This window comes from Aeromonas bestiarum, assembly GCF_000819745.1.
GTDB classification, from domain to species: domain Bacteria; phylum Pseudomonadota; class Gammaproteobacteria; order Enterobacterales; family Aeromonadaceae; genus Aeromonas; species Aeromonas bestiarum.
Window position 1 is genome coordinate 412,418 of the sequence record NZ_CDDA01000015.1, and the last position, 57,671, is coordinate 470,088.

The 57,671-nt window shown below is 61.5% G+C and carries 46 protein-coding genes and 1 other annotated feature (1 of these 47 cut by a window edge); of the genes, 23 read left to right on the plus strand and 23 right to left on the minus strand.

The annotated features are described in order from the left end of the window. The 11 genes from hisIE to hisG all read right to left on the minus strand — a co-directional run. Window positions 1-105: the beginning of a bifunctional phosphoribosyl-AMP cyclohydrolase/phosphoribosyl-ATP diphosphatase HisIE gene (gene hisIE, locus BN1118_RS09045; protein WP_043555635.1), read on the minus strand. The gene continues 531 nt to the left of window position 1, outside the view; the window shows 105 of its 636 coding nt (coding positions 1-105); its start codon is at window positions 103-105; its stop codon lies beyond the left edge, outside the window. Continuing rightward, a complete protein-coding gene (hisF, locus tag BN1118_RS09050; RefSeq protein ID WP_043555636.1) occupies window positions 98-871 on the minus strand; it encodes an imidazole glycerol phosphate synthase subunit HisF in 774 nt (257 codons plus the stop codon). The genes hisIE and hisF overlap by 8 nt, the downstream gene beginning before the upstream one ends. Before the next feature lie 180 nt (window positions 872-1,051). Continuing rightward, window positions 1,052-5,023, minus strand: coding sequence for a PAS domain S-box protein (locus BN1118_RS09055; RefSeq protein ID WP_043555638.1), 3,972 nt, complete (start codon window positions 5,021-5,023; stop codon window positions 1,052-1,054). Continuing rightward, window positions 5,020-7,179, minus strand: coding sequence for a PAS domain-containing protein (locus tag BN1118_RS09060; protein WP_043555640.1), 2,160 nt, complete (start codon window positions 7,177-7,179; stop codon window positions 5,020-5,022). The genes BN1118_RS09055 and BN1118_RS09060 overlap by 4 nt, the downstream gene beginning before the upstream one ends. After that, window positions 7,172-8,281 (minus strand): response regulator, encoded by a 1,110-nt coding sequence (locus BN1118_RS09065; RefSeq protein ID WP_043134879.1) that lies wholly within the window; start codon window positions 8,279-8,281, stop codon window positions 7,172-7,174. The genes BN1118_RS09060 and BN1118_RS09065 overlap by 8 nt, the downstream gene beginning before the upstream one ends. A 153-nt stretch (window positions 8,282-8,434) precedes the next feature. After that, the gene (gene hisA, locus BN1118_RS09070; protein WP_043555869.1) at window positions 8,435-9,181 is read right to left on the minus strand and encodes a 1-(5-phosphoribosyl)-5-[(5-phosphoribosylamino)methylideneamino]imidazole-4-carboxamide isomerase; all 747 of its coding nucleotides are present in this window, start codon (window positions 9,179-9,181) and stop codon (window positions 8,435-8,437) included. A 117-nt stretch (window positions 9,182-9,298) separates the two neighbouring features. After that, entirely contained in the window at window positions 9,299-9,922 is a 624-nt protein-coding gene (gene hisH, locus BN1118_RS09075; protein ID WP_043555641.1) for an imidazole glycerol phosphate synthase subunit HisH, read from the minus strand. Window positions 9,923-10,007: 85 nt separating this feature from the next. Next, window positions 10,008-11,117, minus strand: a complete 1,110-nt coding sequence (hisB, locus tag BN1118_RS09080; protein ID WP_043555642.1) for a bifunctional histidinol-phosphatase/imidazoleglycerol-phosphate dehydratase HisB — start codon at window positions 11,115-11,117, stop codon at window positions 10,008-10,010. 11 nt (window positions 11,118-11,128) lie between these two features. Further along, a complete protein-coding gene (hisC, locus tag BN1118_RS09085; protein ID WP_043555643.1) occupies window positions 11,129-12,229 on the minus strand; it encodes a histidinol-phosphate transaminase in 1,101 nt (366 codons plus the stop codon). Further along, window positions 12,226-13,536, minus strand: coding sequence for a histidinol dehydrogenase (hisD, locus tag BN1118_RS09090; RefSeq protein WP_043555644.1), 1,311 nt, complete (start codon window positions 13,534-13,536; stop codon window positions 12,226-12,228). The genes hisC and hisD overlap by 4 nt, the downstream gene beginning before the upstream one ends. A gap of 12 nt (window positions 13,537-13,548) precedes the next feature. Further along, window positions 13,549-14,445 carry an ATP phosphoribosyltransferase gene (hisG, locus tag BN1118_RS09095; protein WP_043134870.1) on the minus strand — a complete coding sequence of 299 codons (897 nt, stop codon included), beginning with the start codon at window positions 14,443-14,445 and terminating at the stop codon, window positions 13,549-13,551. A gap of 25 nt (window positions 14,446-14,470) precedes the next feature. Beyond that, window positions 14,471-14,599, minus strand: a sequence feature (His leader region). 186 nt (window positions 14,600-14,785) lie between these two features. Here hisG and BN1118_RS09100 point away from each other — a divergent pair. From BN1118_RS09100 to rnd, 7 genes are all read left to right on the plus strand, one after another. Continuing rightward, window positions 14,786-15,028, plus strand: a complete 243-nt coding sequence (locus BN1118_RS09100; protein WP_043134867.1) for a hypothetical protein — start codon at window positions 14,786-14,788, stop codon at window positions 15,026-15,028. Between the two features lie 67 nt (window positions 15,029-15,095). After that, window positions 15,096-17,006 carry a DNA repair helicase YoaA gene (gene yoaA / locus BN1118_RS09105; protein WP_043555646.1) on the plus strand — a complete coding sequence of 637 codons (1,911 nt, stop codon included), beginning with the start codon at window positions 15,096-15,098 and terminating at the stop codon, window positions 17,004-17,006. A 195-nt stretch (window positions 17,007-17,201) separates the two neighbouring features. After that, window positions 17,202-17,900 carry a tRNA (adenosine(37)-N6)-threonylcarbamoyltransferase complex dimerization subunit type 1 TsaB gene (gene tsaB, locus BN1118_RS09110; protein WP_043555648.1) on the plus strand — a complete coding sequence of 233 codons (699 nt, stop codon included), beginning with the start codon at window positions 17,202-17,204 and terminating at the stop codon, window positions 17,898-17,900. Between the two features lie 106 nt (window positions 17,901-18,006). Beyond that, on the plus strand, window positions 18,007-18,522 hold the full coding sequence (locus BN1118_RS09115; protein WP_043555651.1) for a Slp family lipoprotein: 516 nt from the start codon (window positions 18,007-18,009) through the stop codon (window positions 18,520-18,522). Between the two features lie 8 nt (window positions 18,523-18,530). Then, on the plus strand, window positions 18,531-19,382 hold the full coding sequence (locus tag BN1118_RS09120; RefSeq protein ID WP_043555652.1) for an alpha/beta fold hydrolase: 852 nt from the start codon (window positions 18,531-18,533) through the stop codon (window positions 19,380-19,382). Between the two features lie 198 nt (window positions 19,383-19,580). Continuing rightward, window positions 19,581-21,257 (plus strand): long-chain-fatty-acid--CoA ligase FadD, encoded by a 1,677-nt coding sequence (fadD, locus tag BN1118_RS09125; RefSeq protein WP_156994889.1) that lies wholly within the window; start codon window positions 19,581-19,583, stop codon window positions 21,255-21,257. An 81-nt stretch (window positions 21,258-21,338) separates the two neighbouring features. Further along, window positions 21,339-22,451, plus strand: a complete 1,113-nt coding sequence (gene rnd, locus BN1118_RS09130; protein ID WP_043555870.1) for a ribonuclease D — start codon at window positions 21,339-21,341, stop codon at window positions 22,449-22,451. A gap of 56 nt (window positions 22,452-22,507) precedes the next feature. Here the strand turns inward: rnd and BN1118_RS09135 are convergent, their stop codons facing one another. The 3 genes from BN1118_RS09135 to dusC all read right to left on the minus strand — a co-directional run bounded on the left by BN1118_RS09135 (window position 22,508) and on the right by dusC (window position 24,771). Then, the gene (locus tag BN1118_RS09135; protein WP_043134857.1) at window positions 22,508-23,266 is read right to left on the minus strand and encodes a substrate-binding periplasmic protein; all 759 of its coding nucleotides are present in this window, start codon (window positions 23,264-23,266) and stop codon (window positions 22,508-22,510) included. 94 nt (window positions 23,267-23,360) lie between these two features. After that, entirely contained in the window at window positions 23,361-23,729 is a 369-nt protein-coding gene (locus tag BN1118_RS09140) for a TraR/DksA family transcriptional regulator (protein ID WP_043134855.1), read from the minus strand. A 97-nt stretch (window positions 23,730-23,826) separates the two neighbouring features. Further along, window positions 23,827-24,771, minus strand: coding sequence for a tRNA dihydrouridine(16) synthase DusC (dusC, locus tag BN1118_RS09145; protein WP_043555658.1), 945 nt, complete (start codon window positions 24,769-24,771; stop codon window positions 23,827-23,829). Window positions 24,772-24,947: 176 nt separating this feature from the next. Between dusC and BN1118_RS09150 the strand changes: the two genes are divergently transcribed. The 4 genes from BN1118_RS09150 to BN1118_RS09165 all read left to right on the plus strand — a co-directional run bounded on the left by BN1118_RS09150 (window position 24,948) and on the right by BN1118_RS09165 (window position 29,214). Continuing rightward, entirely contained in the window at window positions 24,948-25,325 is a 378-nt protein-coding gene (locus tag BN1118_RS09150) for a YbaN family protein (protein ID WP_042871295.1), read from the plus strand. Between the two features lie 132 nt (window positions 25,326-25,457). Then, complete coding sequence (gene apt / locus BN1118_RS09155; RefSeq protein ID WP_043134853.1) at window positions 25,458-26,003, plus strand: adenine phosphoribosyltransferase; 546 nt, start codon at window positions 25,458-25,460, stop codon at window positions 26,001-26,003. Window positions 26,004-26,182: 179 nt separating this feature from the next. Further along, entirely contained in the window at window positions 26,183-28,759 is a 2,577-nt protein-coding gene (gene dnaX, locus BN1118_RS09160; RefSeq protein ID WP_043555660.1) for a DNA polymerase III subunit gamma/tau, read from the plus strand. A gap of 125 nt (window positions 28,760-28,884) precedes the next feature. Then, window positions 28,885-29,214, plus strand: a complete 330-nt coding sequence (locus BN1118_RS09165; RefSeq protein WP_042037688.1) for a YbaB/EbfC family nucleoid-associated protein — start codon at window positions 28,885-28,887, stop codon at window positions 29,212-29,214. Window positions 29,215-29,518: 304 nt separating this feature from the next. On the opposite strand, the gene BN1118_RS09170 is transcribed toward BN1118_RS09165, so the two are convergent. After that, the gene (locus BN1118_RS09170; RefSeq protein WP_043555663.1) at window positions 29,519-30,841 is read right to left on the minus strand and encodes a YjiH family protein; all 1,323 of its coding nucleotides are present in this window, start codon (window positions 30,839-30,841) and stop codon (window positions 29,519-29,521) included. Between the two features lie 622 nt (window positions 30,842-31,463). Here BN1118_RS09170 and BN1118_RS09175 point away from each other — a divergent pair. From BN1118_RS09175 to BN1118_RS09205, 7 genes are all read left to right on the plus strand, one after another. After that, a complete protein-coding gene (locus tag BN1118_RS09175) occupies window positions 31,464-32,534 on the plus strand; it encodes a helix-turn-helix transcriptional regulator (RefSeq protein ID WP_043555664.1) in 1,071 nt (356 codons plus the stop codon). Between the two features lie 85 nt (window positions 32,535-32,619). Continuing rightward, the gene (locus BN1118_RS09180) at window positions 32,620-33,042 is read left to right on the plus strand and encodes a CBS domain-containing protein (protein WP_043555667.1); all 423 of its coding nucleotides are present in this window, start codon (window positions 32,620-32,622) and stop codon (window positions 33,040-33,042) included. A gap of 215 nt (window positions 33,043-33,257) precedes the next feature. After that, on the plus strand, window positions 33,258-37,187 hold the full coding sequence (hrpA, locus tag BN1118_RS09185; RefSeq protein ID WP_043555670.1) for an ATP-dependent RNA helicase HrpA: 3,930 nt from the start codon (window positions 33,258-33,260) through the stop codon (window positions 37,185-37,187). A gap of 95 nt (window positions 37,188-37,282) precedes the next feature. Further along, window positions 37,283-38,140: a hypothetical protein gene (locus tag BN1118_RS09190; RefSeq protein WP_043555672.1), complete on the plus strand. Its 858-nt coding sequence runs from the start codon at window positions 37,283-37,285 to the stop codon at window positions 38,138-38,140. Between the two features lie 106 nt (window positions 38,141-38,246). Then, a complete protein-coding gene (gene rplY, locus BN1118_RS09195; RefSeq protein ID WP_042037696.1) occupies window positions 38,247-38,534 on the plus strand; it encodes a 50S ribosomal protein L25 in 288 nt (95 codons plus the stop codon). A 205-nt stretch (window positions 38,535-38,739) separates the two neighbouring features. Continuing rightward, a complete protein-coding gene (locus tag BN1118_RS09200) occupies window positions 38,740-41,910 on the plus strand; it encodes a hybrid sensor histidine kinase/response regulator (protein WP_043555872.1) in 3,171 nt (1,056 codons plus the stop codon). After that, window positions 41,907-42,908 carry a response regulator gene (locus BN1118_RS09205; protein WP_043555675.1) on the plus strand — a complete coding sequence of 334 codons (1,002 nt, stop codon included), beginning with the start codon at window positions 41,907-41,909 and terminating at the stop codon, window positions 42,906-42,908. The genes BN1118_RS09200 and BN1118_RS09205 overlap by 4 nt, the downstream gene beginning before the upstream one ends. On the opposite strand, the gene BN1118_RS09210 is transcribed toward BN1118_RS09205, so the two are convergent. From BN1118_RS09210 to BN1118_RS09225, 4 genes are all read right to left on the minus strand, one after another. Next, a complete protein-coding gene (locus BN1118_RS09210) occupies window positions 42,898-43,542 on the minus strand; it encodes an MBL fold metallo-hydrolase (protein WP_043555678.1) in 645 nt (214 codons plus the stop codon). The two genes, BN1118_RS09205 and BN1118_RS09210, sit on opposite strands and share 11 nt — an antisense overlap. Window positions 43,543-43,573: 31 nt before the next feature. Continuing rightward, on the minus strand, window positions 43,574-44,689 hold the full coding sequence (mnmH, locus tag BN1118_RS09215; protein WP_043555681.1) for a tRNA 2-selenouridine(34) synthase MnmH: 1,116 nt from the start codon (window positions 44,687-44,689) through the stop codon (window positions 43,574-43,576). 28 nt (window positions 44,690-44,717) lie between these two features. Next, a complete protein-coding gene (selD, locus tag BN1118_RS09220) occupies window positions 44,718-45,755 on the minus strand; it encodes a selenide, water dikinase SelD (protein WP_043555683.1) in 1,038 nt (345 codons plus the stop codon). 400 nt (window positions 45,756-46,155) lie between these two features. Then, entirely contained in the window at window positions 46,156-47,340 is a 1,185-nt protein-coding gene (locus tag BN1118_RS09225) for an acyltransferase family protein (RefSeq protein ID WP_043555685.1), read from the minus strand. Window positions 47,341-47,605: 265 nt separating this feature from the next. Here BN1118_RS09225 and BN1118_RS09230 point away from each other — a divergent pair, with 265 nt between their 5' ends. Then, a complete protein-coding gene (locus tag BN1118_RS09230) occupies window positions 47,606-48,250 on the plus strand; it encodes a glutathione S-transferase family protein (protein ID WP_043134835.1) in 645 nt (214 codons plus the stop codon). Window positions 48,251-48,711: 461 nt separating this feature from the next. On the opposite strand, the gene BN1118_RS09235 is transcribed toward BN1118_RS09230, so the two are convergent. Together BN1118_RS09235 and BN1118_RS09240 are read right to left on the minus strand one after the other, a co-directional pair. Further along, window positions 48,712-49,902, minus strand: coding sequence for a class I SAM-dependent methyltransferase (locus tag BN1118_RS09235; RefSeq protein ID WP_043555688.1), 1,191 nt, complete (start codon window positions 49,900-49,902; stop codon window positions 48,712-48,714). A gap of 114 nt (window positions 49,903-50,016) precedes the next feature. Continuing rightward, window positions 50,017-51,447, minus strand: a complete 1,431-nt coding sequence (locus tag BN1118_RS09240) for a methyl-accepting chemotaxis protein (RefSeq protein WP_043555689.1) — start codon at window positions 51,445-51,447, stop codon at window positions 50,017-50,019. Window positions 51,448-51,532: 85 nt separating this feature from the next. On the opposite strand from BN1118_RS09240, the gene BN1118_RS09245 reads away from it, so the two are divergent. After that, window positions 51,533-51,805: an acylphosphatase gene (locus tag BN1118_RS09245; protein WP_043134832.1), complete on the plus strand. Its 273-nt coding sequence runs from the start codon at window positions 51,533-51,535 to the stop codon at window positions 51,803-51,805. Window positions 51,806-51,874: 69 nt separating this feature from the next. Here BN1118_RS09245 and BN1118_RS09250 read toward each other — a convergent pair whose 3' ends face one another. After that, complete coding sequence (locus BN1118_RS09250) at window positions 51,875-52,510, minus strand: glutathione S-transferase family protein (RefSeq protein ID WP_043134831.1); 636 nt, start codon at window positions 52,508-52,510, stop codon at window positions 51,875-51,877. Window positions 52,511-52,706: 196 nt separating this feature from the next. Then, window positions 52,707-54,740, minus strand: a complete 2,034-nt coding sequence (gene metG, locus BN1118_RS09255) for a methionine--tRNA ligase (protein ID WP_043134830.1) — start codon at window positions 54,738-54,740, stop codon at window positions 52,707-52,709. 186 nt (window positions 54,741-54,926) lie between these two features. On the opposite strand from metG, the gene apbC reads away from it, so the two are divergent. The 3 genes from apbC to dcd all read left to right on the plus strand — a co-directional run bounded on the left by apbC (window position 54,927) and on the right by dcd (window position 57,408). After that, complete coding sequence (gene apbC / locus BN1118_RS09260; RefSeq protein ID WP_043134828.1) at window positions 54,927-56,009, plus strand: iron-sulfur cluster carrier protein ApbC; 1,083 nt, start codon at window positions 54,927-54,929, stop codon at window positions 56,007-56,009. Between the two features lie 109 nt (window positions 56,010-56,118). Beyond that, window positions 56,119-56,763 (plus strand): uridine kinase, encoded by a 645-nt coding sequence (udk, locus tag BN1118_RS09265; protein WP_042866357.1) that lies wholly within the window; start codon window positions 56,119-56,121, stop codon window positions 56,761-56,763. Window positions 56,764-56,826: 63 nt separating this feature from the next. Next, the gene (dcd, locus tag BN1118_RS09270) at window positions 56,827-57,408 is read left to right on the plus strand and encodes a dCTP deaminase (RefSeq protein ID WP_043134827.1); all 582 of its coding nucleotides are present in this window, start codon (window positions 56,827-56,829) and stop codon (window positions 57,406-57,408) included. The last annotated feature ends 263 nt before the right edge of the window (window positions 57,409-57,671 follow it).

Below are 57,671 nucleotides of genomic sequence, written 5' to 3' on the forward strand. Positions count from 1 at the left end.
GCCGCTGGCGGCATGCTGGACGATGGCGGGGATCATGCCGTCACATTTTGCCCAGTCCAGGCGCTCGGCGAGCGGTAGCTCGTTGTTTACTGCTTGATTATTCACGGATGGCGACTCCTTCATTTTTCAGCCAGCGTTTCAATTCGGGAATGGGGATAAGGCCCTTGTGGAACACGGAGGCGGCCAGGGCCCCGTCCACGTCGGCGATAGTAAAAGCATCGAGGAAGTGTGCCATGGCACCCGCGCCGCCGGAGGCGATCAGCGGCACCTTGCAGACGGCGCGCACCAGCTTGAGCTGCTCGAGATCATAGCCTTGGCGCATGCCATCCTGGTTCATCACGTTCAGCACGATTTCGCCGGCGCCGCGCTTTTGTGCCTCCTGCACCCAATCCAGGGTATGCCAGGCTGTGGTGCGGGTGCGGCTCTCGTCACCGGTGAACTGTTTGACCTGATAGTGACCGGTCTGCGCATCAAAATAGGAGTCGATCCCCACCACCACGCACTGCACGCCGAAGCGCTCCGCCAGTCGGGTGATGAGAGTTGGATCGGCCAGGGCCGGCGAGTTGATGGAGACCTTGTCGGCGCCGAATTCGAGGATCTGGCGGGCATCCTCCACGCTTTTGATGCCACCGGCGACGCAGAAGGGGATGTCGATGACCTCGGCCACCCGACTGACCCAGCTCTTGTCGACCACACGGGCATCGCTCGAGGCGGTGATGTCATAGAACACCAGCTCGTCGGCCCCTTCCTCTGCGTAGCGGCGGGCAAGCTCGACGATACCGCCCATCACTTCATGATTACGAAACTGCACTCCCTTGACCACAACGCCATCTTTGACGTCCAGACAGGGGATAATACGCTTTGACAACATGCTCGTTGCTCCATGTAACGCACGGTTAAAAACATCATTATTGCCGGATGACGCGGGCGTCAGACGGCCAATGAGTGAAGATCGTCGGCATGCTTCAACAGGTGGTGCCCAGCCGGGCGACAACGTGGCCGCAAGGGGACGTGTTCGACAGGGGAACCAACACTATATGCATGACTTTATTCAGTGATTCAACCCTTTATCTCTCTTTGTCGCCGCAGGATGCCGGGTCGGTGCATCCGGGCCCGCCGGTTCAAATCCTGTGGTATGTTCCTGCGTCGCCTGCAGGCTGCGCAGGGTGAGCAGGGCGCCGTCGAAATCGAACACTTTCAACTGGCGTGCCAGCGTATCCCCTTTGGGTCCGAGGCCTAGGAGCAGGGGACCGGCGTACTGCTCGAACAGCGGAATGACGGCAGTGTCGCTTTGCAGCAGCAGGCCTTCAATCTGGCGCAGCAACTGCTGCTGCCAGTGGCCGTTGAGGGGGGCCGACACGGCGGCGGGTTCAGGCTCTTCCTGACCCAGCTGCTCAAGCAGGGCGCCGAGTGCGTTCGTTATCTCCGTCATCTGATCGGTCAGCTCGCTGCCATCGCGGGACAGGTCGTGTTCCAGTCGCTGGCTCTGGTCGGCCAGGGATACCCAGCCCAGAGTCGCGGCGACGCCGCGCAAGGTGTGGGCGAGGCGTGTGGCGGCCGGCTGATCGCCCGCCTGCAGATGGCTGCTGAGCAGTTGCATGTCCTGGCTGTGTTCACTGGCGAAGTGGCGCAGCAAGGCGGCGTATTTCACCTGGTTGCCCTGCAGCGCCGCCAGCCCCTGTTGCAGATCCAGGCCGGGGAAGGATTGCAGCCGGGCGAGCGGGGCTATCAGGGTATCGCTGGCCCGGCGCTGGTATTGAGGCTGCACCGGCGTGCTGGCGGGCAACCATAGTTGCAGCGCCTCAAACAGCTTGGCGGGGGTCACGGGCTTGGCAATAAAATCGTTCATGCCCGCCGCCTCACAGGCTTTTCTGTCCTCTTCAAAGGCACTGGCGGTCAGCGCCAGAATGGGGATCTGCTCCCAGCCCGGCAAGACACGGATGGCGCGAGTGGCACTGTAGCCATCCATCAGGGGCATCTGTATGTCCATCAGGATCAGATCGAAGGCGTGCTGGCTGACGCGCTCCAGCGCCTCCTGGCCGTTGACGGCGGTCTCGATGACGAGGCCGCTGTTGTTGAGCAGCTCAAGCACCACCTCGCGGTTGATGGCGTTGTCCTCCACCAGCAGCACGCGGGCGTGGTTGGAGAAAAAGAGTGTCTGTTGCACCGTCTGCTCGAGTCGCGCGGCTTGCTGCGGCTCGCTCTGCCCCAGAGAGAGCAGGGCGGTAAACCAGAAACAGCTGCCCTTGCCCGGCACGCTGCTCAGACCGACCTCGCCCCCCATCAGGGTGGCGAGCCGACTGGTGATGGCCAGGCCAAGGCCGGTGCCGCCGTACTTGCGGGTGGTGGAGACGTCGGCCTGCTCGAATGCCTGGAACAGCTTCTCGCTCTGTTCCGGACTGATGCCGATGCCGGTGTCTTCCACCTCGAAGCGCAGCAGGTATCCCGTGGGCAGCGGACGTTCTATCCGTACCCGCAGGGTGACCGAGCCCTGTTCGGTGAACTTGATGGCATTGGCCGCGTAGTTGAGCAGCGCCTGGCGCAAGCGGGTGATGTCGCCATGGACCCAGGCGGGTGTATCCCCTATGTCGACTATGATGGTGAGTCCCTTGGCGCGGGCTTGCTCGCTCATCAGGGCGCTGACGTTGTCCAGCATGGCGGTGAGGGAGAAGTCACTCTGCTCCAGCACCATCTTGCCCGCATCGATTTTGGAGAGATCCAGAATGTCGTTGATGATGGTGAGCAGGTGCTGGGCGGCGTTGTCTATTTTCTCCAGCCGATCGTGCTGGGTGTGATCCGGGGTGTCGCGCTTGAGCAGATAGGTGAGCCCCAAAATGGCGTTCATGGGGGTGCGGATCTCGTGGCTCATGTTGGCCAGGAAGGCGCTCTTGGCACGGTTGGCGCTCTCCGCCCTTTGATGGGCCTGGGCCAGTTGCAGGGTGCGCTCGTTGACCATCTCTTCCAGGTGGTAGCGGTATTGATCCAGCTCTTCGCCGAGCTGTTTCTTCTCCGTGATGTCCGCCTGTACTGTCACATAGTGGGTGATGACGCCGTTCTCCTGCCGGATGGGGGAGACGGTGGCCAGCACCTGATAGTGGGAGCCATCCTTGCGGCGGTTGATGAACTCGCCATGCCAGCGCTGACCCTGATGGATGGCGTCCCACAGGGCAACATAGGTCGCCTTGGGGGTGAGACCTGAGCGCAGCAGGGAAGGGGTCTGGCCCAAGACCTCGCTCTGCTGGTATCCGCTGGCGGCCAGGAAGGCGACGTTGACGTATTCGATGCGCGCATGGGTATCCGTGATGAAGACGCCATCCGGGCTCTGCTCCAGGGCCAGCGACAGTTGTCGCAACTGTTGTTCGGCCTGCTTGCGCTCCGTGATATCCAGATTGATGCCGAGCAGACGCAGCGGGCGCTGTTGGGCATCCCGATAGACGCTGCCCTTGCTCACCAGCCAGCGAATGTCACCGCTGGGCAGCAGGATGCGAAACTCTATCTCGAGCGGTTTGCCTGCTCCTGGCAAGTCGGACAGCAGCTTGTCGATGCGGGCCTTGTCGTCCGGATGCACGCAACTCTGCCAGGTGCTGAAGGTGTTGAGCTGCTCCACACTGCGGCCATAGAGGCGGGCACATTCGGGGGAGAAGAACAGCTGGCCACTCGGGATGTCCCACTCCCAGATGCCGACGTGTGCCCCTTCCTGGGCCATCAGCAGGCGCTGTTCGCTATTGCGCAGGGCTGTGCTGGTGGTCTCTGCGCGGATGCGGGCGCTGATGGCATCGTCCATCAGATTCAGTGCCGCCAGGCGGGCACGGCGCTGGGTATCGAGTGCCACCTGCTGGTTTTGCAACAGCTGCTGCTCGGTCAGTTTGCGCTCCGTGATGTCCTGTACCGTGCCGTACAGCTCGACTATGGTGCCACTGCCATCGCGCAAGGCGGCGCCCCGGGCAATGATCCAGATGGGCTCCCCCTGTTCGTGGATCACCTCGGCATCGCACTCGTAGGGATAGCCGGTCTGCAGGCAATGTTCGACGGCCTGGGCGATGGCGCGCCACCCCTCCTGGGTGAAATATTTCCTCACCTCGGGATAGACGGCGGGGGGCAGAGACTGGTCGCGGCCATAGATACGGTAGATCTCGGGTGACCAGTAGTGGCTGTTGTCGGCAATGTGCCAGCGCCAGTTGCCTATCTTGGCCAGATGCTGGGATTCGCGCAGGATCACCTCGTTGCGGCGCAGGGCCTCTTCGGTCTCCTTGCGTTGCTGGTTGTCCTCGATGATCGAGATGAAGTAGTCGGGCTCCCCCTTGAGATCCCGGACCAGCGCCACAGTGAGGGTGATCCAGAGGATGTCACCCCCCTTGCGCAGGTAACGTTTTTCCAGGGTGTAGTGAGGCCGCTCGCCCGCCAGCATCTGGGTCACATAGGTCTGATCGATGAAGAGATCGTCCGGGTGGGTGATCTGCTGGAAAGTCATGCCCATCAGCTCATCGGCCTGGTAACCCACCATGTCGCACAGCCGCTGGTTGACCCGCAGCCATTTGCCGTCCGGGGCGACCAGGGCAATGCCCACCGCCGCCTGCTCGAAGGTGGCCTGAAAGCGGGTTTCGCTCTGCTGCAGACGGGACTGGATGTTCATCAGCTCCTGCCAGCGCTGGGTCTCCCTGGCGCGGGAGCTGTGCATGGCGGCGCTGAGCAGGCTGATGAGGACGCCGTTGGCGAGCAGTATTCCCCATTGCACCAGATCCTGGCCGGCGGCAATGGTCAGCGAATGGAGCGGGGGCAGCAGGAAGTAGGTGGTGACCAGGGCGCTCACCAGGGTGCTGAGCAGACCCGGCAGCAGGCCACCGAGCAGGGAGCAGAGGATGATGGGCAGCATGAAGAGCACCAGCAGCGGCCGTTCGCCAAAGGCGATGGGCAGCTGTATCCGGATCTGCAACATGAGAATGGGCAACAGAATGGCCAGCAGGCAGACCCCCCACCGTTGCCGGGGCTGGCGGGCATGCCACAGCTGGGACCAGCTCATCATAGGGACTCCTCCGGCGGCGTGGGGGCTTGAGGATAGGGTGGCTGCTGCCCGAGCTGAAGTGACAGTGCATTGATCTGGTGCTTGAGGGTGAGCATGGCCAGCTCCCTGTCCACCATCACCTTGTTGAAACGCTCCAGCTCGCTGTTTTGCTGGCGCAGTTCCGCGGCCTGGCGGGTCAGGGCCTGCTCGACCTGCTCCCGCTCGGTGACGTCCAGCAAGAGGCCGAGAACGGCGGGCTGGCCGCGATAGTCGACGCGCCGCCCATACAGCTCCACCTCTATGTTCTGATGGTCGTGGTGCAAGGCGGTGAACCGGGTGTGGATCTCGGTATCTTCCTGCTCGCAGCGCAGCAGTTGCTCCGCCACCCTGTCGCTGTCTTTCGGGCTGGCCAGTGCGTGCAGCGTACCGACTTTGAGCAGGGAGTTGGTCGAGCCGTAGCCGAACAGACGGGCGAAGCCCGGGTTGATGTAACAGAGCTGGCCCTGCTGGAGTATGTAGATGCCGGCCAGGGACTGTTCCACCAGGGCGCGAAACAGCCCTTCCCGTTCCTTGAGGCCCGCCTCGGCCCGTTTGAAATCCGTGATGTCGCGGGAGATGCCGAAGATGCCGATCACCTGGCCCTCGTTGTCTTGCAGCGGCCCCTTGGTGGCGAGGAACACCCGATCGCCGCTGGGCAGGGTGAGGTACTCCTCCTGTGTCTGTACCTTGTTGCGGGCTATGACCTGCTTGCCAAGATCCATCAACATTCGTGCCTGGTCGGGCGGGAAGATGGCCATGTCATCCTGGCCCAGCATCTCGGCGGCCGGCTTGCCGACGAACTGGCTGGCGGCGCGGTTGAACAAGATGTATTTACCTTCCATGTCCTTGGCGAAGATGGCGTCTTCCGAGCTGTCGGCAATGGCGGAGAGCAGTTGCAGCGCCTGCAGGCGTCCCGCCTGGGATTGACGGATCTGTTCGGCCATGAAGAGCTGGGTGTGCTGGCGCAGCAATATGATGCCGGCGTTGGCGATGAAGAGCACCAGCATGCCTATGAGCCCAATCCAGATGCTCTCCCTGAAAGCTGCGTGGTTGAGCTCCGCCTTGTCTATCTTGGCGATTAGATACCAGTCGGTGCCGATAACGGAGTGGATGGTGCCAAAGACCTCGACCCCCCGGTAATCCTGGCCAAAGAACGTCTGCCTGAGCCCCTCTTTGGCACCGCCGTTGAGAAACTGGGCTGCCAGCAGCGCCTTGTTGTCGATGGGGATCTGCAGGGTGAGGGCTGAGTGGGGGCGATAGCGCACGTCATTGAGAAACTGCACTTGATTGCCGTGTTTGCGAAACAGCAGGGCTTCCCCGCTGCTGGCCGGAATGGGCCACTGCTTGAGAATATGGTTGAGCCAGTCGCTGGAGCTGATCTGCAGCACGACAAGAGGGGCGCCGCTGCCAGGCATGGACAGCGGGGCTATGAAGTCGAGCCTGGGCTGGCCCTGCTCATCGAGATAGGGCCCCACCCGCATGACGTTGCCCGCTTCCACTTGAGCCAAGGCCTCGCGCAGTGGCGTGCCAAGACCGCTGGCACCGGGAGTCTGCCACAGGGCTGTGCCGGCCGGGCTGAATACGGTCGCCGCGCTGAATCCCCTGATGGAGATGAACTCGGCCAGCCGGGTCATCAGGGGGGTATGTCCATCTGCCGGATGTGCAACTTGTCCCTGGCGATAGAGATTGGCATAGAGCGGGCTTTCGATCAGCAGGCGGGCATCGCGCTCACGGGCATTGAGCCACTCAGTGATCTGTTTGCTCTTGAGATCTGCGATGGCCTCGATCCGGGCGACTTCCTTGTCCTGGGTGTGACCCAGGCTCTGGGCGATGGCCATGCCGGTGAGCCCCAGGATCAGGCCGTTGATCAGGATAAGGGGCAAGAGCTGACGGCGAGAGAATTGATGGGTGACCACTGGCATGTCGATGCGACGGCGCAGCATGGCATAGAGCATGAGCGCCGTGATGAGGATGAACAGCCAGCCCTTGATGGTGCTGGCCAGGGCGAACTGGGCCTGAGTGCTGAACAACCACTCTACCGCCTTGTCGGAGAGCAGGATCCACAGGCTGGCCACGGCGGCATAGGTCAGTACGACATTGAGGATGTGAGCTCGGGTGAGCGGGGGCTGGTCAGCCATGCTGTGCCTCATTGTCATCCTTGTAGCGCTCGGCGATGGCGACGAACTGTTCGAAATGGCTGTCAAATGCCGCCACCACGTCCGGATCAAAATGCTGGCCGCTGCCGGTGAGGATCAGGGTTCTCGCCTCGTCATAGGGCATGGCGGCCTTGTAGACCCGTACGCTGATGAGGGCGTCAAACACGTCGGCCAGCGCCATCAGCCGGGCCGAGAGGGGAATATCATCGCCGTGCAGGCCGTCAGGGTAGCCGCTGCCGTCCCACTTCTCGTGGTGCCAGTGGGCAATCTCTTTGGCCAGGGTAAGGAATGCCAAGGGTTGTTCTATGTCTTGTTCCGCTTGCTCGATGGCATCGCTGCCGAGCTTGGCATGGGTGCGCATGGTTGCCCACTCGTCCACCGTCAACTTGGCCGGCTTGAGCAGTATGTGATCGGGAATGCCCACCTTGCCGATGTCATGCAGGGGAGCCGAGCGGCTCAGCAGGTCTATGTAGCGGGGGGTCAGGGTCTCGGCAAAGCGGGGATGCGTGGCGAGGGCGCTGGCCAGTTGCCGCACGTAACCCTGAGTGCGCAAGATGTGGTTGCCGGTTTCGGGGTCGCGGATCTCCGCCAGGTGGGCAAGGGCTCGTATGGAGACCTGCTGGATCAGGTCGTTCTCCGTCATGCGGCGTGCCACCTCGGCCTCCAGCGCCGTGTTCTGGCTCTGCAAGCCGTCACGGGCCTGTTTGGCCTCCAGCTGGGTACGCACCCGGGCCTGAACGATGGCCGGTTTGATGGGCTTGGTGATGTAATCTGCCGCTCCGAGCGACAATCCGTACTCTTCACTCTGGGGATCGGCGAGGGCGGTGAGCAGTACCACGGGAATACGGCTGGTCTCGGGGGTGATGCGCAACTGTTTGAGCACCTCATAGCCATCCATGCCCGGCATCATCACATCCAGCAGGATGAGATCCGGCGCCGTCTTGCCAGTGGCGATCCGCAGGCACTTCTCTCCGCTCTGGGCGGCCAGCACCCGATAGGTGGGAGAGAGCAGATCGGTCAGCACCATCAGATTCTCGGGCGAGTCATCGACGATCAGTATGGTGGCGGCGTGAGATGTGAACATAAGTCCTCCGTGACGTTGTCTCAATGAGTTCGAGTATAGAGTCAATTGTTACCAAGTAATAAGGACTTACCCCGACTTATCTCTGGATGGAGAGATCCCTGCCCGACCCCCGTGGCCAGGCAGGCTCTCATGTCACGGCGGCCGATCAAGCCGTCAATCTGGCGTGCCGTTGGCCCAGCAGGTGATGGCGTCACCCACGGAGAATTTGCCCTCCAGCAGGGCGCGGCCAAGGATGATCCCCTTGACGCCGGAGCCCTTGAGCGCCTCGATATCCGCGATGCCGCCAATGCCGCCAGAGGCCTGAAAAGCCACGCTCGGGTAACGGGCGCAGAGATCCCGATAGAGCTCGACGTTGGTGCCAGCCAGGGTGCCATCGCGGCTGATGTCGGTGCAGAGCACATGCTTGAGACCGACCGGCAGGAAGCGCTCGATCAGCGCCTCTATGGTCACGCCGCTGTTCTCCTGCCAGCCTGCCACGGCGATATGGCGATTGCCCTGGGCGTCGATATTGACGTCCAGCGCCAGCACTATCTGCTCGGGGCCATATTTCTCCATCCAGCTCGCCACCAGATCCGGGGATTTGACGGCGGTGGAGCCGATCACCACCCGGCTGGCGCCGGCGGCCAGCAGATCCGCCACATCCTGCTCGGTGCGCACCCCGCCGCCCACCTGCACAGGCGCCTCGGTGGCCGACAGCAACTGGGTCAGCAGGGGGAGTTGGCGGGCTTGTGTCTCTTTGGCACCGTCCAGATCCACCAGGTGCAGTTGCACCGCCCCCTGGGAGACATATTCGTCAAAGCGGGCCTGCGGGCTGTCGCTGTAGGCGGTCTTCTGGTCGTAGTCACCCTGATAGAGGCGAACCACCTGACCCTTGATGAGATCGATTGCAGGAATAATCATCTTGTTCAAACTCCAACTCGTTGAATGGGTTATTGCCTGTATCTCGTCATCGCACTGATAGAGGCGAGCAAGCCTCATGACCATTGATAAGGTCAATTGCAGGAATGATCATCCTTGTCATAACTCCAGAAAGTTTTGCAGTAAACGGGCACCCGCTGCGCCTGAGCGCTCCGGGTGGAATTGGGCGCCGAAGAAGTTGTCACGGGCCACGATGGCGGTAAAGGGCGTGCCATAGTCACAGGTGGCGAGCGTCGCGTCTGTCACCTCCAGGGCGTAGGAGTGGACGAAGTAGAAGTAGCTGCCGCTTGGGATGCCCTTGAGCAGGGGATGGCGCTCGTCGTGCTCAATCTGGTTCCAGCCCATGTGGGGCAGGCGCAGCTGGCCCACCTCCATCAGCCGGATCTTGCCCGGCACTATGCCGAGGCAGTCGATCAGATCGCCGCTGCTGCCATCTGCACTCATGCTCTCTTCGGACGCCTCCGCCAGCATCTGCATGCCGAGGCAAAAGCCCAGCAGCGGCTGTTTGGCGGCGCGAATGAGGGGCACCAGATTGCGCTCGTTGAGGTTTTTCATGGCCGCCACGGCTGTGCCCACCCCGGGCAGGATCAGCTTGTCGGCACCCTCTATATCGGCCGCCTTGCTGGAAACCAGCGGCTGCACGCCGAGGCGCTCGAACGCCATTCTGACCGAGGCCAGATTGGCGCAGCCGGTGTCGATGATGACCAGTTTCTGAGTGCTCATCGTGTGCCCCTACCCATGTCGATTGGCGAGATCCGCACCATCAATGCGGTATCGATATTCACCAGCTTCTGAGAGTTCGTTGTCATCACAAGACTCCCTTGCTGGAGGGGAGCTCGCTCCCTTCCACCCGGATGGCCTGGCGCAGGGCGCGGCCAAAGCCTTTGAACAGCGCCTCCACCTGATGGTGGGTATTGCCGCTGCCGACCTTCATCTGCAATGTGATGGCCATGGCATCCGACAGGGAGCGGAAGAAGTGGGGCACCATCTCGGTGGCCATCTCGCCCACGCTGTCGCGGCCAAAGCCGCTCGGGCAGTCAAACACGAAGTAGGGGCGACCGCTCAAGTCCAGGGCGGTACTCACTTCCTGCTCGGTGAGCGGGCGCGCATCGATCACCGCCTGCACCTCGTCCATCGCCAGCACGAAGCCGAAACGGCCTATGCCGCGCTTGTTGCCGAGCGCCTGGCGCATGGCCTGACCCAGCGCCAGCCCCACATCCTCCACAGTGTGGTGATCGTCGATGTGCAGATCGCCGCTCACCTTCAGCCTGAGTCTGAAACCGGCGTGGGTCGCTATCTGATCCAGCATGTGATCGAAGAAGCCGATGCCGGTGGCGATCTGGTTGCCGCCGCTCTTGTCGAGATCCACCGCCACCTGAATGCGGGTCTCCTTGGTGTAGCGTTCCACTTCGGCCACGCGTCCCTTGGACAGCAGCTGATCACGGATGGCGAGCCAGTCGTGATCCTGCGGCTGATAGCGAATGCCACGGATGCCCATGTTGTCGGCGAGCTGCAGGTCGGTCTGTCTGTCACCAATCACGAAAGAGTTGGCGAAATCGATGCGACCGGAGGCCAGATATTCCTTCACCAGCCCGAGGTTCGGCTTGCGGCAGCTGCAGCCGTCGGTCGGGAAGTGCGGGCAGATCAGTACCTGTTCCCAGTGGATCCCTTGCGATTCAAACAGGTGCATCATCAGGTCGTGGGGCGGCTGGAAGTTTTCCAGCGGCAGGCTGGCCGTACCCAGCCCATCCTGGTTGGTCACCATCACCAGCACGTAACCGGCGGCCTGCAGCTCGCGCAGCACAGGGATCACCATGGGCTCGAAGCGCAGCTTGGCGAGGCTGTCCACCTGTTTGTCGGTCACCGGCTCTTCAATCAGGGTGCCGTCGCGGTCGATAAACAAAAACGGGGTCTTCATCAATGACATCCTTATACGCTGGCGGCAGACGGGTTGTTGAGTGGCATCTGGTTGGCCGAGACGTCGCGCAATACTGCGATCACGGCGTCCATTTCGCCCTGATAGCCGATGGTGATGCGAATGCTGTTGTCCAGGCCCGGCTTGGTGGAGAAATCCCGCAATATGATGCCGGCGGCCTTCATGGCGGCAAAGACGGTGGCGCCGTCAACGAAGCGCACCAGTATGAAGTTGCCCTTGTCCTCGAAGAGCTCCCGCACGCAGGCCAGGCTGGCCAGCTCGGCCTTGATGATCGCCTTCTGCTTGTTGAGCTCGGTGACCCGCTCCTGCATCAGCTCCAGTCCCATGGGGGAGAGCGCCTGCGCCGCTATCTGGGCGATGGGATCCGGGATGGGGTAGGGAGCTATCACCTTGGCCAGCATGGGGATCACCTCGGGGCTCGCCAGCGTAAAGCCGCAGCGGATCCCGGCCAGGGCAAAGGCCTTGGAGAGGGTGCGGGTCACTACCAGATTGGGGAAACGGGCCAGCAAGTCCACCACGGACGCCTCTGGACAGAACTCGATATAGGCCTCGTCGACCACGATAATGGCGCGCTTTCTGGCCTTCTCCAGCAGGGCGATGAGGCCGTCGCGACCCATCAGATCCCCGGTGGGGTTGTTGGGGGAGCAGAGGAACACCAGCTTGACGTCGGAGAGGCGGTCGGCGATGGCGGCCCAGTCCGGCTGACGGCTGGCAGTCAAAGGCTGTTCGACGATACCCACACCACAGGTCTCGGCACTGATGGCGTACATGCCGTAGGTGGGCGGGCAGATCAGGATCTGATCCTGCCCCGCCTCGCAGAAGGTGCGAACTAGCAGCTCTATGGCCTCGTCGGCGCCCCGGCTCACCAGCACCTGACTTGGGCTCACCCCCGCATAGGCGGCGTAGCCGTTGACCACCTCGGCCGGTTGGGGCTCGGGGTAGCGGTTGAGGCGATTTCCCTCGATGGTGAAGGGGTAGGCCTGCGGCGCCTCGTTGGCATTGAGCCAGATGTGGCCCTTGCCGCCGATGCGGCGAGCGGATTGGTAAGGGGTGAGGGCCCGCACCACGCGGCGAGCCAGATTGGCGATGCTCATGACAAATCCTTTTGCGGCTGGTTTGAAAGTGCGCTCAACCTGAGGGTGACGGCGTTTTTGTGGCCATCGAGCCCTTCTGCCTGGGCGATGCGCTGGACTATGGGGCCGAGCCCCTGGATGCCCTCGACGCTGAGCTCCTGCACAGTGTAGCGGCGCTGGTAATCGGCCAGCCCCAGGCTCGAGCAGGTGCGGGCGTAGCCGTAGGTGGGCAAGGTGTGGTTGGTGCCGCTGGCGTAATCGCCGACCGACTCCGGTGTCCATGCCCCAAGGAAGATGGAGCCGGCGTTCTCGAGCTTGCCGAGCAGTGCCCGCGGCGCCCGGGTCTGCACTATCAGGTGCTCCGGCGCATAGGCGTTGGAGATGGCGCAGGCCTCGTCCAGGCTGTCGCAGAGGATCACCAGGCTGGCACCCAGCGCCTTGGCAGCGATCTCGCGGCGGCTGAGCCGGGCCAGCTGGCCCTTGATCTCGCCGGCAATGGCATCGGCCAGCAGGGGTGAGGTGGTGACCAGCACCACCTGACTGTCGGGACCGTGCTCGGCCTGGGAAAGCAGATCTGCTGCCACGAAGGCGGGGTTGGCGCTCTCGTCGGCAATCACCAGCACCTCGGAGGGGCCGGCGGGCATGTCGATGGCGGCGCCGCGCCAGTCACGAGAGACCTGGCCCTTGGCCTCGGTCACGTAGGCGTTGCCCGGGCCGAAGATCTTGTCCACCTTGGGAATGCTCTCGCTGCCATAGGCCATGGCGGCGATGGCCTGGGCGCCGCCGATGGCGAATACCTTCTCGACGCCGCAGGCGCGGGCGGCAAACAGTATCTCGTCGCTGGCCGGCGACGGGGTGCAGAGCACCACCTCACGGCAACCAGCTAGGCGTGCCGGAATTGCCAGCATCATGACGGTGGAGGGGAGCGGTGCACTGCCCCCCGGCACATAGAGACCGACCCGGCTGATGGGCTGGGTGCGCAGCTCGCACACCACGCCGGGCTGGGTCTCGACCCGCACCACCGGCTGCACCTGGGCGGCGTGGAAGGTGCGAATATTGGCAATCGCGGCTTCGATGGCACTCTTGATGTCATCGTCCAGTCGGGCGCAGGCGGCCTCGATTTCGGCCTCGCTGACCCGCAGTTGTTCACGGGGCGCGCGTTCGAAACGCAGGCCGAGCTCGCGCAGGGCCTCGTCGCCACGGCTGCGCACGGCTGTGATGATCTCCTTGACCACGGCGCCTATGTCCACCTCGTCATTGAGGGCGGGCCGGGTCAGCACGTCGGTTTGCTGGGCGGGGGAGAGGGTCTTCCAGATCAGGGTCTGCATGGTGTCCCCTCCTTATTCCATCATTTTTTCGATGGGCAGCACCAGGATGGAGCTGGCACCGAGGGCCTTGAGCTGCTCCATGGTTTCCCAGAACAGGGTCTCGCTGGATACCACGTGCAGCGCCACCTGATTGGTGTCACCAGCCAGCTGCATTATGGTGGGGCGCTCGGCGCCGGGCAGCAGATCCGTGATGGCATCGAGTTTGTCTTTGGGGGCGTGCAGCATGATGTACTTGCTCTCGCGCGCCTGCTGCATCCCCTGGATGCGGGGCAGCAGCTTGTCGATCAGCTTCTGCTTGGCCTCATTCAAGGGGTTGGGGGCCTGCACCAGCACCGCCTTGGAGCGGTAGATCACCTCCACCTCTTTGAGGCCGTTGGCCTCCAGGGTCGCGCCTGTGGAGACCAGATCGCAGATGGCATCGGCCAGACCAGCGCGCGGCGCCACTTCCACCGAGCCGCCCAGCATGACGCTCTTGAAATTGAGCCCCTTCTCATCGAAGAAGCGCTTGAGCAGGCCCGGGTAGGAGGTGGCGATGCGCTTGCCCGCCAGGCTCTGCGGCCCCGTGTAGGCCACATCGTCCGGCACCGCCAGCGACAGGCGGCAGCCCCCGAAATCGAGCTGCTTGAGGGTTTTCACTTCCGCGGGCAGCCCCTGGGAAGCGCGAATGAGCTGCGCCTCTTCCAGCACGTTCTCACCTATGATGCCAAGGTCGACCACCCCTTCCATCACCAGACCGGGGATGTCGTCATCACGCACCCGCAGTATGTCGATGGGCATGTTTTCCACATGGGCGATAAGGCGCTGCTCGCGCAGGTTGATCTTGAGGCCGCAGCTCTTGAACAGGGCTTGGGAATCCTGGCTCAGACGACCGGACTTTTGCATGGCGATACGCAGGCGTTGTGTTTCCATTTGCTCGATTTCCTTCTAGTCAAAAACGAAAAAACCCTCGGAAGTATGTGCTTCCGAGGGTTTATGAATCTTGCGGTCCTTTTGGAAGTCACCAGTTAAGTGTCTTCCAGCAGTCAACCTCCTGAAAGACTAGTCGGGATGATGATGGTGGTGATGAGTCTTCAGCAGGGTGAACTTCATGTAACTAATCCTTTACAAATAAGATGTCGTAGTTGACGCCCGATTTAAACTACCTTCCTTGACGGAAAAAGCAACTCGAAAATGTGATTCCATCGATTAAAGTTGAGAAAACGGTTTCTTGGTCGATAACTAGACAAGATGCCCCAGAGGAGGCGAGATCATGCCCAGCCAGGACCTGTTGTTCCCCATTTTGCCGCGGGCGCCAGCGACCCCGAGTCCTGACGACATCAAGCGGGAAGTGACCCAGATCAGCCAGAAGCACCAGTTGCGCAAGACCAGCACCGACAACGGTGAGTCCCAGCAGCGCCAGCAGGCCTACCCCTCTGCCAAACGTGATCAGCCAAAGCCAGAAGAGGACGATCACAAGCCGGATCCCGAGCACCAGATCGATCTCTTCGTCTGAACGCATTATCAGTCCCGCTTTCACCGCATTTTTGGCATAATGCCCGCTTTTGCTGCGGGACGCCCTTTTGACCATCCAGACCCTGTTCAAGCCAGATGGCCCTCTGGCCAGCCACATCGACGGCTTCGTTGCCCGCGCCCCGCAACTGGCCATGGCCGAAGCCGTCTCAAGCGCCATCAAGAGTGGTGGCCGTCTGCTGGTGGAGGCGGGGACCGGTACCGGCAAGACCTATGCCTATCTGGTGCCGGCGCTGGAGTCCGGCAAGCGGGTGGTGATCAGCACAGGCTCCAAAAATCTGCAGGAGCAGCTCTTCTATCGCGATCTGCCTACCATCACGGGGGCGCTCTCCTACACCCCGCCGGTGGCCCTGCTCAAGGGGCGCAGCAACTACCTGTGCATAGAACGGATGAACCGCCTGCTCAGCGAATCCCATCTGCAAAAGCCGGAAATCCTCAACGATCTGGTCAAGGTCAAATCCTGGTCCACTGCCACCGACAACGGCGATGTGGGTGACATCCCGGGTCTGCAGGAGAACGCCGAGATCCTCGCCCACGTCACCAGCACCAACGACAACTGCCTCGGCCGCGATTGCCCCTATTACGACGACTGCCATCTGGTGGTGGCCCGCCGCCGCGCCATGGATGCCCAGGTGGTGGTGATCAATCATCACCTCTTCTTCGCCGATATGGCGGTGAAAGACACGGGATTTGGCGAGCTGGTGCCCGAAGCCCAGGTTTATGTGTTCGACGAGGCGCATCAGTTGGCGGAGATCGCCACCAACTACTTCGGCAAGTCGGTGGGCAGCCGCACCATCCAGGATCTGGCGCAGGATATCCAGCTTGCCTATCGCGCCGAGGCCCACGACATGGGGCAGCTTGGCAAGGCGGCGGACCGGCTCTCCATCGCCAGCCAGGATCTGCGCCTCGCCTTCGGGGTGGACGGCGGCCGTGGCAATACCCGCGACATGTTGCGCCAGCCGCTCTGGGCCCAGGCGCTGGCCCGCCTCAACGATGCCCTCGGGCTCTGTTACGAGGTGCTCAAACTCGCGCTGGGGCGTGGTGAGCAGCTGGATCACGCCTTCGAGCGGATCTGCGAGCTGCGCGCCCGCCTTGGGGAGGTGTTGACCATCAACCAGACCGGTTTCTCCTACTGGTATGACTGCTCGCGGCTGCACTTCTCCCTCAACATCACCCCGCTGTCGGTGGCCGAGCGCTTTGGCGCCGAGGTGCTGCGCCCCGAGGTGGCCTGGATCTTTACCTCCGCCACCCTGACGGTGGATATGCGTTTTGACCACTTCAAGGCCGAGCTGGGGCTGGCGGGCAGCGCCGAGCTCATCCTCGACAGCCCGTTTGATTACGCCGAACAGGCGCGGCTGTGCGTGCCCCGTTTTCTGCCCGAGCCCAACGCCTTCGGGCGGGGCGAGCAGTTGGCCCAGCTGATGATCCCCCTCATCAACAAGACGCCGGGGGGTTGCTTCTTCCTCTGCACCAGCCATCAGGTGATGCGCCAGGTGGCCGAGGTGCTGCGCCGCGAGATAGGCCGCACCGTGCTGCTGCAGGGGGAGGACAACAAGCAGCGGCTGCTCAAGGAGTTCGTGGAGAATGGCCGTGCCGTGCTGGTGGCTACCAGCAGCTTCTGGGAGGGGATAGACGTGCGGGGGGCCGCGTTGTCGTGTGTTATCATCGACAAGCTGCCGTTTGCCAGCCCCGACGACCCGCTGCTCAAGGCGCGAGTCGATGATTGCAAGCTCAAGGGGGGCGATCCCTTCGCCGAGCTGCAGCTGCCCAAGGCGGTGATCGCGCTCAAACAGGGGGTGGGGCGGCTCATTCGTGATCGCAGTGATCACGGTGTACTGGTCATCTGTGATCCACGCATGGTCAACAAACCCTACGGCGCCACCTTTATCAAGAGTCTGCCCGCCATTCCCCGTACCCGGGAGCTAGGGACGCTGGGGAGTTTCTTCGATCGCGGCGAATAGGTGCCCCGCTGATGGGCATCCAGTGGCCTGTTCATGGCAGTTAAGGCTATTTTCTCAAGAGATGCGGCGGCCACGCAGCCCGCTTCGAGGGTTTTTCATCGAGCCGCTTGCAGATAGATGACAGAATTGAACAACGGGCGAGCACAACTTGCTTGCCGGTTACGTAATTGACTGATTTTATAGAGATTGGAAAGCATGAACGAGTTGAAGATCCTGGCCGTTGATACCGCCACCGAAGCCTGCTCCGCCGCCCTGCTGGTGGGTGACAAGCTGTTCTCCCGCTGGGAAGAGGCGCCGCGGGATCACACCCGCAAAATCTTGCCCATGGTTCAGGCTGTGTTGGACGATGCCGGGATAGCCTTGAGCGAGCTCGATGCCATCGCGTTCGGGCGTGGCCCGGGTTCTTTCACCGGCGTGCGGATCGGGATCAGCGTGGCCCAGGGGCTGGCCTTCGGGGTTGGCGTGCCGCTCATCGGCATCTCCACTCTGGCCGCCATGGCGCAGGGGGCTTATCGGCTGGAAGGCGCCGAGCGGGTGTTGACCGCCATCGATGCGCGCATGGGGGAGGTCTACTTCGGTCAGTACGCGCTGAAGGATGGCCGCATGCAGCTGGTGGGTGAGGAGGTCGTGAGTGATCCGGCTGCGCTGTTGGCGTCTGGCCCGCTGGCGGGTCGCTGGGCCCGTGTCGGCACCGGCTTTGAGACCTATGGCGAGATCCTGGGTGGTCTGGCCGAGGAGGTTGTCATGAGCCAGGTACGCTTCCCGGCGGCCGTCGACATGCTGCCGCTGGCGCGTGCCGCCTTGCTGGCGGGGGAGGCTGTACCTGTGGAGCAGGCCACCCCGGTATACTTGCGAGACAAGGTAACCTGGAAAAAATTGCCGGGTCGCGAATAAGGGCAGGAAGCGGCGTGGCATGCCTGTCGCTCCTGCCGTAAACCAGGATCCCCATGCCGGACAGGGTCTGGTAACAGGTTCGGTATTCGGCAAACAGGAGAGTGACATGATGAAACGTGCGATTGTGATAGGGGTAGCTGGCTTGTTGCTCGGCGCATGCAGCTCCATGCCCAAGGAGCTGGCCTATGAGCCGGAAAGCCAGCTGGTGGCGTATCAGCCAGCCCTGGCTGGTCAGGAAGGCAAGCCGGCGCGTTGGAGCGGGGTCATCTCGGCGGTGCACAATTTGACGGAAAAGAGTGTCATCGAAATGGTTTATCTGCCGCTCAAATCCAACGGCGTGCCGGAGCAGACCGAGCAGAGCCCGGGTCGATTTTTCGCTGTCATGAAGGGCTTCGTCGATCCGACCCTGTACGCCAAGGGGCGCAGCCTGACGGTGCTCGGCACTATCGGCAAGCCGGTGGATGGCCAGATTGGCCAGCACAAGTATCGCTTCTCCGTGCTCAATGCCAGCTCCAGCAAGCTGTGGCCGCCGGTGAAGGAGGTGGAGATCCGCTACATGGATCCCTATTTTTACGACCCTTTCTATGATCCCTTCTGGCCGAGACGGCCGCTGCGTCGCTAAGGTTGCCCATGACAGTCATCATGCAGGAGAAAATGGTCGCCCTGACCGATGGTCGCCGGGTGGCCTTGCTTGACAACGAGCAGCAGGGCAAGCCGCTGCTGATCGCCTTGCACGGCTGGCTCGACAACGGCGCCAGCTTTCTGCCCCTTGCTCCCCATCTGCAGGATGTTCATCTGATCTGCGTCGATCTGCCGGGCCATGGCCACTCGGATCACAAAACCACCCCCTATGTCTTTGTCGATTGGCTGGACGATCTCTACCAGATCGTTCAGGCGGCAGGCTGGCCGCGTTTCAGTCTGCTCGGCCACTCCCTCGGGGCGCTGATCGCCTCTGCCTATGCCGGGGTGTTTCCCGAGCAGGTGGAGCGGCTCATCATGCTGGAGGGGTTGGGCCCCTTGAGCCAGCCCGATGAGGAGGTGCCGGCCCAGCTGCGGCGGGCGATGTTAAATCGCAGCCGCACCCGTGAGCGGGTCTCCAATGGTTTTGCCTCCATCGAGGAAGCGGCAATGGCCCGTTGCAAGGTGGCGGACATTGCCCCGAACGCGGCGCGGCTTATCTGTGAGCGACAACTGGTGGAGCGGGCAGGGCGCTGGCATTGGCGCAGCGACCCCAGATTGCGGGATCTGTCGCCACTGCGCATGAGCGAAGGCCAGGCCCAGGCGTTGATCCGGGCCATCCGCTGCCCTGTGCTGTTTATCCGGGGCGAGCAGGGCTTTGCCAGCCTGCTGGCGCAGTGGCAGTTGCGTCATGGCGCATTCGAGCGAATAGAAATGGTCGTTTTGGCGGGAAACCATCATTTTCATATGGAAAATTCGGTCGATACCGCCGTTTGTATCGAAAAATTTTGTCAAATTCGGTAGAATCACCGGCTTTCAATAATTCCAGGTTTGTCTTCCCCCTCACACTTTTCCGTTGTTAATTTGCTGTTAATTGATGTTGCCCTATGTAAATATGTGCGGCATTAGAGCATGAGCTTAAAACAACCGATTTAAATGGATGTGAACAGGGACGGAGGCAACACAGTGAGCGCACAGGTGCTAGTTATGCAGGAGAAGTTCGTGGAAAAAGTCTGGCTGAAGCGTTATCCGGAAGGGGTTCCCGCCGAGATCAACCCAGACCAATACAGCTCCCTGGTCGACATGTTTGAGGCATCGGTGACCGAGTTCGCCGATCAACCTGCCTTCGTCAACATGGGGCAGACCATCACCTACCGCCGACTGGAAGAGCAGTCCCGCGCCTTTGCCGCCTACCTGCAAAACGAGCTCAAGCTCAGCCAGGGTGATCGGGTGGCCGTGATGATGCCGAACCTGTTGCAATACCCCATCGCCGTGTTCGGCATACTGCGCGCCGGCATGATAGTGGTGAACGTCAACCCGCTATACACCCCGCGCGAGCTGGAGCATCAGCTCAAGGACTCGGGCGCCAAGGCCATCGTCATCGTCTCCAACTTTGCCCATACCCTGGAAAAAGTGGTTTACGACACCCCGATCAAGCATGTCATCCTGACCCGCATGGGCGACAACCTGGGGCTGGCCAAGGGCACGCTGGTCAACTTCGTGGTGAAATACGTCAAGAAGCTGGTGCCCAAATACAACCTGCCCCACGCAAGCACCATGCGTCAGGCCCTCTCCAAGGGGCGCTACCTGCAGTACATCAAGCCCGAGATCACCAATGACGATCTCGCCTTCCTGCAGTACACAGGCGGCACCACAGGCCTCTCCAAGGGAGCCATGCTGACCCATCGCAACATGATCGCCAACGTCGAGCAGTGCCTCGGCGTCTACGGTCCCATGCTGGAGCGGGGCAAGGAGTTCGTGGTCACGGCACTGCCGCTCTACCATGTCTTCGCCCTGACGGTGAACTGCCTGCTGTTCATGCGCATGGGGGGATACAACCTGCTCATCAGCAACCCGCGCGACATCCCGGGCTTCGTCAAAGAGATCAGAAAATACCCCTTCACCTGCATCACAGGGGTCAACACCCTGTTCAATGCCCTGGTCAACAACGGCGAATTCCAATCGATGGATTTCAGCAAGCTGAAGCTGACCATAGGGGGTGGCATGGCGGTGCAACGGGCGGTGGCCGAACAGTGGAAGGGGCTGACCGATACCCCGCTGCTGGAAGGTTATGGCCTGACCGAGTGTTCGCCGCTGGTGAGCGTCTGCCCCTACGATCTGCTCGACTACAACGGCTCCATCGGTCTGCCGGTTTGCTCCACCGACATCCGGCTGGTGGATGACGCCGGTCAGGTGATCACCGAGTTTGGCAAGCCCGGCGAGATGCAGGTGCGCGGCCCCCAGGTGATGGTGGGTTACTGGCAGCGTCCAGAGGCCACTGCCGAGGTGATGCAGGATGGTTGGCTCTGTACCGGCGACATCGCAGTGTGCGACGAGCAGGGCTTCTTCAAGATCGTCGATCGCAAGAAGGACATGATCCTGGTCTCGGGTTTCAACGTCTATCCGAACGAGATCGAGGATGTGGTGGCGCTTCACCCCAAGGTGCTGGAAGTGGCGGCGGTCGGTGTGCCGCACAAGGTTTCCGGCGAGCTGGTGAAGATCTTCGTGGTCAAGAAAGATGCAAAACTGCAGGAGGACGAGATTATTGCCCACTGCCGCACACATCTGACTGCCTATAAGGTGCCGAAACTGGTAGAATTTCGCGACGAACTTCCCAAGACCAATGTGGGCAAGATCCTGCGCCGCGTGCTGCGCGACGAGGAAATTGCCAAGCAATAGCGGGCGATGCGCCGCTGTCATGCAAAACCGTGGGTCATGCCACGGTTTTTTCTTTTGGCCCTGATCAACGCGCAGGCAAAGATGCACTATCAACTCATTTCACAGCAAGCCGAACTGGAACAGTATCTCGCTTCCCTGGCCGACGTTCCCCTGGCCATAGATACTGAATTCGTCCGCACCCGCACCTATTACCCCCAACTGGGCCTGTTCCAGATCTATGATGGCGAGCATCTGGCCCTGCTGGATCCTCTGGCCCTGGATCTCACCCCTCTCTGGCAACGGCTTGGCCGGGCAGGGCAGATCGCCATATTGCACGCCTCCGGCGAAGATCTGGAGCTGATCCAGCACGAGGCTGGCCATCTGCCCAATCAGATGCACGATACCCAGCTGGCGACTGCCTTTCTGGGGCACGGCGTCTCGGTGGGCTTCGGCGCCCTGGTCAAGGAGTTCCTCGGGGTGGAGTTGGAGAAGGATCAGGCCCGTACCGACTGGCTCGCTCGTCCGCTCACCGAGCGTCAGCTCGAATACGCGGCGGCCGATGTGTTCTACCTGATGCCGCTCTACGAGATGGTGATGGCCCGGCTGCAAGAGAGCGGCAAGTTTGCCTGGTTCGAGCAGGAGTGTCAGAACCACTCGGCCCGCAAAACCCAGGGCAGCGATCCCCGTCAGGCCTATCTCGAGATAATCAATGCCTGGCAACTGGGGCGCCGTGAACTGGCCATATTGCGCGAGCTGGCCGCCTGGCGTCAGCAAGAGGCGGTAAGGCGGGATCTGGCCCTCAACTTCGTGGTCAAGGAGCTGCACCTGTTCAAGGTGGCGGAGCGCAAACCCACGTCGCTGCGCGATCTCAACGAGCTGGGGCTGGCTCCCATCGAGATCAAGATCCACGGCAAGCGGATGCTGGACATAGTCGCGACGGCCCAGCAGAGCGACCCTGCGAGCTGGCCCGAGCCCATTCGCCGGCTGGTGGACTATCCCCAGTACAAGGCCGAGCTCAAGCGCATCAAGGGGATGGTGGAAGAGAAGGCCAAGGCCAGCAACATTCCGCCGGAACTGGTGGCGAGCAAGAAGATCATTCACCAGTACTTCACCTGGAGCTGGCGCATGAGCGATGAAGAGCGCGCTCGTGCCGACAAGCCCATGCTGCTGCAAGGGTGGCGTCATGAGCTGGTGGGTCACCTGCTGGCACAATAAGCTATACAGTCAACAATGGGCCCGATGGGCCCATTTTTTATCTGTTTCACTATGCCTCACTGCAGCGGGTAGCGGTAGCGTGCGAGGATCTGCCCATATTCCGGGCTCTGCAGCAGCGCCCGGATGGCCTCATCGAGCCGTTGCAACTGCTGGGGCGTGGTGGTGCGGCGGCTCAGCATCAAATGCACGGGTGTCTGCTGGATAGTGAGCAGTGTGGCCAGCTCATCGAGTGGCATGCCAACGAGGCTCAGCTCCTGCAGCCCCATGGGATCAATGACCACACCCTGGATGCGGCCTGCCAGCAGCAATTTCACCAGCTGGTCCAGCCGCAGCCTGACGAGCAGGCGATCTTTCAGCTGGGGAGATTGCATGAAGGCACGAAAATCCACGCCATAGTCAAAGTCGCGCAGCATGCCTATGGTGAATTCGGTGCGAGGCAGCAGATCGGAGAGCTGGGCTATCCCCTGCCAGCGTGACATGTCCTGGCGCCGGATGAGCAGCACAGTCTCTTCATTGCGATAGGGAATGGAAAAGCGGGCGAACTGTTCACGCTGGGCGGTTTGACTGGCGGACATGGCCAACTGTATGGAGCCGAACTCCAGCTCGCGCAGCACGCGGGCCCAGGGCATCTCGCTGTAACTGGCATCAAAACCGGCCCGGCTGAAGATGGCCTCTAGCAAGTCGATGTCCAGCCCCTGCAACTGCTGCTGTTCATCGCGAAAGCTGAACGGATGCCAGCTTGACCAGCCCACGACCAGTGACTCCTGTGCCCAGGCGGTGCAACACAGACACCATAACAACAAGACTCTGTACACGGATCTGTCCCTGTTCAGCGTGGTTGTTGTTGATTATTGGATAGAAACGGCAGGCTGACCAGCCCGGAAGCGAGGATGCACGAATGTGCATCCCTCAGAGTTCGTGGGCGTGGAATCCCTTGCGATAGCGGGCTTCGCAGCGCGGGCAGCGTTGCAGGGTCGGATCCTGTTCGAGCTGCTCTATGGCAAGCGGCTCTTCGCAATCGGAACAGAGGCCATAGAGACCCAGATCCATTTGGCAGAGGGCGGCATCAATCCGCTTGAGGCTGGCCACGCTCTGCTCCACCTTGGGCAAGTCGAGGCGACTGGTCAGATCCACCAGCTGATCCCGTTCGCAGTGATCCACTTTTTCCGCCCACTCGTCACGCCGACAGGCTTTGAGCTGACCGATCAACTCTTCTCTTACTTGCGCCCAGTCAGTCAGCAGGCGATCACGCCACACGGCCAACCGAGCTTGCGTCATTTCACACACACTAGCCCCCAACAGACGAATTACAAATCCAGGGCAGTATAGGGAGACGACAGGATTATCAAGATGATATGCGTCAAGTAAAGGACGGTTAGATCACAGTTTTCGAGGCTTGCAGCAAGGCCTCCCGGATGGGATCCGTCTCTTTGTGCAGCCGGATGTCGCGAAACAGCAGGTCGGCTTGCGGGTATTCCCGCTTGAGGTAGCTGAACCACTGCTTGATGCGGCTGGGGTAGTAGTCCGCCTTCTCGCTGGCCAGATCCTGCTCCGTGTAGTTCACCATCAGCTGCAGCACCTGGGCCCAGCTCATGTGGGCGCAGCCTGTCTTCATCACGTTGGCCAGGTTGGGCAGGGAGATGGCGCCGCGCCCGACCATGAGGGCATCACAGCCGGAGACGCGGGCACAGGTCAGCGCATCCTGATGATCCCAGATCTCGCCGTTGGCGGTGACCGGGATGGGCAGGGCGCGGCGGATGGCGTCCACATACTCCCAGTGGGCCGGGGCCTTGTAGCCTTCGCGCTTGGTGCGGGCATGCACCGCCAGCTCGTTGGCCCCCGCCTGATAGACGGCCTGGGCGTTCTCCAGGTAGAGATCCTTGTCATCGTATCCGAGGCGGATCTTGGCGCTCACCGGCAGGTGGGCGGGCACAGCCTCCCGTACCGCCTTGACGATGCGGTAGATGGTGTCGGGCTCTTTGAGCAAGACGGCGCCGCCCTTGCTCTTGTTCACCGTGGGGGCAGGGCAGCCGAAGTTGAGATCGACTCCGGGGGAGCCTAGTTCGATGGCGCGCAGTGCGTTCTCGGCCAGCCATTCGGGGTGTTGCCCCAGCAGTTGCACCCGTACCGGGGTGCCGGCGCGGGTCTTGCCGCCCTGCTTGAGTTCGGGCGCGATCCGATAAAACACCTTGGCAGGCAGCAGCTGATCGACCACGCGGATAAATTCGCTGACGCAGAGGTCGTAGTCGTTGACGGAGGTGAGTACCTCCCGCATCAGGTGATCCAGCACCCCCTGCATGGGGGCCAAAATAACGCGCATAGCTGCTTCCGAAGACAAGGGGAGAAAAAAGAGCGCAGATTGTAGTGGCAATGGCCGGTCTTGTCAGCCGTCAGCCCACTCGTTGAGCCTAATCAGCCGCCGCTCGCGGGGCTGGGCTGTCAGCTTTCGGGTCAACTCTGTTAGGCTAAGCAGAGCTGGATGGAAGAGGAGTGGCCATGAAACGTTGGTGTCTGATGGGATTGGGCTGGTTGGCATTCGTCACCGGCATCATAGGAATCGTGTTGCCGCTGTTGCCGACCACCCCCTTCATGTTGTTGGCGGCGGCGCTGTTTGCCCGCTCGTCCCCCCGTTTTCACCGCTGGCTGCTGGCTCACCCCTGGTTTGGCCCCCCCATCGCCGATTGGCAGCAGTATCGCGGCATTCGCCGCCACGCCCGGCGCCGGGCCATCATCTTCATCCTGCTCTCCTTCTCGGTGTCGCTGGCGGTGGTGCCCCTGCTGTGGGTCAGGCTGCTGCTCATTGCCATAATGGTGATCCTGCTCACCTGGTTAATGCGTCTGCCGGTACTGGAGCCAGTTGCAATGGCGAAGTGAAGTCCCTAAGCTATTGCGGCAATAATGCTATGGAGTCGGCCTGTCATTTTGCGTGACGGGCCTTTTTATTTCCCGCTGGCGGGAATCGAGAAATACGGCCACGCCTGGGCTCAAAAAATAAGCGGTCAAACAATGAATCCGGATACCCTGAAATTTATCGAAGCGAGCATCAAGACCATCCCCGACTATCCGAAGCCGGGCATTCTGTTTCGTGACATCACCAGCCTGATAGAGAACGCGGAGGCCTTCAAGGCCACCATCGATCTGCTGGCTGAGCATTATCGTGATCAAGGGATCACCAAGATCGTCGGCACCGAGGCCCGCGGCTTCATCTTTGGTGCGCCGGTCGCCTTCGCCATGGGCCTGGGGTTTGTGCCTGTGCGCAAGCCGGGCAAGTTGCCCCGCGACGTGATCGAGGAGTCTTATGCCCTCGAATACGGTACCGACACCCTGCAACTGCACACAGATGCCATAGTGCCGGGTGACAAGGTGCTGGTCGTCGATGATCTGCTGGCCACCGGCGGCACCGTCGATGCGACCGTCAAGCTCATCCGCCGTGCCGGTGGTGATGTGGCCGATGCGGCCTTCATCATCTCCCTGCCGTCTCTGGGCGGCGATGCCCGCCTGACGGCGGCCGGCATCAAGGTCGTCTCACTGGTCGAACTGGCCGGCGAGTAATCCCCCAGGATGCAACGCAGGCCTCGTCAGCCTGCTGCGTGTCCCGAAACCGGTGCCCATCCGGGCATCGGTTTGAAATTCAAGCGATCCCTCCCGACCTCGCCGATAGCCGATACAGCCCGCCTGGCATTTGTGTTAGCATTCTGCCTCAATGCCTTGTCATCCCTGCATCGAGACTTATGAGCTATCAGGTTCTGGCGCGTAAATGGCGCCCCCATACGTTTGAACAAGTGGTAGGCCAGCACCATGTGCTGACCGCCTTGACCAACGCCCTGGATCAGGGACGGCTGCATCACGCCTATCTGCTGAGCGGTACCCGTGGGGTTGGCAAGACCACCATAGCCCGCATTCTGGCCAAGAGTCTCAATTGCGAGCAGGGGATCAGCAGCCATCCGTGCGGTGTGTGCGACACCTGCCGCGAGATCGATCAGGGGAACTTTGTCGATCTGCTGGAGATCGATGCGGCGTCCCGCACCAAGGTGGAAGACACCCGCGAGCTGCTCGACAACGTGCAGTACCGGCCGGCCCGTGGCCGCTTCAAGGTCTACCTCATCGATGAGGTGCACATGTTGTCGCGCCACAGCTTCAACGCCCTGCTCAAAACCCTGGAAGAGCCGCCCCCCTATGTGAAGTTCCTGCTAGCCACCACGGATCCGCAGAAGCTGCCCATTACCATCCTTTCCCGCTGCCTGCAGTTCCATCTGAAGAGTCTGGATCAGACCCAGATCGCCAAGCAGCTGGAGTGGGTGCTGGATCAGGAGGGGCAACCGTTCGAGCCGCGCGCCTTGCAGGCCCTGGCCAAATCGGCCGACGGCAGCATGCGCGATGCTCTGAGCCTGACCGATCAGGCGCTGGCCCACGGCAATGGCAGCGTACGCCTCGAGAGCGTGCTGGCCATGCTGGGGACGCTGGATCATCGCCACCTTCACCAGTTGCTGGAGGCCATCCTGCGCCAGGATGCCCCGGCGACCATGGCCAAGATCACCGAGATTGCGACCCTGGGTCCCGATTTTGATCAGCTGCACGCCGAGCTGGAAGGGCTGCTCCATCGCATCGCCATGGCCCAGCTGCTGCCTGCCACCGTACAGGAGCAGGGGGCCGATGCCGATGCCCTGTTGCAGCTGGCCCAGGCCATGAGCCCGGAAGAGGTGCAGCTCTGCTACCAGATAGTGCTGGGAGGGCGCAAGGATCTGCCCTGGGCGCCCGATGGCCGCACTGCGCTCGAGATGACTTGCCTGCGCATGCTGGCCTTCTCCCCGCGCCGTGAGGCTGTGCACCCGGCCAACCTTGCCGCTTTGCCGCCCGGACTTGCCGTGGCAGGAAGGACCGCACCGGCCCCGCTGGGAAAGCCACAGGGGGTTGAGCCAGCCCCCGCTTCGGCCACAGCGACTGTGGCCCAACCGGCTGTATCTGGTGATGCTCCGCCCTCCACGCCGGGGGAGCACACCCTTGTGCAGGCCGAGCCTGTCATCCCCTCTGCTGCGGATGAGCAAGAGAGCGCCAGCGACGCGCTGAGTGCGCCGCTGTTTGCCGAGCAGGACGAGTTGCTGCGTGAGGCGCAGCAGATGGGTTATGAGGGATCCTCTGGCGCGAGTGAGCCAATGGCCTCCGTCAGCGAGAATGACCCTGCGATGCAGGATGCCTCATTGGCAGCACCGCCATCCTCCGAGCCTCATATGGAGGCGGCTCCCGTTGCCGAGCAGGAAGCTGCGCCCTCAGCCGCGTCCAGCATGCAGAGCCTGCTGGGCAAGCGCAATTTGCTGCGCAGCCGCCTGCGTGGTGAGCCAGGAGCCACTGCCGTTGCATCTGCACCTCCTCGCGTTGCGCCCACCCGGCCGGTGGCGGCCCCCGAGGCCAGCCCGATCGCGCAGCCGGTTGCGGCGCCCGCATCCCCCGCTTGGCAAGCCGCCGCCGTGGTGCCAGCCCAGAGTTCAGCGGTAGCGGGTTATGAGGATCTGCCGCCGCTCGATGCCTATGACGACAGTGGCAGCGACTATGAAGAGTATCTGAGCCAGGGCTTTAGCGATGCCGCTGCCAGTGCGCCCATGCCGAACCGGGTGCCGACGGCCAGCGCCGGGCCTGCCTATGGTCAGGCTGCCCCGGCTCAGGCTCCCGCCAGAGCGAGTCCCAACCCGGACGATCTACCGCCCTGGGATCTGGACGGTACGCCGGCCGCGAGGGCGCAGGTAGCGCCTGCCGTGCCCAGCCCCAGCGCCGCCCCTGCAGCGCCCCGGGTTGCTGCCGCCAGCGAACCACAGCCGGTGGTGACCTCCGTGATGGAGACCATCGACTGGGATGAGCTGGAGAGCGACAGCCAACCCGAGGAGGGGGAAGAGGTCGCCAGACTGATCCCGTCCTCCTTGCTGGTCAACTGCGGCGATCCCTGGGCCGAGTTGATTGCCCGCACCGGGGTCGGTGGCCGGCTGCGTCAGCTGGCGATCAACTCCGTCATGCGCCAGCAGGGAGACACTGTGCTGCTGACCCTCAAGCCCGAGCAGCGCCACCTCATCAGCGATCGGGCCCGCGCCGATCTGGCCGAGATCATAGGCCCCGAGCTGGGTCAGGCCGTGCAGGTGGAGGTGACCCTGGGCCTGGTGCCCGAGCAGGAGACGCCGCTGGAGATAGAGCATCGCCTCTATCTGGGCGTGCGCGAGCAGGTAAGCCGGGATCTGGAGCAGGATCCCAACGTGCAGTTTTTAGTTCAGCGATTCGGCGCCGTGCTCCACCACGAGAGCATAGAACCGCTCAGCAATTGAATTCGATGCTTAATACCCATGCCGGGCCTTGTGCCCGGTTGAAAAGCGGTTTGCTTGTCCCCATCTAGGACAGACAAGCCCACAGCCCGGCGCTGGATGCCGGATTTCAAGACGAGAGACGACATATGTTTGGTAAAGGTGGAATGGGGAACCTGATGAAGCAGGCCCAACAGATGCAAGAGCGCATGCAGAAGATGCAAGAGCAGCTTGCCCAGATGGAAGTGGTCGGCGAAGCCGGTGCTGGCATGGTCAAGGTCACCATGGCCGGCAGCCACAGCGTGCGTCGCATCGAGATCGACCCGAGCCTGATGGAAGATGACAAAGAGATGATCGAAGATCTGGTCGCTGCCGCCGTCAACGATGCCGTTCGTCGTGTGGAAGAGCAGAACAAGACCAAGATGGGCGAACTGACCGGTGGCATGCAACTGCCCCCGGGCATGAAGCTGCCCTTCTAAGGATGTCAATCCAATGCTTTGACAGGGGCGCGGGCTAAGGACCAGAACGGTCTGATGTTCCCGCGATGTGGCGCAGGGTGGGTGTTTCATACCTTCCCCATCTGGCATGGCAAGCCCCATCAAGCATGACCAGAACGCAGTTGATGCAGGCACTCTGTATCAGCTGCGTTTTTTTATGCGTGCGTGCCAATCCAGCCCCTGTTGCGGCGGGTGTCATGGCTGCTGCGCAAAAATGAAGGCGCACTCGGGCGCCTTCCTGGTTTGTGCACACGCTTGCGCTTTATCACCAGCGTTGCCACCTCGCTTAACTCAGCCAGCCTGCCGCCATGGCCAGCTTGCCGCAGAGTGCGGCCAGCACTATGCCGAGCAGGGTGCGCAGGAACCAGATCACCACCAGCTGGTCCACGCTCACCGGGATCCTGGTGGCCAGGATACAGGGAATGGAGGCGGAGAAGAAGAGGACAGAGCTGACCGACACCACAGCGGTGACATAGCGCACCAGCAGATCCGCATCCTTGAGCAGGATGGCGGGCAGGAACATCTCCGCCAAGCCGGCCGAGAGCGATCTGGCTGTCTCCAGTGGCTCGCCCAGATCAAGCAACCAGGTCAGGGGCCACAGCAGCCAGCCCAGCAGATCGAACAAGGGGGTGTGCTGTGCCAGCAGCAGGCCGAGCAGGCCGACCGACAGTATGGTGGGCACCACGGCGGCCGCCATGCTGAGGCCATCTTTGAGGTTGTCCTGCAACTGGCGCAACACAGGGTCCGCCTGACGGGATTGAGCCAGCCCGGATGCCAGTGCGGCTTGCCAGCGGCGCATGCCGGCTGGCAGTGGCTCATCGGTCTCCCCGTGATGGGCCATGTTGGAGATGGGGGGCACGCGCGCCAGAATGGCGGTGATGACAAAGGTGATCACCAGGGTGGACCAGAAATAGAAGTTCCAGTGTTCCATCAGGTTGAGGGTCTTGGCCACAATGATCATGAAGGCGGCCGACACGGTGGAAAACCCGGTGGCTATGATGACGGCTTCCCGCACAGTGTATTTGCCCGCGAGGAAGACCCGGTTGGTGATGAGCAGACCAACCGAATAGCTGCCGACGAACGAGGCCACCGCATCGATGGCGGAGTGTCCCGGTGTGCGCCATAGCGGGCGCATCACGGGCTGCATCAGTACCCCGATCAGTTCCAGCAGGCCGAAGCCGAGCAGGAAGGTGAGGGCCATGGCACCTATGGGTACTATGAGGCCGACCGACATGGCCAGCTTGTCGAACAGAAAGGGCAGGCGATCCGGCGTCATCAACCAGGCCGGTCCCAGCTCGGCGACATGCATCACTGCCAGCCCAAGACCGAGCAGCTTGAACAGGCTCAGGAGCCGGTCGAAGGGACGCGCGCGCCAGCGGCCATCCAGCAGCGGGGTCAAGGCCCCATAAGTAATCAGCAACAGGATCAATCCCACCGCCAATGGCCGCTGTGCCATCAGCAAGCCAGCCAGATGATCCACCAGTATGGTGCTGCGTCCCGCCAGCTCGAACGGGATGAAAAAGATGGCGATGCCAAGCAGGCTGGTCAGCAACAGCTTGATGCCGGCACCTGATTTTGTGGGGGCTATGAGTACATTGTCCTGTTCCATACTGTCATTTCTCCTTGGGGTGTGACACCTGCCCGACATCTGACCGAGCTAATTGTATATACAATATCGTTACCGGCTCATAAATTAAACACAAAATTAACCAATGTGAAACATTGGCACTTTGAGTCCGGCGTGAGAGGGCGAGCGGATGGCCACGTCGATGGCGAGCTGGGTGCAGGAGAGGCAAAGGGTGGCGAGTGGGATAACCAGCCTGGCTGGGTAGATGGGCAGCAAAGGGGAGGCTCGCGGTCAGACAAGATGTGGCGCTGTCGTGCGGGCATCGCCAGACCAAGAATAACTAGGCCAGGGGAGGCAGGGGGCGGGAGCTTTATTGGAACCGGGCCGGTCGTCGGGGCCAAAGGGGAAAAAATGCGAGGTTTGTCGTGGGATATGGATCTCGCCGTGACGGGAACCCTGATGATGACAAAAAGATCTATAGCGACAAAAATCATATAAAACATTAACTTGGATTTCAGATTTTCGCTTTCGCTCATCCTTATGTACTTTCATCATTACTATTTATGGATCAGTTATAAAACCTTTGTTCATTTGACTACTTTTCGGGTTTCTCATTGCAGAGTAAGATGCCACTTCAATAAAAATAAGAATTAGGAGTTCGGGTGTGAAGGCATTAGCAAAAGAAAGGGTATCGCCCTATATAAGCCAGTTATATGAGTGCGGTATTAATGACTCTGACATTAAGTTGGTGGTGGATCAGTTCCGCTCCGATGTGTCGGGGAGTTCCTCGCTGTTTCTGTTACGGGATGATGACAAGAGCGACGGGATAAAACTCTTCTCCAGTGGGCTGACGGAGGCCCAGCAGCAGTTCTATGTGCAGCACCATCGCCAGGATGTGTGGTTCAATCACTATCTGGACAAGGGCTGCCAGGGCATAGTCAATGCCACCACACTATCCAATTCGGCCGGGCTGCTGGCCAGTTTCGGCGCCCAGTTTGCAGCCGGGGGCGTCTGCCGGGTGAAGGGGCGGGGCCTTAGCAGCCTGTGCACCTATCGCGGTGCCAGCCAGGATGACTTCAGCGCTCAGGATATCTCCTCGCTGACGGAGGTTTATTCTGGTCTTGCGGCCTGGAGCCACCATTATTGGAACCTGCTGGCCCTGGAAACCCAGAACTATCAGCTGCAGCAACTGGTTAAAAACCATAATAAGCCCAGCGCCATCGTCGATGACAAAGGTCATATCCATTATTCCAATGTGGCCTTCAATCGTATCTCCGATGAGAATGTGGAACTGCGGGCCATCAATGGTATTTTCTCGCTGCAAAATAAGGATCAACAACGCCAGTTCAAGGAGATCCTGAATGGCTTTGCCTACTTGTTGCCGGGGGCGAGCGCTTATATGTCGATTCCCCGCCAGGCCAATTTAAGGCCGCTGCTGATCCAGTGCACCCTGATGAGCGGTCTCAGCCGGTTCGAGCGCTATGTGGAAGTGGTGCTGCGGGATCCCGAGCACTCCTTCAATCCCGACATAGAAGCGCTGGCCAGCCTCTATCCGCTCACCATAGGCGAGAAGGAGCTGCTGGTGCTGATGAGCAAGGGTTACAGCAGCAACGACATCGCCGAGTTGCGCGGTGTCAAGGTAGAAACCGTCCGCTCGACCCTCAAGGGGGTGTTCAAGAAGACCGACTGCCACAGCCAGAACGAGCTGCTGCTGTTGCTGCAGTCCATCTCCTGATCCGGTGCGAGCTATGCTTGGAGTGAGCCGGACATAGTGCCCGGCTTGCGCCTCCCGCCCGGGAGGCTGGTTGGGGGAACGCACAATGGAATCACTCAAGGCAAAGGATTACATGCAGACCCGGCCCATCACGTTCAGCGCTGACATGATGGTGCAGTCTGCGGTCGAAAAGTTTCTCAACAGCCACCAACTTGGTGGCCCCGTGGTGGATACGCAAGGCCATCTGATCGGCTGGGTTTCCGAACAGGACTGCATCGCCGTCATGCTCAAGGAGGCCTATCACTGCGAGCAGGTCGCCCAGGTCAAGGATGTGATGCGCAAGGAGGTGCTGGCGGTCGGACCCGACACCAGCATTCTGGAGCTGGCCGAGATGATGATGGGGCAAAAGCCCAAGATCTATCCTGTGGTGGAGGAGGGGCACCTGCTCGGGGTGATCAGCCGTCACGATGTGATGCTGGCGATCCACGCCCAGCTGGGTACCTGTTTCGTACACAAGGCCCGGGCCTGATCGGATTGGGCGCCATGCGTCATCGGGAGCAGGCCGGGTGCCTGCTCTTTTTATTCAGACGCGCCATTCAGATGCTTCTGCCCAGGCGCCCGTTATTCCGGTTTTCATCGCCACCCCAATCGCTTTAAGGCTTGCACCTCTCTTCCTCGCTCTTTAGGATCTCCCGACGCTTGTCGATATGGCCCCTCTGGGCACTCATTTAAGGAATTCGTACCTTGTCTCTCTCTATCGAGGCGCTGCGCCGCCGTCTTTCTGCCTGCATGAATCTCGATGCCCGTCGCCTTTCCAGCCGTCTGCACGGGGTCAAGAAACTGCCTGAGGGCAAGCAGGCTGCCGTGCTTGAGACCCTGGCCGCAGATCTGGATGTTGCACAGGCGCGCTACCAGTCCCGTCTGGCGGGCGTGCCCAAGGTGACCTATCCGGCCAACCTGCCGGTCAGCCAGAAGCAGGCGGAGATCGCCAAGGCGATCAGCGAACATCAGGTGGTGATCATCGCTGGCGAAACCGGCTCGGGCAAGACCACCCAGATCCCCAAGATTTGTCTCTCGCTCGGGCGCGGAGTGAAAGGCTTTATAGGCCACACCCAGCCACGGCGCCTCGCGGCCCGTACCGTGGCGGCCCGCATCGCCGAAGAGATGCAATCCGAACTGGGTCACTACGTGGGCTACAAGGTGCGCTTTACCGATCAGGTGAGCGAGCAGACCCACATCAAGCTGATGACAGACGGTATCCTGCTGGCAGAAATCCAGCACGACCGCATGCTCACCCAGTACGACACCATCATCATCGATGAGGCCCACGAGCGCAGCCTCAACATCGACTTCATCCTGGGCTACCTCAAGCAGCTGCTGCCAAGGCGCCCGGATCTCAAGGTGATCATCACCTCGGCCACCATAGATCCCCAGCGTTTCTCCCGCCATTTCAACAAGGCGCCGGTGATCGAGGTCTCCGGTCGCACCTATCCCGTCGATGTGCGCTATCGTCCCCTCGTCAGTGACAAGAGTGAAGGGCTGGAGGAGCGCGACGAGCTGCAGGGGATCTTCGATGCGGTGGAAGAACTGGCCCGCGAAGGGCTGGGGGATATCCTCATCTTCATGAACGGCGAGCGGGAAATTCGCGATACCACTGAGGCCCTGCGCAAGCTCAACCTGCGCGATACCGAGGTGCTGCCGCTCTATGCCCGTCTCTCCAACGCCGAGCAGAACAAGGTGTTCCAGCAACATGCCGGCCGGCGTATCGTGCTCGCCACCAACGTGGCGGAGACCTCGCTGACGGTGCCGGGCATTCGCTACGTCATCGATCCGGGTACCGCCCGCATCAGCCGTTACTCCTGGCGCACCAAGGTGCAGCGCCTGCCCATCGAGCCCGTCTCCCAGGCCAGTGCCAACCAGCGCAAGGGGCGTTGCGGCCGGGTGGCGGACGGTATCTGTATCCGTCTCTACTCGGAAGAGGATTTCAACGGCCGCCCCGCCTTTACCGATCCGGAGATCCTGCGCACCAACCTGGCCTCCGTCATCTTGCAGATGCTGGCACTCGGCCTTGGCAACATGGAGGCCTTCCCCTTCGTCGAGCCGCCGGAATCGCGCCACATCAAGGATGGCCTGAGCCTGCTCAAAGAGCTGGAGGCGGTGCGCGAACTGCCTGCCCGTCATGCCGCTGCCCAGCAAGCCGGCCAGGAACAGGATCTCGAACCCAAGTTGCAGCTGACCGACACAGGTCGCCAGCTGTCGCGCATCCCCCTTGATCCACGTCTGGCGAAGATGGTGATCACGGCGGCGCAAACCGGCTGCCTGAGCGAAGTCATGGTGATCACTGCCGGTCTCAGCATCCAGGATCCCCGCGAGCGACCCATGGAGAAGAAGCAGGCCGCCGACGAGCAGCACAGACGCTTCGAGGACAAGGACTCTGACTTCCTCGCCTTCGTCAATCTGTGGAACTACCTGAAAGAGCAGCAGGATGCGCTCGGCAGCAACCCGTTCCGCCGCATGTGCCAGAAGGAGTTTCTCTCCTACCTGCGGGTGCGCGAGTGGCAGGATATCCACTTCCAGCTGCGCCAGACGGTGAAGGAACTTGGTTTTAAAGCCAACCATGAACCGGCGGATTTCAAGACGGTGCACTGCGCCCTGCTGACCGGCCTCCTGAGCCATATCGGCAACAAGGATCTGGAGAAACCCGAGTTTCTCGGCGCCCGCAACGGCCGCTTCCACCTGTTCCCGGCCTCGGGCCTGTTCAAGAAGCCGCCCAAGTGGGTGATGGCCGCCGAACTGGTGGAGACCTCGCGCCTCTACGCCCGGGTCAACGCCAAGATTGAGCCGGAATGGGTGGAGCCGCTGGCGGCGCACCTCATCAAGTTGCACCACAGCGACCCGCACTGGTCGAAGAAAAGTGGCGCCGTCATGGCCAAGGAGAAGGTGACCCTCTATGGCCTGACCCTGGTCAACGAGCGCACCATCAACTTCAGCCGCCTCGATCCGGCCCTGTGCCGCGAGCTGTTTATTCGCCGCGCCCTGGTGGAGGGGGATTTCGAGACCCGTCACCGCTTCTTTGGCGAGAACCGCAAGCTGCTCGCCGAGGTGGAGGCGCTGGAGCACAAGTCGCGGCGCCGCGACATCCTGGTGGATGACGAGGACCTGTTCCGCTTCTACGATGCCCGTTTGCCACAGGAGGTGATATCAAGCCGTCACTTCGACAAGTGGTGGAAGGAGGCGCAAAAGCAGGATCCCGAGCAGCTCAACTTCGAGAAAGAAATGCTGATGAAGGGGGATGCGGCCCACATCAGCGATCTCGACTACCCCAACTTCTGGCAGCAGGGGCGACTCAAGCTCAAGTTGAGCTATCAGTTCGAACCGGGGGAGGCGGCGGACGGCGTCACCCTGCACATTCCGTTGCCGCTGCTCAATCAGGTGGAGGTCAAAGGGTTCGAGTGGCTGATCCCCGGGCTGCGCCATGAGCTGCTGGTGGCCCTCATCAAGTCGATGCCAAAGCCGATGCGCAAGAATTTCGTGCCGGCTCCCAACTATGCCGATGCGTTGCTCGCCAGCCTCAACCCCGAGCAGGGGCCGCTGCTGGACGAGATGGAGCGCCAGCTGCGCCGCATGACAGGCGTCTCCGTGCCCCGCGAATCCTGGGATTGGGCATCTGTGCCCGATCACCTGAAACTCACCTTCCGGGTGGTGGACGACAAGCAGAAGAAAGTGGCGGAAGGGAAAGACCTGGAAGCGCTGAAGGAATCCCTGCGCGGCAAGGTGCAGGAGACGCTGTCCCAGGTGGCGGACGATGACATAGAGCAGTCCGGCCTCACCCTGTGGAGTTTCGGCGAGCTGCCCCAGGAGTACAGCCAGAAGCGCGGCGGCTTCGAGGTGAAGGCCTATCCGGCGCTGGTGGATGAGAAGGACTCTGTCTCCATCCAGCTGGTGGAGAGCCCTGTGGCCCAGCAGCAGCTGATGTGGGCGGGCCAGCGCCGGCTGGTGCTGCTCAACGTGCCATCCCCCATCAAGTACCTGCAGGAGAAGCTGCCCAACAAGGCCAAGCTGGGTCTTTACTTCAACCCCTTTGGCAAGGTGGCTGAGCTGATCGATGACTGCATCGCCTGCGGCTGCGACAAGCTCATCGAGCGCCACGGCGGCCTAGCCTGGGATGAGGCGGGGTTCGAGGCGCTCAAGGAGTTCGTGCGCGCCGAGCTCAACGATGCGGTGGTGGAGGTGGCCAGCCAGGTGGAAGCCGTGCTGACCCTGTCTCACGAGATCAAGAAGCGACTCAAGGGCAAGATGCAGCTCGATACCGCCTTTGCCATGTCCGATATTCAGTTGCAGCTGGGCAACCTCATTCACAAGGGCTTCGTCACCGAGACCGGCTGGCAGCGGCTGCCGGACTTGCTGCGCTACCTGCGCGCCATCGAGCGCAGGATGGAGAAGCTGGCCATCGATCCCAACCGGGATCGGGTCTACATGCTCAAGGTGCAGAGCGTGGAGGCCGATTACAAGGCACTGCTGGCCAAGATCCCCAAATCCCAGCTGATCCCGGCCGAGGTGGCCAATATCCGCTGGATGATAGAGGAGCTGCGGGTCTCCTTCTTCGCCCAGAATCTGGGGACCCCCTATCCGGTGTCAGATAAACGGGTGCTTAACGCCATCGCCCAGTGCTAAGCTGCTATCTGTCTGTTTTAACTGCATGATATAGCTTTATGAGGAGGCGCTGCCAGTCAGGCGCCCCCTTCAAACCACAAGTCAGGGAGGCAAGGATGCTGGGGATCTGGTTGAGTGTGGCGCAGGTGGTGATCAGCGGTTACCAGCCTATTGCAGAGCAAACCTGGGTGCAGCTGAACCCGGAATATTACCCGCTGCACCGCTCACCGCCGGCCATGTTCGTGGCCTGGCGGGGCAATCAGTTTCCCCCTCTCGAGCTCAAGCAGAAGAAGGGGCGCTGGCAGGTGCTGTTTCCGGCCCGGCTGGTGCCGCCCTTCGATCTGTTCGAAGGGGAGGCGCAGCTCTCCAAGGCGTATCTGGCCAGGCTCAGGCGCATCGATGAGGCTGCCTATGGCCTAGCACCCGTCGCGCCCGTCACGTCGCCGTATTACAGCGAGCAGGAGGTGGCCGGTCTGGGAGTACCCTTCATGGCCGAATTCACGCCGCCAGTGATGCCGGGTCAGCCGCACACCGCCAGCCTGGGCACAGAACGGCTGGCGGTGAGCCTGGCTCTGAACACGGCCCGGCGAGCGCCGGATACCCTGCTGGTCCGTGTTGCTAATGGTGAGACACCACCGGCGGTGAACGCATCCCCCGGCGGTGAGACGCTCACGCTCTCGGCGCCGGCGGCCGGCAATGGCAAGCGGGTCTGTCATCAGGTGGCATCCGGGGAGACACTGTGGCGCATCGCCGCCACCCTGGCCCAGAATGGCACCGTCACAGGGGCGGCGGGAGACACTTACAGCTATCTGCTGGCCATAGTCGATGACAATCGTCCGCTGATGGGCAACAGCATCAGGGTCAAGGCGGGGGATACCCTCTACTGTCCGGCGCCCCAGACCCTGGCCCGCTTCGATGCCCTGAGTGCGGCAGAGCGGCAGCAGCGGTTTGCCCGGCTGGAGCAGGGGCGTTAAGGTTTCTTGTCACTGTACTGGGCCCGTGCTAGTATGCGCCCTCGTTTTGCGAGGTGCTGACCGGTCGCAGTCAGCACCATAAATTCATCTATATGAGATAACCACTATGTCTTTCGTATTCCAAGCTGAAGTCCGTTCTGACCTGGGGAAAGGTGCGAGCCGCCGCCTGCGTCACGCTGACCAAGTTCCTGCCATCATCTATGGTGCAGGCAAAGAAGCCCAGTCCATCACTGTTGACCACAAAAAATTCATCATTGCCCAAGAGAAGCCGGAATTCTACGAATCCGTGCTGACCCTGGTCATCAACGGTGAAGAAGTCAGCGTTAAAGTGAAGGCTATCCAGCGTCACCCGGTTAAGCCGAAGCTGGTTCACCTGGACTTCGTTCGCGTTTAATCGGCAACGAAGGTTCCTGTAAAGAGGCCACCCAATCGGGTGGCCTCTTTGTTTTTACGGCGTTTTTTCCCGATAAAAATAAAATACTCAAATAGTACGGTTAGTCTTTACTTGTAGGCATGATTGACAGCAGGACACCCGTTGTGGTGCTCTGGCATATATAAAGTATTCGAACAAGTCTACATACGGGGTGATGTTGACCGTGATGAAGGGAATCATACGGGGATATTTCCTGCTGTTCTCACCCATTCTTGTGCTGGTTTTGGTGGGTGGGTATCTGCTGGGTGACGCACTGATCGAGCGCGAGCTCTACCGTGTACGTAGCGATGAGAGCACCTTCCTGACGCTCGCCAGCGGTCGTCTCGACGACGAGCTGGCGGTGCCGCTGCGCCATGTGCGTAGCATGTCTGAAGAGCCCATCCTGCTCGAGGCGGCGGGTCGCGACGAGCGTGACAACATTGCCGCCCAGTTCACCGTTCTGATGAACCGCAATCCCGACTATGCCCAGGTGCGTTGGCTGGCGCCGGATGGCATGGAGCTGGTGCGCTTCAATCGTCAAGGCCAGCATCTGCAGCGTGTGGCTGACGACCAGCTGCAAAACAAAAAGGATCGTTACTATTTCCGCGATGCCATGGCGCTGCCCTGGGAGCGGATCTACGTCTCGCCGCTCGATCTCAACGTCGAGCAGGGGGTGATCGATCGCCCCTTCAATCCCATGATCCGTATCGCCAAGCGCCTGCGCCTGGGGGATCGCGATCTGGGCTTGCTGCTTATCAACGTACAGGCCGGCCGTATGCTCAAGGTATTCGCCAACAGCAGTGGCAAGGCCGCCGATCACACCATGCTGCTCAATCAGGATGGCTATTGGCTGCGCAGCCCGGATCCGGCACAAGAGTGGGGCTTCATGCTCGAGCGTCCGGACCTCACCTTGAAGCTGTTTTCTCCCCAGGCCTGGCAGGCATTCTTGGGTGCTTCGAGCGGCCAGGTTGAGCTAGCCGACGGCCTGTGGAGCTGGACCACGCTGTACCCGGCACTGAATCACGATCAGCTGGTCTGGAAGGCTGCCTCCATGGTGCCACGCAGCGAGCTGCTGGCCATTCGCACTCACATCTGGGGGATCATCTCGGTCACCTGCGCCATCTTGCTGTTGCTGTTCGGTGCCGGAGTGGCCTCGCTGGTGCTCAGCCGGCATCGGGAGCAGCTGGCGCAGCAGGAGGCGGCCAGGCTGGCGCGGGTCAAAGGGGATTTCATCGCCAACATGAGCCACGAGATCCGTACTCCCATGAACGCCATCATGGGGTTGGCCTACCTGCTCGAACAAGGGGGGCTCGACGATGGCCAGCGCGCCCTGGTGCGCAAGATCCATCAGGCCGGGCAGGCTCTGCTCGGGATCATCAACGACATCCTCGATTTCTCCAAGATTGAATCGGGCCGGCTCGAGCTTGAGCAGGTGCCATTCAGCCTGGAAGAGGTGCTCGATCATGTGGCGGCCATCATGTCCACCTGCGTTGGCAACAAGCACCTCGAGCTGGTAGTGAGCAGTGCCCCCGAGCAGGCCGCCCATCTGGTTGGAGACGCCCTGCGCCTCGAGCAGGTATTGCTCAACTTGACCGGCAACGCCATCAAGTTCACCGAGCGCGGGGAGGTGGAGGTCAAGGTCGAGCTGGAAGCCGAACAAGACGGCATGGCCACCTTGCTGTTTCGGGTGCGCGATACCGGGATCGGCATTCCGCCCGAGCAGCAGGCAAACATATTCAATGCCTTCTCCCAGGCCGACTCCTCCACCAGCCGCCGTTTTGGGGGAACCGGGCTTGGCCTGACCATCAGTCGCCGCCTGGTGAGCCTGATGGGGGGCGACATCGGCGTCACCAGCGAACTGGGCAAGGGGAGCGAGTTCTGGTTCCGCGTCCGGCTGGAGCAGGTAGAGCAGCCTGAGGCCTTCCACGAGCGGCTGCAGCACGTCTCGCTGCTGATCGCCGACGACAACCAGGTGACCCGCGATACCCTGTCGATGACGGTGGGCTCCCTCGGCTGGCAGTCACGGGTGGTGGAGTCAGGCGAGCAGGCCTTGCACCATCTGCTGCGTCAGGGGGAGCGTTTCGACGTGATCCTGCTCGACTGGATCATGCCGGGCATGGACGGGCTCGAGACCTGCGTGGCCATTCGCCGTGCCTTCGAGCTGCAGGAGCGCTCGCCCATCATCATCATGGCGACTGCCTATTCCCAGGAAGAGTTGATGCGCAGCCCCGGCTCGGAGCAGGTCGATCTGGTGCTGCACAAGCCGGTCACAGGTTCCAGCCTCTACAACGCGGTGGCGCGCCTCATCCACGAGAAGCGCGAGCATGTGGATCTGCTGAAGAGCGGTCAGCGCCGTCTGCGCCTGCCTGGCGTTCATATACTGCTGGTCGATGACAGCGACATCAACCTGGAGGTGGCAACCCGCTTGCTGCAGCGGGAGGGGGCCGAGGTGATCACCGCCATCGACGGGGAGCGGGCCCTGGCCTGTCTTGCCGACCCGGCGCAGCGTATCGATCTGGTACTCATGGACGTACAGATGCCGGTGATGGATGGTTACGAGGCGACCCGTCGCCTGCGCCAGCTGCAGGGACGCAAGGAAACGCCCGTGCTGGCACTCACCGCCGGGGTGTTCAAGGATCAACGCGAGGCGGCGCTGGCCTGCGGCATGAACGATTTCATCGCCAAGCCGCTCGACGTGGAACAGCTCATCGCGACCCTGCTGCGTTACCTGCCCGACAGTGTGGTGCCGCTCACGATCAGCGACGCGCCGGCGGCCCTGGAGCCGGTGGCCGGCATTGATATCGATACCGGACTTCGCAACTGGGGTGAGGCCTCTGTCTATCTCAAATACCTGCGCCGATTCCGCGATGACTACATGACGGTCGGTACCGTGCTGCCGGACTACATAGCCCAGCACGAGACTGATGCCGCCGCGAGCCTGACGCACAAGCTCAAGGGGGTGGCGGGCAGCCTGTCGCTCACCGATGTGGCGCGCATCAGTGCAGAACTGAATGAGGCCATCGAGCAGGGAGGGGACACCAGCCAGCTCATGGCCCCCTTCCTTGAGGCGCTGGAACGGGCGCAACAGGCCATCGACATCTATGCCGGGCGCGAGCCGGGGGCTGTCAACTCCCCGCTGGCTCAGGGTGAGGCGCAGGAGGTGTGTCTGCACGCTCTGCGTGAGGCCCTGATGAGCGAGGATCTGGAACTGATTGAACCTGCGCTGGGCCAGGCCAAGAGTTACTTGCCTTCTGAGCTGGTGAGCGAGATCAGTGCGGCCCTGGAGCTGTTCGACATCCAGCTCGCGACCTGCAAGCTGGAGGGGTATCTGGAAAATCGGGAGGCACCTGGATCATGAATCGACCGCGAGTGTTGATCATCGACGACGAGCCGAGCAACCTCGGGCTGCTGCGGCAAATCCTCAAGGAGGAGTACAGCCTCTTTTTCGCCAAGGGAGGCGAGGAGGGGCTGGCCGCCGTGGAGCGCCACGAGCCCGCCCTGATCCTGCTTGATGTGCGCATGCCTGACATGGATGGCTACGAGGTGTGTCGCCGGCTCAAGGCCGATCCGGCCCACGCCGGGATCCCGGTGCTGTTTATCACGGCGAGCGACAACGCAGACAGCGAGAGCCAGGGGTTCGAGGCGGGCGGGGTGGATTACATTTACAAGCCGGTCTGCCCAAGCACGGTGCGCGCCCGGGTGCGCAACCACCTCTCTCTGGTACGCCTCGATCAGCTCGAGCGCAGCTACCGCACCGCCATCGTGATGTTGAGCGAGGCGGGTCACTACAACGACACCGATACCGGGGTACATATCTGGCGCATGGCCGCCTATGCCCGAGCCCTGGCCGATGCGGCGGGCTGGAGTTCGGAGCAGTCGGAGCTGCTGGAGCTAGCGGCCCCCATGCACGACATGGGCAAGATCGGGATCCCCGACTACATCCTCAAGAAGCCCGGCCCCCTCACCGAAGAGGAGTGGGCCATCATGCGCACCCATCCGCGCATCGGTTACGAAATCTTGAAACGCTCCGACGGGCTCATCTTCCGCATGGCGGCGGAGATTGCCCTGCATCACCACGAGAAGTGGGACGGCTCGGGTTACCCCGCAGGAGAAACCGGCGAAGGGATCCCCGAGGCGTCGCGGATCGTGGCCATCGCCGATGTGTTTGACGCCCTGAGCGTGCGTCGCCCTTACAAGGATCCCTGGCCTCTGGAGCAGGTGCTGGCCACTATGCGTGACGGTGCTGGCCAGCACTTTGATCCCCGGCTGTTCGCATGTTTTCTCGAGATCATGCCGGAGATCTTGCGCCTCAAGGCCCAGTGGGACACCCGTGAGGAGCGGGGGATCACCAGATAGGTTGCGTCAGGTAGGGATTGCTTGCCTTCTCGCGGCCGAAGGTGGAACTGGGGCCGTGGCCCGGGATGAAGACGATCTCGTCCCCCAGCGGCAGCAGGGTCTCGGTGATCGACCTAATCAAGGTGGCGTGATCGCCGCGCGGAAAGTCGGTGCGGCCAATGCTGCCTGCAAAGAGTACATCGCCGACCCAGGCGAGCCGCTCGCTCTGGCTGAGCAGGATGACATGGCCCGGAGTGTGGCCCGGGCAGAAATGGACCTCCAGCTCGCAGTTGCCCACTTTCACCTTGTCACCCTGGGCTAGCCACTGGTCGGGGGCGAAGGCGGGGGTATGGGTAAAGCCGAACATCTGGCTCTGCTGGGGCAGCATGTCGAGCCAGAAGGCATCCTCCTTGTGGGGCCCCGTGATGGTCACGCCGGTCTTTTCACGCAGCTCGGCGGCCGCGCCCACGTGATCCAGATGACCGTGGGTCAGCAGGATATGGGTCAGGGTCAGTCCGCGCTTGGCGATGGCGGCCAGCAGCTTGTCCGCTTCGCCACCTGGGTCGATCAGCGCCGCCTGATGGGTTTCGCCACACCAGATGAGAGAGCAGTTCTGGGCGAACTGGGTGACCGGGATCACCTCGAATTTCAACATATGGGGTCCTCTTGTTGGAAAGGCGACGGGCTCAGCCCTGTTGCGCTCTGGCGTGCTGCTCGGTGAAGTAGTCGAGACAGGCCTGTTTGTCACCCCGGAACACGATGCGCTCACGCTTGTTGCCAAGCTGATAGAGATACATGGGGTCGTAGTAGCGGGTCAGCAGCAGGGTGATCCAGGCCAGATGCAGCTCGGTCGCGCCACTGCTGGCCTGCTCGGTGAGGGCCGTCTGCATCAGCGCATCCAGCTCGCGGTGAGCCTGATCGCCGAGGCGGCGCTTGAGGCGAGCCAGCGCATCGGTCAGGTAGGCGGCAAACAGCGGCCAGCCCGCTTCAGCGCCGAACATGGCCTGATAACGCAGCCAGAGATCGTGCACATAGTCCTGGCGGATCTGTTCGGCCCGCTCGCTCTGCGGCACATCCACTACCACCAGCGGGGCCTCGCACATGGCATCGAACAGGGTGTTCGGCAGGCAGCAGCGACCGATGAGCCGGCTCTCGTCCTCTACCACGAAGGCCTGTTCGCCCTTGTGGCGGCGCTTGAGCAGCTCGATGGCCATGTTGTTTTCAAAGTTGATGTTGCCGGGCTGGCCGCCGGGCAACTGGCCAAAGGAGGAGCCCCTGTGGCGGGCATGGCCTTCCAGATCGAGCGCCTGGGTCACATGGCCCAGCATATGGGTCTTGCCGGAGCCTGTCATGCCGGTCAGCACGGTCCAGTGGCACTCGGCAGAGGCCTTGTCCTGGGTGTCGATGAGGAAGCGACGGAGCTCCTTGTAGCCACCGGCGACGCGGGGACGAGTGACCCCGGCCTCATGCAGCCACAGTTGTACGGTTTGCGAGCGCAGGCCGCCGCGAAAGCAGTAGAGCAGGGCGTCGGGCTGCTGGCGCAACTGCGCCAGCCAGCCTTCGAGGCGTTCGGCCCGCACGGCGCCCCCCACCAGCTTGTGACCCAGTTCGATGGCGGCCGCCTGACCCTGCTTCTTGAAGCAGGTCCCGACCTGGGCCCGCTCATCGTCTGTCATCAAGGGCAGATTGGTCGAGCAGGGGAAGGCCCCCTCCTTGAACTCGATGGGCGCACGCAAGTCGATGAGCGGGACATCGTCCAGAAAAATCCGGGCCAGATCCGTGGCCAGTGGCAGTTGGCTCATAGCATGGCCTCCGCAAGCAGCCGCTGACTCATTGGACAACCTCGATAAACTGATCACCGGTACGCGCCTTCAGCTGGCCGACGGGGGAGAGGGTCAGCCCCGCTTGCGTCGCGATGGCAAGGAGCTCGGCTTCGCTTTCTTTACCGACGGCTACCAGCAGGCCGCCGCTGGTCTGCGGGTCGCACATGATGTTGCGGGTACGATCGTCCATGGCATCGAGCTTGTGGCCATAGGAGTCAAAATTGCGCAGGGTACCGCCCGGTACGCAGCCCTCGCTCAGGTAGTAATCCACCTCGTCGAGCAGCGGCAGCGCCTTGAAATCGAGGGTGGCGCACACCCCTGATCCTTCGCACATCTCCAGCAGGTGGCCCGCCAGACCAAATCCGGTCACATCCGTCATGGCGTGCACGCCCGGCAGTTCGGCAAAGCGCTGGCCAATCTTGTTGAGGGCGCACATGGCGTTGGGGGCCAGCTGCTCGTGCTCTGGCTTGAGCTTGCCCTTCTTCTGGGCCGTGGTGAGTATGCCGATGCCAAGGGGCTTGGTCAGATAGAGGATGTCGCCCACCTGGGCGGTGTCGTTCTGCTTGATGGCATCGAGCGGCACTATGCCGGTCACCGCGAGGCCGAAGATGGGCTCGGGGGCGTCTATGCTGTGGCCGCCGGCGAGCGAGATGCCCGCTTCATGGCATACCTGACGGCCGCCGTCGATCACCTGCTGCGCAATCTCGGGAGCGAGCGTGTTGATGGGCCAGCCGAGGATGGCGATGGCGACGATGGGCTTGCCGCCCATTGCGTAGATGTCGCTGATGGCGTTGGTGGCGGCGATGCGACCGAAGGTGAAGGGGTCATCGACGATGGGCATGAAGAAGTCGGTGGTGGAGACGATACCCTGACCGTTGCCGATATCGACCACGGCCGCGTCATCCTTGCTGCTGTTGCCGACCACCAGGGTCGGGTCGTCAAAGCCCGGGATCTGGCTCTTGAGAATGGTGTCGAGCACCTTGGGAGAAATTTTGCAGCCGCAGCCAGCGCCGTGGCTGTATTGGGTCAGACGAATGGAAGACATACTTACCCCTTATGCAGAGGCTCTGTGGAGCCGTCTTGGTCAATGGGCGGTCATCCGTCGCCTTGTAGACAGGCAGACAAGATACCGCAAAAAATGGGTGGCCTCGGTGCCAACAGGGGCAACGATTTCAGGCAGCCATGGGAAGGCCGCCAAGCCGGACGGGGGAGGAGGGGCGACATGGTGCGCCAGAGCAGCCCCGCCAAGGGCCACAGGACGGGCCATTATGCCACAAATGCCCTCTCTGGTTCGAACTGGAATTCACACAAAGCGCAGGGGATTGGCGGGAAAAATGAGAGAGGGGATAGCCTTCGCCATACGCTGGCGGTGAGGCATATCCCCCTGTGTTGTCCCGATGAGGCCGAGCCTGTCTCACTTCGGGGCCATGTTTGGGTGGAGAACCTTACCCGGCTTGCTCCATCACCGGCTGGCGAGCCTTGCCCCAGCGACGCAGGCGCCGTTGCAGCGGTCGCTCCAGCAGGTTGTAGCTAAGGGCCGAGAGGCCGATCAGCACCGCCAGCATCAACAGGGTCGCTACTACCCCCAGCAGCGGGTGGGTCTGGGCATACCACCAGTCGGTGAGCCCCGGCGCCAGATAGTGAATCATTTCGCACCCGGTGAGCAGCACCAGCGCGTGCAGCAGGTAGATGGAGTAGGAGAGATCCCCCAGCCAGTTGGTGACGCGGTTGTCCAGCAGGCGCAGCAGCGGGCTCTGGCGATCGCTCTGGCAGGCGGCAATCCAGATCAGCAGCACGTAGGAACTGATGAGCAGCAGGGTCAGCTGCGGCGTCATGGTGAACTGCATCAGCGCGAAGGGCAGCACAAAGGCGATCAAGATCGGCAGATCCCGTTGCATCATGGGCAAGTGTCGCGCGGCCTTGACCCTGGGCAGCAGCCAGAGGCCGAGCACGAATTCACTCACCCCGCGTCCCACCGCCAGCGCGCCGCTGGTGACATCCAGCGTGCCGCGACTGTGCACGATAAAGGCCAGCGCCGTCAGCGCCAACAGGGGCGCGAGATGGCTCCAGCGACTGCGGGTCACGGCGAGCGGGATAAGCAGCGGGAACAGCAGGTAGCTTATCCACTCCACGCTCAGGGACCAGGCGGCGAAGTTCCAGGTCAATCCGTGATCGGTCACTACCTGCAGCAGCAGGAAGGCGCTTGGCAGCGCCTCGGCCGGGGTGAAGGGGGAGCCGAAGGGAGGCATTCCCTCCCACTCCCACATCTTGAACAGGGGGCCGGCATAGAAGCCCACCCCATGGCGGGCCTTGTAAAGTTCCCAGCCCACCAGCAGCACCAGGGTCACAAAGTAGAGGGGGTAGACGCGGGTCAGCCGCAGCCAGAGAAAGCGGCCATAGCCCAGGGTGCGGGGCGTGTGGCTGAAGGCCTCACCGTAGACGTGGGCCAGCACCAGGCCGCTCAAAATAAAGAAGAGATCGACCCAGAGGTAGCCGTTCTCGATGAGTTGGGTGTGACCGGCGATCGACTCCATCCACTGGGGAAAGAGCAGCAAGCGGGCATGGAACAACACCACCATCAGGGCAGCGATGCCCCGCAGCGGCGTCAACAGCGGCAATGATTGATTCATATCGGGATCCCTTGCGATGTTCAGCTTGGCCTGACATCGATTTTGTTGTTGTGCTGGGGCATCGAGCCTGATGCCCCAGCAGCCTGGACTCATGCTGGCCACAGGCGGGATCACCCTATCTAAAAGAGAGTCATACGGGTGTGACTTTTGTCATGAATATGCGTTTTTTACGCAAAAACAGCCAGCTGTATGGGGGCAAGATCAGGGGCAGGCGTGGGGATCTAGACTAGGGGTGTCGTCCATCTGATCGCAAGGAGCACGCCTGATGAAACTCTATGCCCATCCCTTCTCATCCTACAGCCAGAAGGTGCTGATCGCCCTCTACGAGAATGCCACTCCGTTTGACTATCAGAGTCTTGAAAACCCGGCGGCCAACGCCGAGCTTGCCGTGCTCTGGCCGCTCAAGCGCTTCCCCGTGCTGCTGGATGACGGGCGCTGCATCCTCGAGAGCAGCACCATAGTCGCGCATCTGCAGGCGCACCATCCGGGCCCCATTAGCCTGATCCCGACTGGCGATGCGGGTCTGGAGGTTCACATGCTGGATCGCGTCTTCGACAACTATGTGATGACGCCCATGCAGAAAGTGGTGCTGGATGCGCTGCGCCCGCAGGCCGAGCGCGACGGCTATGGCGTGATGGAGGCCCGCGAGCTGCTCGACCAGATATACCCCTGGCTCGATCAGTGGCTCGAAGGGCGTCACTGGATCGCCGGCGATGGCTTCAGCCTGGCCGATTGCGCCGCCGCCCCCTCGCTCTTCTATGCCGACTGGGCCCATGAGATACCGCACTCCCACACCAGACTGCGGGCCTACCGTACTCGCCTGCTGAGCCGGCCCTCTGTGGTGCGCGTGGTGGATGAGGCGCGGCCATTTCGGCATTATTTCCCGCTGGGGGCGCCGGCCCGTGACTGAGCCGGGTGCTTGGGCCCGACGACAGGCCTGCTGCCGACTCAGAGATGATGTGCAGCCGAAATGGGGGAATGGCCGGGATCAGGAGAGGGGGAAAACTGATTTATGCAGCAGAGTGATTTTTGATGCAATTTATGCCGATATTTCCCCGAAGATTTTCCAATCTTGGTGATTTTATTTTCATATTTTTGCATACATAAAAGATCGGTCAGGTTCCCGTAGGTGGGCTGAGTGCCATTCCCTGGGTGGATGCCGTGAGCACAGTGCTTGGTTAAAGGGCTGGAAACGCACGCTAGAGGGATGGCAGCGGCAAGCCGAGGAGAGGGAGTGAGCGGCGTTATCTCTTTGGAGTGCAGCGCAAAAAAGGCCCGCTAGCGATAGCGGGCCTTTTGATGGCTGGCTTGCCGCACCAAGCCCGGGTCTGGAACCGGGGTCAAGGGGCGGCCAACTCTGGTCGGCGGCTCTTAGCGGGCGCGCACCACCAGACCCTTGAGGTAGAAACCTTCCGGATAGGCGGTGCCGATGGGGTGATCAGAAGCCTGGGACAGGAGCTCCAGGATCTGGGCATCGCGACCGGCGTCGAGCGCCGCATCGGCCACTATCTTCTGGAACAGGCTCTGCTCCATCAGGCCGGAGCAGGAGTAGGTCAAGAGCACGCCGCCCGGCGCCAGCAGCTGGAACGCCAGCATGTTGATGTCCTTGTAGCCACGGCAGGCACCCAGCAGCTGGGCCTTGCTCTCGGCAAACTTGGGCGGATCCAGCACTATGACGTCGAATTTCTCGCCCTTCTCGCGGTATTCGCGCAGCAGCTTGAACACGTCGTGACGGATGAACTGGGTGTTGGAGATATCCAGCCCGTTCAGCTCGGCGTTCTGGCGGGCGATGTCCAGCGCAGTCTGGGAGAGATCCACGTTGACCACTTCCTTGGCGCCACCCTTGAGGGCATAGATGCCAAAGCCACCTGTGTAGCTGAAGCAGTTGAGCACCCGCTTAGCCGAGGTGTACTTGGAGACAGCCTGACGGTTGTCGCGCTGATCCAGATAGAAGCCGGTCTTGTGACCGTTGCGGATGTCCACCAGGATCTTGACGCCGTTCTCTTCGATCACCACAGGCTCGGTCGGGGTCTCGCCATGGATGACGCCGGTACGCTCTTTCAGCCCTTCCTTCTTGCGCACTGCCACGTCGGAGCGCTCATAGATGCTGCACTCTGGGTAGAGGGTACGCAGCGCTTGCGTTATCAGATCGCGCTGGAACTCGGCACCGGCGGAGAGGATCTGGCACACCAGGAAATCGGCATAACGGTCTATGGTCAGACCCGGCAGGCCGTCGGATTCGGCGGCGCACAGGCGATAGCCGGTGAGGCCCTGACGCTTGATCAGCGGATCCCGGGACTCCTGGGCATATTTGAGGCGACGGAGGAAGAAGTCGAGATCGATTGTCTCCTCTTTATCGAAGGTCCAGACCCGGGCACGGATCTGGGAGCTGCCTGACCAGGCACCACGGGCGAGCCATTTGCCATCGTTGGCGTAGATCTCGACGGTATCGCCGTCAACGGGGTTGCCTTCAACCCGCTCAATCCCCTTGGAGAAGATCCAGGGATGACGGCGCAGCAGGGATTTTTCGCGGCCTTTGACGAGATAGATGAAAACGCTCATGGGTGTTTGCCGATGGTAAAAAGAAAAGGGGCCACATTCTATGTGGCCCGCTGGTAAAACTCAAACAACCTTGGCAAGAGAGCCCGGCTTGTCTGATCCTGCATCAGCTTCAGATCAGATCTTGAGCCCCTTCAATGCCTGGGCCAGTTCGGTGGCGGTGGCCTTGAGGCCGGCGGTGCCGGCCACAGAGGCGCTGGCGGATTCCTCTACCTGGCCCGCTTCGTGGCGCACCTGATCCAGGTTCCGGGTGATCTCCTCGGCGACCGAGCTCTGCTCCTCGCTGGAGGTGGCTATCTGGGTGCTCATCTCCAGCACGGCATCGCTGTGGTTGCTGAGCTTGTCGATGTCGAGCCCCACTTCGCTGATCAGCACCTGGCTGCTGGCGGCGCGGCCAACTGTCTTCTCCATGATGTCGTTGAGGGCACCTGTGCCGGCCTGCAGCTCTTCGATCATCTGCTGGATCTCCACCGTGGCTTGCTGGGTGCGGCTGGCGAGGGTGCGCACCTCATCGGCCACCACCGCAAAGCCGCGACCCTGCTCGCCGGCGCGGGCCGCCTCGATGGCGGCATTGAGTGCCAGCAGGTTGGTCTGCTGGGAGATGGCGTTGATGACGTTGACCACCTCGTTGATGCGATTGGCGTTGTGGGTCAGCCGCTCGACGGCGCCTGAGGCGTTGCCTATCTCGTCGGCCAGGGTGCGGATGGCGGCTATGGTGCGCGATACCCGGGCGGCGCCATTGGCCGCCTCTTCGCTCGACTGGCGAGTCTGCTGCAGGGTGTCGTTGGCGTTGCGGGCCACTTCGCGAATAGCGGCGGACATCTGCTCCATGGCGGCGGCCAGGGAGTCCATATGCTGGCGCTGGGAGCGGGCCATGGTCTCCCCTTCGCTGGCGTGATCGCGAAATTCGTCGGCGGCCATGGTGAGCGCCTCGGCGGATTCTTCCACTAGCTGTACTATCTTGTGCTGGCGGTCGGTGAATCTGTCTATGCTGCCCGCCAGGATGGAGAACTCGTCCCGCACCGGGAAGAAATTGAGGCGGAAGGTGAGATCTCCGTCGGCCACCGTCTGCAGTGCCTTGTTGGTGGAGTAGAGGGCGCCGGAGACAAAGGTCATCAGGTAGTGGGTGATGAGGGCCAGCAAGGCCGCCAGCACGGCGATGATGGTGAGGGTGGTACCCTGGCCATCCCATATGGAGTAACGACCCGCATCCAGGCTGCCGGTCACGAAACCGGCTTGACCTGCGCTGGCGCTGAAACGGTAGTGGTCGCCCTGCTGGCTCAGGCCGGCACTGCCGGTCGGGCTCAGGATGAGATCGGCGGGCAGGGTGAGGCTGGCGTGCTGGCTCATCAGCTGGGCGCTGGTCTCGACCCTTTGCTTGAGTTGATCCAGCCGAACCTGCATCTGCTGATCATGGCCGTCGGCCAGCAGGTACCCGGTGAGCAAGGCGATGAACAACAGAGGGCACCAGAAGGTGATGAGAAATTTTTCGCTGATCGTGAGGTGAATGAGATAACGGTCAACCCACCGAAACTTTACTTCTTTCATAATGGTATTGCGTCCTGCAAGGGGAAGAGAGTGTCGCGCTCATTATCGCCTTGGGGGGAAATTTCTTAAGGGGAAGGTGTGAGAAATGGGAGAGCAATCGTTTGTCGTGCGCGTCTGGGGTCAGGTGCAAGGGGTGGGATTTCGCTACTTCACCCGGGAGCGGGCGCTGCAACTGGGACTGCGTGGCCACGCCTACAACCTGGAGGACGGGTCGGTGGAGATCCTGATCTGCGGGCCCGAGCACGGGGTGCAGATGATGCTGGGCTGGTTGGAACACGGGCCGCGCACCGCCGAGGTGACCCGGATGGAGTATGAAGAGGCGCTGCCGCCCAAAGGGAGTGGCTTTCATACCAATTGAGCGGAGTGAAACCGCCATACCACGCATAAAAACGGGAGCCATCGGGGCTCCCGTTTGCATATGTTGGCGTCAGCCGGCCTGGGCGGCGTCGGCGATGGCCTGGGTTTTGGCCAGCACGGCCTGCAGGGCGGGGCGTTTGGCCAGACGATCCCGATAGGCGGCCAGCTTGGGTGGAATGGTCTGCTCGAAGCGGGTGGCCCACATCAGGGTATGGGCCAGCAGCAGGTCTGCTATGGTGATCTGCTCCCCCAGCAGGTAGCCCTGCTCGGGCACCCAGGACTCGGCGATGGCCGCCGCCTTGTCGAACTCCCACTTGGCGGTGGGGAAGATGGCTGGCAGGCGCTGGGGCTCCGGCAGGGCAAACTTGTGCTTGCCTATGGTCCACAGCGGTTGCTCCAGCTCGCAGGTGATGAAGCTGACCCACCTGGCGTGCAGCGCCGAGGCTTGCGTCCCTCTGGCTGGCAGCCAATCCGGGCCATAGACTTCGGCCAGGTACTGCATGATGGCGGCGGATTCGGTCAGCACGAAATCCCCGTCTTTGAGCACCGGCATCTTGCCGCTCGGGTTCAGGGCCAGAAACCAGTCGCTGCGATTCTCGCCCTTGGCGAAGTCGAGAAACTGAAACTGCCACGCCACGCCCAACTCTTCCAGTAACCAGGATATGCGCAGGGCTCGACTGACTGGGGTTCCGTATAAGGTGATCATGCTTGCTCCTTGCCTGATGGAGGGTGGGCCCATGTGCGACCCGAGGTGAACAGGCAGTCTAGGCAAATTGCGCGGTGGCAACAAGCCCATATGGGAGTGCTGACGATGGGGGGCAGCTGCCATGCCGTGGGAAAAGGGGGATAAAAAAAGAGAGGCCCGATGGCCTCTCTTTTCATGGGGGTTGCAGCCAGCGCGCTTACTTGACGCGCATGCCTGGCTGGGCGCCTTCCTGCGGCTCCATGATCCAGAGATCCTTGCCGCCCGGGCCTGCGGCCAGCACCATGCCTTCGGACATGCCAAAGCGCATCTTGCGCGGCGCCAGGTTGGCCACCATCACGGTCAGCTTGCCTTCCAGATCTTCGGGGTTGTAGGCGGACTTGATGCCGGCGAATACCTGACGGGTTTCACCGCCCAGATCCAGTTGCAGCTTGAGCAGCTTGTCCGCTTCCGGCACGGCTTCGGCCTTCTTGATCAGCGCCACACGAAGATCCAACTTGGCGAAATCTTCATAGGAGATGGTTTCACTGATGGGGTCGTCTGCCAGCGGGCCTGTCACTTTCGGTGCCTGCTCCTTGGCCAGATCTTCCTTGGAGGCCTCTATCATGGCTTCAATCTTGGCGGGCTCGATGCGGGCGAACAGCGCCTTGAACGGGGCCAGCTGGTGGTTGCACAGCGGCAGGGCCACGCCATCCCAGGTGAGGGTCTCGCCCAGGAAGGCCTCGGCGCGCTCGGCCAGCAGCGGCATGACCGGCTTGAGGTAGGCCATCAGTACCCGGAACAGGTTGATGCCGACAGAGCAGACTGCCTGCAGCTCGGCGTCTGCGCCTTCCTGCTTGGCCAACACCCAGGGGGCCTTCTCGTCCACGTAGCGGTTGGCCTTGTCGGCCAGCGCCATGATCTCGCGGATGGCACGGCTGAACTCGCGCGCTTCATAGGCATCGCTGATGGAGGCGCTGGCATTGGCGAACTCGGCATAGAGCTCGGGCTCGGCGCAGGTGGCGGCCAGCTTGCCGTCGAACCGCTTGGCGATAAAGCCGGCGTTGCGGGAGGCCAGGTTGACCAGCTTGTTGACCACGTCGGCGTTGACCCGTGCCACGAAGTCATCCAGGTTCAGGTCCAGATCGTCGATGCGACTGTTGAGCTTGGCGGCGTAGTAGTAGCGCAGGCACTCAGGATCCAGGTGATTCAGGTAAGTGGAGGCCTTGATGAAGGTGCCCTTGGACTTGGACATCTTGGCGCCGTTGACGGTCACATAGCCGTGCACGTTGACCTTGGTCGGCTTGCGGAAACCCGCCCCTTCCAGCATGGATGGCCAGAACAGGCAGTGGAAGTAGGCGATGTCCTTGCCGATGAAGTGATAGAGCTCGGCGGTGGAGTCTTTCTTCCAGTAGCTGTCGAAATCGATGTCGCCGCGCTTGTTGCACAGGTTCTTGAACGACGCCATGTAGCCGATGGGGGCATCCAGCCAGACGTAGAAGTACTTGCCCGGTGCGCCCGGGATCTCGAAACCAAAATAGGGGGCGTCGCGGGTGATGTCCCACTGCTGCAGGCCGCTCTCGAACCACTCCTGCATCTTGTTGGCCATCTCTTCCTGAATGGCGCCGGAGCCGCGCACCCAGCCGGCCAGCCAGGTTTCAAACTGCGGCAGGTCGAAGAAGAAGTGCTCTGAATCCTTCATCACAGGCGTGGCGCCCGAGACGGCGGATTTCGGATCGATAAGCTCGGTCGGGCTGTAGGTGGCGCCGCAGCTGTCGCAGTTATCGCCGTACTGCTCCGGAGACTTGCACTTGGGGCAGGTGCCCTTGACGAAGCGGTCCGGCAGGAACATGGATTTTTCCGGATCGAACAGCTGAGTGATGGTGCGACCCTTGATGAAGTCACCGGCTTTCAGACGACCGTAGATCAACTCCGCCAGCTCGCGGTTCTCGTCGCTGTGGGTGGAGTGATAGTTGTCAAAGCTGATGTTGAAGCCAGCGAAGTCGGTCTGGTGCTCTTTGGAGACGGCCGCGATCATCGCTTCCGGGGTGATCCCCAGCTGTTGTGCCTTGAGCATGATGGGGGTGCCGTGGGCATCATCGGCACAGATGAAGTGCACCTGATGGCCACGCATTCGCTGATAACGAACCCAGATATCGGCCTGGATGTGTTCCAGCATGTGGCCAAGATGGATGGAGCCATTGGCATAGGGGAGGGCGCAGGTTACCAGCATTGTACGAGGATCAGTTGCCATATAGTCGTTCTTGATGTGCTTGTTGGGATGATACAGTGCCGTGCATGTTACCCGAATTGGGGGTAGCCTGCCTAGGGTTGTGGCGCTGTCCGCCCTGGTGCTCGCGCTGGTTGGCAAGCAGGCAAGCCACTGATTTGTGTGCGGTAACCGTTCACCTCAAGATAATGACAAGATAATGAGGAGTTAATGGTGATTGATTCAGTAAAACAGATCCTGGCCGAATTTAAGCCGACAGGGTGGGGCAAGGATCTGGTTGCGGCCGGGTTTGTGCGCAGTGCAGTGCTGCAGGGGCAAAGCCTGACCATCAGGCTGGTGTTGCCCTTTGCCGGGCGTTCCCTGTTTGAGCAGATCAAGCAGGACTTCGATGCCCGGTTGCGCAGTGCCACCGGCGCTACCCGCATCGACTGGGTATGTGACATAGAGGTGGCCAGCCTGCCGCGGGCGCAAGGGCTGGCGGCGGTGCAGGGCATTCGCAACATCCTGGTGGTTGCCTCCGGCAAGGGCGGGGTGGGCAAGTCCACCACGGCTGTCAACCTGGCGCTGGCGCTGCAAAAGGAGGGGGCGCGAGTCGCCATTCTGGATGCGGACATCTATGGCCCCTCCATTCCAACCATGATGGGCACGGTCAAGGAGCGCCCCGTCAGCCATGACGGCAAGCTGATGGAGCCTGTGATGGCCTGCGGCCTCAAGAGCAACAGCATCGGTTATCTGGTGGACGAGCAGGATGCCACCATCTGGCGCGGCCCCATGGCGAGCAAGGCGCTGGCCCAGATCCTGCACGAGACCCGCTGGGGCGAAGTGGATTATCTGGTGGTGGACATGCCGCCAGGCACGGGTGACATCCAGCTCACCCTGGCCCAGCAGGTGCCGACCTCGGCGGCGGTGATCGTGACCACGCCCCAGGACGTGGCGCTGACGGATGCCCGCAAGGGGGTCGCCATGTTCAACAAGGTCAATGTGCCCGTGCTCGGCATCATAGAAAACATGAGTTATCACGTCTGCAGCGCCTGCGGTCATCACGAGCCCCTGTTCGGTACCGGCGGCGGCCAGAAGATGGCGGAGCAGTATAATGTGGCACTGCTTGGTCAGCTGCCGCTGCACATCGATATCCGCCAGCACATGGATGATGGCTGCCCGACCGTGTTCGGCGCACCGGAAGGAAGCCTGGCTCAGGCCTATATGAAACTGGCTCGTCGAGTGGGTGCCGAGCTCTATTTCAGCGGTAAACCGATTGCGACCCCCCTTTATACGATGGCGGTGGATGAATAATCGGCTGTCGTGTGGTTGAGGTGGATTTGAGGGTGGGCATGGCTCACCCTTTTTTATATAATGGATCGGTTTAAACAATCCCCACTGCTCTTCTCTTTAGGTATTTTCAATGTCTGATACTCAACATTCGTGTGTGATCATCGGTATTGCTGGCGCATCCGCGTCCGGCAAGAGCCTCATAGCCCAAACCATTTATGAAGAGCTGGTGGCCGAACTGGGCGCGGGTCAGATTGGTGTGATCACCGAAGATTGCTACTACCGTGATCAGACCCACCTGACCATGGAAGAGCGGGTCAAGACCAACTATGACCACCCCAATGCCCTGGATCACGATCTGCTGGTACAGCACCTGAGCCAGCTGGTGAAAGGCGATGCGGTCAACATTCCCCAGTACTCCTACACAGAGCACACCCGCATGAGCGAGGTGACCCCCTTCGCCCCGCGCCGGGTGATCATTCTGGAAGGGATCCTGCTGTTGACCGACAGCCGCTTGCGGGATCTGATGGATGCCTCCATCTTCATGGATACCCCGCTGGATATCTGTCTGCTGCGCCGTCTGGTGCGTGACGTGCAAGAGCGCGGTCGTACCATGGATTCCGTGCTCAAGCAGTATCAGAAGACGGTACGTCCCATGTTCCTGCAGTTTATCGAGCCTTCCAAGCAGTACGCGGACGTAATAGTGCCCCGCGGTGGCAAGAACCGCATCGCCATCGACATGCTCAAGGCGCGTATCCGCCACATGTTGATTGGTTAAGATGAAACAAGCCGGGTGATGCCCGGCTTTTTTAAATGAACATTTTGTCAGGAGAGTCGCCCAATGCGCCTTTGTGATACCGATATTGAACGTCATCTGGATGAAGGCAAGATAGTGATTGAGCCAAGACCCGGTGTTGAGCGGATCAGCGGCGTCAGCGTCGATGTGCTGCTGGGCAACGAGTTTAGAGTGTTTCGCGATCACACGGCCCCCTATATCGACTTGAGCGGCCCGAGCAGCGAGATGGCAGACGCCATCGATCGGGTGATGAGCGACGAGATCCACATCGCAGATGGGGAAGCCTTCTATCTGCACCCGGGCCAACTGGCACTGGCGGTGACTTATGAATCCGTTACTCTGCCGGCCGACATCGTTGGCTGGCTGGATGGCCGCTCCTCCCTGGCCCGTCTCGGCTTGATGGTGCACGTCACCGCACACCGCATCGATCCGGGCTGGTCCGGTCGCATCGTGCTGGAGTTCTACAACGGCGGCAAGTTGCCGCTGGCGCTGCGTCCCAAGATGAAGATAGGCGCACTGAACTTCGAGATGCTCTCCGGGGCAGCGGCACGTCCCTACAACAAGCGGGAAAATGCCAAGTACAAGAGCCAGCAGGGCGCCGTTGCCAGCCGTATGAATCAGGATTGAGATCGGCGGTGCGTGATCCGGTCGACAGCGGATCCGGTTGCAATCTGTTAAACAAGAGGGCGCCACTGGCGCCCTTCGCCGTCGGATTTGGGCGGCAAGGCAAGATGGGACGGGTGTGAAGGGGCAGGGGAGTGGCTTGCCTTTGCTTGCCCTTTGTACAGATGTCGCGATTCTGTCGGTCGAAAGCTGACGGTGACGCCGAGCAAGATCCTGTGTCGCCGTGCGATATCATGATGAATTGTCCCCGTTTGGGGACTGTTTTT

Bases quoted from the DNA above. Each gene is read 5' to 3' on its own strand.
- hisA (WP_043555869.1), bottom strand. From the start codon at position 9,181: ATGATTATTCCTGCAATCGATCTCATCAAGGGTCAGGTGGTTCGCCTC.
- BN1118_RS09165 (WP_042037688.1), top strand. From the start codon at position 28,885: ATGTTTGGTAAAGGTGGAATGGGGAACCTGATGAAGCAGGCCCAACAG.
- rnd (WP_043555870.1), top strand. From the start codon at position 21,339: ATGCACTATCAACTCATTTCACAGCAAGCCGAACTGGAACAGTATCTC.
- BN1118_RS09120 (WP_043555652.1), top strand. From the start codon at position 18,531: ATGACAGTCATCATGCAGGAGAAAATGGTCGCCCTGACCGATGGTCGC.
- rplY (WP_042037696.1), top strand. From the start codon at position 38,247: ATGTCTTTCGTATTCCAAGCTGAAGTCCGTTCTGACCTGGGGAAAGGT.
- BN1118_RS09245 (WP_043134832.1), top strand. From the start codon at position 51,533: ATGGGAGAGCAATCGTTTGTCGTGCGCGTCTGGGGTCAGGTGCAAGGG.
- tsaB (WP_043555648.1), top strand. From the start codon at position 17,202: ATGAACGAGTTGAAGATCCTGGCCGTTGATACCGCCACCGAAGCCTGC.
- hisH (WP_043555641.1), bottom strand. From the start codon at position 9,922: ATGAGCACTCAGAAACTGGTCATCATCGACACCGGCTGCGCCAATCTG.
- dnaX (WP_043555660.1), top strand. From the start codon at position 26,183: ATGAGCTATCAGGTTCTGGCGCGTAAATGGCGCCCCCATACGTTTGAA.
- hisF (WP_043555636.1), bottom strand. From the start codon at position 871: ATGTTGTCAAAGCGTATTATCCCCTGTCTGGACGTCAAAGATGGCGTT.
- BN1118_RS09065 (WP_043134879.1), bottom strand. From the start codon at position 8,281: ATGTTCACATCTCACGCCGCCACCATACTGATCGTCGATGACTCGCCC.
- BN1118_RS09230 (WP_043134835.1), top strand. From the start codon at position 47,606: ATGAAACTCTATGCCCATCCCTTCTCATCCTACAGCCAGAAGGTGCTG.
- BN1118_RS09100 (WP_043134867.1), top strand. From the start codon at position 14,786: ATGCCCAGCCAGGACCTGTTGTTCCCCATTTTGCCGCGGGCGCCAGCG.
- BN1118_RS09205 (WP_043555675.1), top strand. From the start codon at position 41,907: ATGAATCGACCGCGAGTGTTGATCATCGACGACGAGCCGAGCAACCTC.
- BN1118_RS09225 (WP_043555685.1), bottom strand. From the start codon at position 47,340: ATGAATCAATCATTGCCGCTGTTGACGCCGCTGCGGGGCATCGCTGCC.
- apbC (WP_043134828.1), top strand. From the start codon at position 54,927: ATGGTGATTGATTCAGTAAAACAGATCCTGGCCGAATTTAAGCCGACA.
- dcd (WP_043134827.1), top strand. From the start codon at position 56,827: ATGCGCCTTTGTGATACCGATATTGAACGTCATCTGGATGAAGGCAAG.
- BN1118_RS09200 (WP_043555872.1), top strand. From the start codon at position 38,740: ATGAAGGGAATCATACGGGGATATTTCCTGCTGTTCTCACCCATTCTT.
- BN1118_RS09150 (WP_042871295.1), top strand. From the start codon at position 24,948: ATGAAACGTTGGTGTCTGATGGGATTGGGCTGGTTGGCATTCGTCACC.
- udk (WP_042866357.1), top strand. From the start codon at position 56,119: ATGTCTGATACTCAACATTCGTGTGTGATCATCGGTATTGCTGGCGCA.
- selD (WP_043555683.1), bottom strand. From the start codon at position 45,755: ATGTCTTCCATTCGTCTGACCCAATACAGCCACGGCGCTGGCTGCGGC.
- hisC (WP_043555643.1), bottom strand. From the start codon at position 12,229: ATGAGCATCGCCAATCTGGCTCGCCGCGTGGTGCGGGCCCTCACCCCT.
- hisG (WP_043134870.1), bottom strand. From the start codon at position 14,445: ATGGAAACACAACGCCTGCGTATCGCCATGCAAAAGTCCGGTCGTCTG.
- BN1118_RS09055 (WP_043555638.1), bottom strand. From the start codon at position 5,023: ATGATGAGCTGGTCCCAGCTGTGGCATGCCCGCCAGCCCCGGCAACGG.
- dusC (WP_043555658.1), bottom strand. From the start codon at position 24,771: ATGCGCGTTATTTTGGCCCCCATGCAGGGGGTGCTGGATCACCTGATG.
- mnmH (WP_043555681.1), bottom strand. From the start codon at position 44,689: ATGAGCCAACTGCCACTGGCCACGGATCTGGCCCGGATTTTTCTGGAC.
- hisB (WP_043555642.1), bottom strand. From the start codon at position 11,117: ATGAAGACCCCGTTTTTGTTTATCGACCGCGACGGCACCCTGATTGAA.
- BN1118_RS09240 (WP_043555689.1), bottom strand. From the start codon at position 51,447: ATGAAAGAAGTAAAGTTTCGGTGGGTTGACCGTTATCTCATTCACCTC.
- BN1118_RS09235 (WP_043555688.1), bottom strand. From the start codon at position 49,902: ATGAGCGTTTTCATCTATCTCGTCAAAGGCCGCGAAAAATCCCTGCTG.
- BN1118_RS09180 (WP_043555667.1), top strand. From the start codon at position 32,620: ATGGAATCACTCAAGGCAAAGGATTACATGCAGACCCGGCCCATCACG.
- metG (WP_043134830.1), bottom strand. From the start codon at position 54,740: ATGGCAACTGATCCTCGTACAATGCTGGTAACCTGCGCCCTCCCCTAT.
- BN1118_RS09115 (WP_043555651.1), top strand. From the start codon at position 18,007: ATGATGAAACGTGCGATTGTGATAGGGGTAGCTGGCTTGTTGCTCGGC.
- BN1118_RS09210 (WP_043555678.1), bottom strand. From the start codon at position 43,542: ATGTTGAAATTCGAGGTGATCCCGGTCACCCAGTTCGCCCAGAACTGC.
- BN1118_RS09170 (WP_043555663.1), bottom strand. From the start codon at position 30,841: ATGGAACAGGACAATGTACTCATAGCCCCCACAAAATCAGGTGCCGGC.
- BN1118_RS09140 (WP_043134855.1), bottom strand. From the start codon at position 23,729: ATGACGCAAGCTCGGTTGGCCGTGTGGCGTGATCGCCTGCTGACTGAC.
- hisD (WP_043555644.1), bottom strand. From the start codon at position 13,536: ATGCAGACCCTGATCTGGAAGACCCTCTCCCCCGCCCAGCAAACCGAC.
- BN1118_RS09190 (WP_043555672.1), top strand. From the start codon at position 37,283: ATGCTGGGGATCTGGTTGAGTGTGGCGCAGGTGGTGATCAGCGGTTAC.
- BN1118_RS09250 (WP_043134831.1), bottom strand. From the start codon at position 52,510: ATGATCACCTTATACGGAACCCCAGTCAGTCGAGCCCTGCGCATATCC.
- BN1118_RS09060 (WP_043555640.1), bottom strand. From the start codon at position 7,179: ATGGCTGACCAGCCCCCGCTCACCCGAGCTCACATCCTCAATGTCGTA.
- apt (WP_043134853.1), top strand. From the start codon at position 25,458: ATGAATCCGGATACCCTGAAATTTATCGAAGCGAGCATCAAGACCATC.